We start from the raw sequence: 57,671 nt of genomic DNA, 5'->3' as shown, positions 1-57,671 counted from the left end.
ACTCGGCGCCGATGGCCGGCTGGTTCCACCACAGCAGCGATGGGTACAGCGACACTGGCTGGGTGCAGGCGTACTGCAGGTACAGCTCAAGGTGGTCCTGCAGGTTTTCGCCGACGCCCGGCAGGTCGTGCACGACCGGGATGTCGAGGCTTTCCAGCAGGGCGCGCGGGCCAACGCCGGAACGCTGCAGCAGCTGCGGCGATGCAATGGCGCCGGAGCTGACGATCACTTCCTTGCGGGCACGGGCTTCGACGCGCTCTTCGCTGTCGCCGACCAGGTAGGTCACGCCAATGGCGCGCTTGCCGTCGAACAGCACGCGGTCGGTCAGGGCATGGGTGACGATAGTCAGGTTCGGGCGTTTCTTGGCCTGGTCCAGGTAGCCGCGGGCGGTGCTGGAGCGGCGGCCTTGCTTGGTCACGGTGCGGTCCATCGGACCGAAGCCTTCCTGCTGGTAGCCGTTGAGGTCTTCGGTACGTGGGTAGCCAGCCTGCACGCCGGCTTCGACCATGGCATGGAACAGCGGGTTGTTACCGGCCTTGGGCGTAGCCACGCTGACCGGGCCTTCGCCGCCGTGGTAGTCATTGGGGCCGATGTCGCGGGTTTCGGCCTTGCGGAAGTACGGCAGGCAGTCCAGGTAGGTCCAGTCTTCCAGGCCTGGCAGTTTCGCCCAGCCGTCGAAGTCCATGGCGTTGCCGCGGATGTAGCACATGCCGTTGATCAGTGACGAGCCACCCAGGCCCTTGCCGCGGCCACACTCCATGCGGCGGCCGTCCATGTGCGGCTCTGGGTCGGTCTCGTAGGCCCAGTTGTAGCGACGGCCCTGCAGCGGGAAGGCCAGGGCGGCCGGCATCTGGGTGCGGAAGTCGAAGCGGTAGTCGGGACCACCGGCTTCCAGCAGCAGTACGCTGACGCCGGCGTCTTCGGTCAGGCGGGTAGCCAGGGTGTTACCGGCGGAGCCTGCTCCGACGATGATGTAATCGAATTCTTGGGACATGAAAGTACCCTCGTGTTGGCGGTGATCAGGGAGCGGGAACGCCCGTGCGCAGTGGCACGGGCGTGGCTGGACTGGGCCTTAGAAGACCGAGTTGTAGCCGCCCAGCTCGACCTGGACCGACTTGATGCGAGTGTATTGAGCCAGCGAGCTGACGCCGTTCTCACGGCCGACACCCGACTGCTTGTAGCCGCCAACCGGCATTTCGGCTGGCGATTCGCCCCAGGCGTTGATCCAGCAGATACCGGCTTCCAGCTGGTGGATGATACGGTGGGCGCGGGAGATGTCGTTGGTGCAGACACCGGCGGCCAGGCCGTAGTCGGTGTCGTTGGCACGGCGGATGACTTCTTCTTCGGTTTCGTAGGTGAGGATGCTCATCACCGGGCCGAAGATCTCTTCCTTGACGATGGTCATGTCGTCGCTGCAGTCGGTGAACACGGTCGGGGCCACGAAGGCACCGTTGGCGAAATCACCGGCAGTCAGGCGCTCGCCGCCGCACAGTACGCGGGCACCTTCTTCCTTGCCTTTGGCGATGTAGCCGAGCACGCTTTCCATGTGCTGGAAGCTGACCAGCGGGCCGAAGTTGGTGTTCTCGTCTTCCGGGTTGCCAACGCGGATGCGGGCAACGCGCTCGGCGATCTTGGCTTCGAAGGCTGCCTTCATTTCAGCCGGGATGAACACGCGGGTGCCGTTGGTGCAGACCTGGCCGGAGCTGTAGAAGTTGGCCATCATGGCGATGTCGGCGGCCTTGTCCAGGTCGGCGTCGGCGCAGATGATCAGTGGCGACTTGCCGCCCAGCTCCATGGTGACTTCCTTGAGCGACGAGCTCGAGGCGCTGGCCATGACCTTCTTGCCGGTGGTGGTGCCGCCGGTGAAGGAGACTTTCTCGATGCGTGGGTGCTCGGTCAGCCAAGTGCCGACTTCGCGGCCGCTGCCGGTCAGGACGTTGAACACGCCATTCGGCAGGCCGGCTTCGGTGTAGATCTCGGCCAGTTTCAGGGTGGTCAGCGAAGTGACTTCCGACGGCTTGAAGATCATCGCGTTGCCAGCGGCCAGGGCTGGGGCGGATTTCCACAGGGCGATCTGGATCGGGTAGTTCCACGCGCCGATACCGACGGTCACGCCCAGCGGCTCGCGGCGGGTGTAGACGAAGGACGATTCGCGCAGCGGGATCTGCTCGCCTTCGATGGCCGGTACCAGGCCGGCGTAGTACTCCAGCACGTCGGCGCCGGTGACGATGTCGACGTAGCGGGTTTCCGAGTACGACTTGCCGGTGTCCAGGGTTTCCAGCATGGCCAGTTCATCGTTGCGCTCGCGCAGGATGTCGACGGCGCGACGCAGGATGCGCGAACGCTGCATGGCGGTCATCGCGGCCCAGATTTTCTGGCCGCGCTCGGCGCTTTCCACGGCTTTCTCGACGTCGGCCTCGGTGGCACGTTGCACGTGGGCGAGGACTTCGCCGGTAGCCGGGTTGATGGCTTCGAAGGTGGCATCGCTGCCAGCGTCGACGTAAGCACCATCAATGTAGAGTTTTTGCGTTCCGAAACGGGCCATAGTGTCCTCGCAAGTGCAGTGTGTGGTTGGCTGCGCGTCACGCTCCTGCCGGGTGGGCAAGGGCCGTGCGTGCTTGATCAGCGGCCTGGTCGTTGGTGTCCAGGGTGTGCTGTTTAGCCAGTTGTAGATCCATGTATTCGTATGCAATCCGTATCGCCTGGTCGGTGTCGAATGCATCTCCCGACAGGGCACCACGCAGCCACAGGCCGTCGATCAGGGCCGCCAGGCCGCGGGCGGCCTTGCGCGCATGGTAGAGCGGCAGGGCGCGGCGGAACTGGCAGCACAGGTTGGAATACAGGCGGTGATCGTTGATCCGCTGCAACCTGTGCAAATCAGGCTGGTGCATGCTGGAAGCCCAGAAGGCCAACCAGGTTTTCATTGCCGGGCCGTTCACCTGGCTGGCATCGAAGTTGCCCTCGATGATCACTTTCAGGTGGGCGCGCGGGCTGTCGTCCGTCAGGGCCTGGCGACGTGCTCTAACGCCTTCGTTGAGCATGTTCATGATGTAACCCATCGTCGCTGCGATCAGGCCGTTCTTGTCCCGAAAGTAGTGACTGATGATGCCGTTCGACACACCGGCCAAACGGGCAATCAGCGCAATGCTGGCGTCACCCAGTCCGACCTGATCGACCGCCTGTAACGTGGCTTCGATCAACTGCTGGCGGCGGATGGGTTGCATACCGACCTTGGGCATCTTGCTATCTCCTCAGGCCTGCGAGCAGACGACAGGCGGCTGACTCGGCGAAGGCCAGTCTATTTTGTTTTGATTGAACGTTCAATCAATAAAGAATAAGCTCTGCGACAATTTGTGCCATTGACAGCTTTGCAGGCCGTCGAGAAGGCACCGATTGACACCCCAGGAAATCGCGTAACCCCCGGAATACAAGGCGTTGACGGGCATGAGCGATGCGAGATGCAGATTCTGCCGTACGGTCACTGGCCCTGCGGCAGGCCCTTGGAGCGGGCGGGGTGATCTGTGACGAATGCGCGCACCTCCCATGAGGCGTGGCATTTTTCAGCAGGCCACCTGTCTGTTTTTTTGCAACGTATCGATTCGGGATCACGGTTTCCAGGGTGCTTTTATAACACCTGATGCAGTGGCGGAATTCCACCAATTGCTCGGGAAAGACTGATTAGCCTCCAAAGCCGTACTGCCCGGAGCATTCGTGCAATGAGTTCTGCCTCACTTACCAAGCCCCCCGCCGAGAGGGTACGGGTCAACCGCGTGGTGTTCTTCACCTCCGCGCTGATGATCCTCGTTCTGACTGCCTTGTTGATCGCTGTACCCGAAACCGCCGGCCAGGTGCTGGGCGTGGCCCAGAAATGGCTGACGCGCACCTTCGGCTGGTACTACATGCTGGTGATCGGCGGCTACCTGCTGTTCGTCATCTACCTGGCGTTTTCCGACTACGGCAAGCTCAAGCTTGGCGGCAAGGACGACCAGCCTGACTTCAGCTACGGCGCCTGGGCCGGCATGCTGTTCTCCTCCGGTATCGGCATTTCGCTGCTGTACTTCGGCGCGTCCGAGCCGCTGGACCACTACTTCAACCCACCGGAAGGCACCTCTGCCAGCCTCGACGCTGCGCGCCAGGGCCTGCAACTGACCTTCCTGCACTGGGGCCTGCATGGCTGGGCGATCTACGCCCTGGTCGGCCTGGCCGTGGGTTACTTCGCCTACCGCCACAACCAGCCGCTGGCACTGCGTTCGGCGCTGTACCCGCTGGTGGGTGAGCGCTGGGTCAAAGGCGCTGCGGGCAATGCCGTGGACATCTTCGGCATGTTCGTCACCCTGCTGGGCCTGGTGACCAACCTGGGCATTGGTTCGATGCAGGTGTCCTCCGGCCTGGAATACCTGTTCGGCATGGACCACAGCAAGACCAACCTGCTGGTGGTAATTCTGGTGATGGCCGGTGTGGCCACCGTAGCGGCGGTATCGGGTGTAGAGAACGGCATTCGTCGCCTGTCCAACCTGAATATCATGCTGTTCAGTGGCCTGCTGATCTTCGTCCTGTTGGGCGGCGAAACCCTGCACCTGCTCAACGGCTTTGTGCAGAACATCGGTGACTACCTCAACGGCATCGTGCTGAAGACCTTCGACCTCTATGTATACGAAGGCGAAGCCGGCAAGTCCGAGCGCTGGTTGGGCCTGTGGACCGTGTTCTACTGGGCCTGGTGGATCTCCTGGGGCCCATTCGTCGGCATGTTCATTGCCCGTATCTCCAAGGGCCGTACCGTGCGCCAGCTGGTCAGCGGCGTGCTGCTGATCCCACTGGGCTTCACTCTGGCCTGGCTGTCGATCTTCGGCAACACCGCACTGGACCTGGTGATCAACCAGGGCGCCGTGGAGCTGGGCAAGACGGCCCTTGAACAGCCGTCGATGTCGATCTACCAGCTGCTGGAGTACTTCCCGGCGGCCAAGATCGTGATTGGTGTGGCGGTGTTCGTCGGCTTCGTGCTGTTCCTTACCCCGGCCGACTCCGGCGCGGTGATGATGGCCAACCTGTCGTGCAAAGGCGGCAAGGTCGACGAAGACGCCCCGCACTGGATGGTGGTGTTCTGGTCGGTGGTCATTACCCTGGTTACCATCGGCCTGCTGTTCGCCGGTAACTTCGAGGCCATGCAGACCATGGTGGTGCTGGCGGGCCTGCCGTTCTCGGTGGTGCTGGTGCTGTTCATGTTCGGCCTGTACAAGGCCATGAAGCAGGACGTGGCAGTCGAGCAGGAGCGTGCCGAGCTGGCTGCCCGTGGCCGCCGCGGCTTCACCGAGCGCCTGAGCCAGCTGGACCTGCAGCCGACCCAGGCCGTGGTGCAGCGCTTCATGGACAAGCAAGTCAGCCCGGCGCTCAAGGAAGCCGCCGCGCAGCTGCAGACCCTGGGCTTCGAGGTGGAAACCCGCGTTGGTCAGTCGCGCAACATGATGGGCCTGCGGGTGATGATGGACGAGGGTAACCCGTTCGTTTACGAAGTGAGCCTGGACGGCTACATGGCTGCGCCGAGTGAAGCGCCGGTGGAAGGTGAGCCGGAAGTACGCCAGCGCTTCTACCGTGCCGAGGTGTACCTGCACGATGGCAGCCAGGAGTACGACCTGATGGGCTTTGCGCCGGAGCAGATCGTGCGTGATGTGCTGGATCAGTTCGAAAGCCACCGGCAGTTGCTGGGCCGTGTGTATAGCTGATCGGCCTTGAGGCAAACAAAAAACCCGCTCACATGAGCGGGTTTTTTTTGTCGTCCCAGAAGGACATCACAGGTGTTGAGGGCTATGTTGCGCTTTATCGATTGGTGTAGCGCCCGTTCTTGCCATGCCCCGGCATCGCCAGGTTGCTGCGCACGGCAATCATCTGCCTGAGCGGGATCAGCTCGATGCCCTGGCTCTTGAGCCGTGGCAGCTCGCGCTCCAGCACTTCCAGTGTCTGTGGATAAGGGTGACCGATCAGCACCGCCGAGCCCTGCTTGCGCGCCAGGGCGATGCCCTGCTGCAACTGTCCGGTGATTGCTTCGGTGGTGCGCACGTCATCGAGGAACACATCCCGCGACACATGCGCCAGCCCCTGGGCTTGGGCCTCGGCCGCAGCGACCGTGGCCGCGCTGGTGCGGCTGTCGACGAAGAACAGGTGCCGGCGTTGCAGCTCACCCATCAACCAGGCCATCGGCTCACGCTGGGCGGTCATGCGGCTACCCATGTGGTTGTTGATGCCAGCGGCATACGGCACCTTGGCCAAGGCAGCGTCCAGGCGTCGCGCCAGCTCTTCGATCGGGATGCCGGGGTGCCAGGCATAGGGCCCGGTTGCCGGGTCCATGGGCATGTGCAGAATCACCGTCTTGCCGGCCTTGTGGGCCTGGCGGGCGAAGTCGGTGGCATGCGGGGTATCGGGCATGATCGCCATGGTGACCGGCCCGGGCAGGACCAGTGTTCGGCTGTCGCGATCGGCGCTTTGGCCCAGGTCATCGATGATGATGCTCAGGTAGGCCTTGCCGGCCGGCGCCGCTTGCGCGACGCCGGCCATCAGGCAGAGCAACAGAGACAGCAGAAAACGCATGGGGTGGATCAGTCGCCCTTGGTGATGTTCAGGCCCTTGAGCAGGCTCAGGGCCTGGCTCAGCTGGTAGTCACCGTCCTGCGGGCGCTCCTGGCGCTTGCTGCTGCTGCCGGTCGGTCGGTCAGCGCCGCCGTTGCCGTTGCCCAGGTGGCCCTGCAGGTCGGCTTCCTTGAAGGTGTCGTTGTCGCTGGCATCGGCGGTCAGCTTGGCCGGGCGCACTTCGATGTCGGGGACTATGCCCTGGGCCTGGATCGAGCGGCCGTTGGGGGTGTAGTACAGCGCGGTGGTGAGCTTCAGCGCACGGTCGTTGGCCAGTGGCAGCACGGTCTGTACCGAGCCCTTGCCGAAGCTGTCGGTGCCCATCAGCACGCCACGTTTCTGGTCCTGCAGGGCGCCAGCGACGATCTCCGAGGCCGAGGCACTGCCACCGTTGATCAACACCACCAGCGGCACGCCTTCGCTGGCGTCGGCCGGGTCGGCATAGAAGCGCAGCTCGGAGTTGGCGATGCGGCCCTTGGTGTAGACGATCAGGCCCTTGGTCAGGAAGTGGTCGGCGACTTCCACTGCCGACTGCAGAACGCCACCGGGGTTGTTGCGCAGGTCGAGGATCACCCCGCGCAGCTTCTTGCCGTTGTCCTTGCGCAGCTTGGCCAGGGCCTTGCCCACTTCGTCACCGGTCTTGACCTGGAACTGGGTGATGCGAATGTAGCCATAGCCGCTCTCCAGCAGTTGGCTCTTCACACTCTTGACCTGGATCACCGCACGGGCAAGGGTCACGTCGAACGGATTGCCGCCGTCGCGTACCAGGGTCAGGGTAATCTTCTCGCCAATCTTGCCGCGCATCTTGTCGACCGCTTCGGTCATGGTCTGGCCACGGGTGGGTGCGCCGTTGATCTTGACGATCAGGTCACCGGCCTGCACGCCGGCACGCGAGGCCGGGGTGTCGTCGATCGGCGACACTACCTTGATATTGCCGTCCTCCTGGCCCACTTCGATGCCGAGGCCGCCGAATTCACCGCTGGTGCTTTCCTGCAGCTCCTGGAAATCCTCAGGGCCGAGGTAGGCCGAGTGTGGGTCAAGGTTGCTGAGCATGCCCTTGATGGCGTTTTCCAGCAGGGTCTTGTCGTCCACGGGTTCGACGTAGGCAGCCTTGATGCGGTCCATGACCTCGGCAAAGGTGCGCAGCTCTTCCAGCGGCAGTGGCGCCTTGGCGGTCACCTCGGTGGCTGGCACTGCAGCAGTCTTGGCTGGCGAGGCCTTCGCCGGCTCCGCGGCGCTGGCCAGGGGCGCACCGATCGCCAAGGCGATGGTCAGGGCCAGCTGGGTGAGGCGAGGCGAGTGCAGCATGTCGAACGAACTCCTGATCCTGTAAGCGCTCCCTGCGGAGCATCGGCGCAGCGCCTGGCGCCATGCCGTATGTAATGTGTCAGCCGCGGCACCACTGCGAAGGGTCGGTCGGCCGGCCCTGCTGGCGGATGGCGAAGTACAAACCTGCGCTGTCCTGGCCACCGCTGTCGCCAACGGTGGAGATGGCTTCGCCGGCCTTGACGATGTCGCCGGCGCTCTTGAGCAGGCTCTGGTTGTGGCCGTACAGGCTCAGGTAACCATTACCATGGTCGAGAATGACCAGAAGTCCAGCGCCACGCAACCAGTCGGCAAACACTACGCGCCCGCCGTGCACCGCACGTACCTGGGTGCCGGGGCTGGCGCTGATCATCACCCCGTCCCACTTGGCCCGGGCATCGCTGCCGCGGGCATCACCGAAGCGTGCCAGCAATCGACCATTGACCGGCCAAGGAAGTTTTCCCCGTGCCGCAGAAAATGCACCGCCGTAGCTGGCGCCATCACTGGAAACCAGCGGGCCGAGGGTGGTGCGGGCCTTTTTCGGCGGCTCGGCATCTTCCTTGTCCGCGCGGGCGGCCAGCGCCTCCTGCTGGCGGCGTTTCTCGGCTTCCTGCTGGGCGAGCAGGGCTTTCTTGCGCGCTTCTTCGGCTTCGCGGGCCTGGCGGGCCAGGGTTTCCTCGATGGTCTTGAGCACTTTGGCCAGGTCGGCCTGGTCCTGTTGGCGGGCCTGCAGCTTCTGGTCGCCGTCTTTCACGTCGCTGTTGAGCTTGGCCAGTACCTGCTGGCGCTTGCCGCGCTCGGCGTCCAGCGCCTGGCGGCGGGTGTCGAGGTCAGCGCGCTGGGCCAGCAGTTGTTCCTGCTCGCGGGAAATGTTCTGTTCGACACCGGCCAGCTGGCGCAGGGTCTCGTTGAATGCCTTGAGCTGCTCAAGGCGCGCTTTGCTCAGGTAGTCGTAATAGGACAGGGTGCGAGCGAATTTCTCTGGGTTCTGCTGGTTGAGCAGCAGCTTGAGGTACTCCTCGCGGCCGTTGTTCTGGTAGGCCGAACGGGCCTGAATGGCGATCAGCCGTTGTTGTTCAACGCGGGCGCTCTGGAGTTTTTTTTTCTCGGTATCAAGGCGCTCCAGCTCGCCCTCGGTCTTTTTTAGTTCTTGTTGCAGGGCCTCCACCTGCTTCTCCAGATTACCGATGTCGGTTTCAGTGGCCTTGAGGTCTTTTTGCACGCCGGCCTTTTCTTCCTGGAGCTTGCCCAGCGTCTTCTTGAGCTCGGCAATGTCCTGGCGGGTGGCGTCCAGTTGCTGCTGGGTCTGTGCGCGCTCATCGGCAAAGGCCGGGCTGAGCAGGCAGGACAGGGCTAAAGGGATCAGGGCGCGTAGCATGGGGTTTGGCGTACCAAGGATGGAGACTGGCCTAGTATGCCCGTGCGGGCAGGCAAAAAAAACGCCTCACTGCGGGGGCAGCGGGGCGTTTGTCCGGAATTCATGTGCAAAGGGGCTGCAAGGCGGCCCCGGCACACCGAATCAGGCGTCGACCAGGATCGAAGTACCGGTCATTTCTGCCGGCTTTTCCAGGCCCAGCAGTTTCAGCATGGTCGGTGCCACGTCCGCCAGTACACCGCCTTCGCGGACTTGTACCTTGCGCTTGCCGACATAGATGAACGGTACCGGCTCGCTGGTGTGCGCAGTGTGCGCCTGGCCGGTGCACGCGTCTTCCATCTGCTCGACGTTGCCGTGGTCGGCGGTGATCAGTGCTTCGCCGTCGACCTTCTCTAGCGCCTCGACGATGCGTCCGACACAGGTATCCAGTGCTTCGACTGCTTTTACCGCAGCCTCGAACACGCCGGTGTGGCCGACCATGTCGCCGTTGGCGTAGTTGACCACGATCACGTCAAAACGCTGCTGCTCGATGGCCTCGACGATGCGGTCGGTCACTTCAGGGGCGTTCATCTCGGGCTGCAAGTCGTAGGTGGCGACCTTTGGTGACGGGATCAGGATGCGCTCTTCGCCTTCAAACGGCTCTTCGCGGCCGCCGGAGAAGAAGAATGTGACGTGCGCATACTTTTCGGTTTCGGCGATGCGCAGCTGGGTCTTGCCGTTCTTTGCCAGGTACTCGCCCAGTACGTTGTTCAGGCTGGACGGAGCGTAGGCTGCCGGCGCGGCGATTTTTGCCGAGTACTGGGTCAGGCCGATGTAGGCCGCCATCTTAGGCAGGCGAGCACGCGGGAATTCATTGAAGTCCGGTTCGACGAAGGCGCGCGACAGCTCGCGGGCGCGGTCGGCGCGGAAGTTCATGAAGATCACGGCGTCGCCGTCTTCGACCTTGACCGCCTCGCCAATGCGCGTGGCCTTGACGAATTCGTCGTTCTCCTCGCGGGCGTAGGCTGCTTCCAGGCCTGCCAGCGCAGTGTCGGCGGTGTAGTCGGCAACGCTGTCGACGATCAGGTTGTAGGCAGCGCTGACGCGGTCCCAGCGGTTGTCGCGGTCCATCGCGAAGTAGCGGCCGATCAGGCTGGCGATGCGGCCCTTGCCGAGCTTGGCGAAGGTCGCGTCGAGCAGCTCGATCGACGATTGGGCGCTGCGTGGCGGGGTGTCACGGCCATCGAGGAAAGCGTGCAGGTAGATTTTCTCGGCCCCGCGCTGCGCGGCCAGTTCGGCCATGGCTACCAGATGGTCCTGGTGGCTGTGCACGCCACCGTCGGACAGCAGGCCGAGGATGTGCACGGCTTTGCCGGCGCCTGCGGCCTTGTCCACCGCGCCGGTAAGCACCGGGTTCTGAAAGAACTCGCCATCGCGGATGGCCTTGGTCACCCGGGTGAAGTCCTGGTAGACGACGCGCCCGGCGCCGAGGTTCATGTGACCGACTTCGGAGTTGCCCATCTGCCCGTCCGGCAGGCCGACATCCATCCCTGATCCGGAAATCAGACCATGCGGCTGGGTAGCGCGCAGGCGGTCATAGACCGGTGTGTTGGCGGCATAGATGGCATTGTATTCGGGGCTTTCGCTGTGGCCGAATCCATCCAGGATGATCAGGACCAGGGGTTTGGGCGTACTCGTCATCAATCAAACTCACGGTTGTTCAAAGATGATAAAGACACGCATTTTAGGGCAAATGCGCCAGCAACGGCGAATAATCGTCCTGTCGCCCGACCAGCGCGGGCAACCCGGTAACATGAAGGTACCTTTACCGCCGACCCTTCGGGCTTTGGTGGTACTGGGGGGCTGTGTATACTGGCCGGCATTTTCAATCGCCTGGAACACCGCTGATGGTTGCTCACCTGATTCAATTCGCGACAGATCACTACATCCTGGTGGCGATCTTCGTGGTTCTGCTGGTTGCACTGCTCGTCAATGAACTGCGCCGTGGCGGCCAGAGCCTGAGCAACGGCCAACTGACCGCGCTGGTCAATGCCGACAAGGCACTGGTCATCGACATTCGTCCTTCCAAGGAATACTCCGTCGGCCACATCGTCGGTGCGCTGAATATCCCGCAGGACAAGATCGCCAACCGCATGGCCGAGCTCGAGAAGCACAAAGAAAAGACCCTGATCGTCGTCGACGCGATGGGCCAGCAGTCCGGCGCGGTCTGCGGTGAGCTGATCAAAGCCGGTTTCACTGCCGCCAAACTGAGCGGTGGCGTTTCCAGCTGGAAAGCCGATAACCTGCCCCTGGTGAAGTGATATGAAGCCCGTCATCGTCTATTCCAGCGACTACTGCCCCTACTGCATGCGCGCCAAGTACCTGCTCGAGAGCAAGGGCGTGGCCTTCGAGGAGATCAAGGTCGATGGTAAGCCGCAGGTTCGCGCCGAGATGAGCCAGAAGGCCGGCCGTACTTCGGTGCCGCAGATCTGGATCGGCAGCACCCACGTCGGTGGATGCGATGACCTCTATGCCCTGGAGCGCGCCGGCAAGCTCGACGCGCTGCTGGCGGCCTGATTTGCACTGCATTCAAAAACATTAGGATTAAGGATCTGCCATGACTGACCAACAGACCAACGGCGCTGCTGCAGAAGACAACAGCCCTCAGTTCTCCATGCAGCGCATCTACGTGCGTGACCTGTCGTTCGAAGCCCCGAAAAGCCCGCAGATTTTCCGTCAGACCTGGGAGCCGAGCGTTGCCCTGGACCTGAACACCAAGCAGAAGGCCCTGGAAGGCGACTTCCACGAAGTGGTACTGACCCTGTCGGTGACCGTCAAGAACGGCGACGAAGTGGCCTTCATCGCTGAAGTTCAGCAGGCTGGCATCTTCCTGATCAAGAACCTCGACGCATCTTCGATGAGCCACACCCTCGGCGCGTTCTGCCCGAACATCCTGTTCCCGTACGCCCGTGAAACCCTGGACAGCCTGGTGACCCGTGGTTCGTTCCCGGCCCTGATGCTGTCGCCGGTCAACTTCGATGCCCTGTACGCGCAAGAGCTGCAGCGCATGCAGGAAGCTGGCGAAACGCCAACCGTGCAGTAATTCTGCCGGTAGCAAAAAAGCGCCTCTCGGGGCGCTTTTTTGTTGCCTGAATCGGCCTCTTCGCGGGCTACAGATCAGCTCCCGGCAAACCCGTTCTGCCGCCAGGCTTCATACACCGTTACCGCCACGGTATTGGACAGGTTCAGGCTGCGACACCCTGGCCGCATCGGCAGGCGCAGGCGTTGCTCGGCCGGCAGGCTGTCCAGCACTTCGGCCGGCAGGCCGCGGCTCTCTGGCCCGAACAGGAACGCATCGCCGGGCTGATAAGCCACTTCATGGAACGGGTGCGAGCCCTTGGTGGTGAAGGCGAACAGCCGTGGATTGCCCAGGCTTTCCAGGCATCCGGCCAGGCTTTCATGGCGCTTGAGCGTGGCATACTCGTGGTAATCCAGCCCCGCACGGCGCAGGCGCTTGTCGTCCAGTTCGAAGCTGATCGGCTCGATCAGGTGCAGGGCGCAACCGCTGTTAGCACAAAGGCGGATGATGTTGCCGGTATTCGGCGGAATTTCTGGTTGAAAAAGGATGACGTGAAACATGCACGGCTCCAAACGTGAAGATGACGAGCATTCTACCCCCGAACCCGACCTGCGTTCGAAGGCCTGGCCGCGCATGCTGCTTTCCCTGGCGCTGTTCGGTGTGTTGGTGGGCCTTATGATAGGCCGCCTGACGGCCCCGGATGAGCATGTGCTGGAGCAGGTCGAGGTGGTGCAGGATGGCCTGGACCTGTGGTTCAACGAAGAGCCCAAGCTGCATGGCGAAAATGTCGAAGGTACCGTGGCGCTGTTGTTCGAGGCCGAGGGCAAGGCGCAGCGTGGTCAGCTAGACCTGCAAGGCAAGCCGGTCGGTTGGCGTTTGCAGAAGAGCGACAAGGGACTGTTGCTGACGGTGATTGCCGCGCGTCCCCTGCACGGCGAATGGGCCGGTGCAGAGGACGCTGGACGATGGCGGGTGCAGGTGAAACTGCACGAATAAAAGAGGGGATATCTCGGCCTGCCTGTACCAAGGTCCCCAAAAGGGCTTACAGCGAATTAAAGAGGGGATGGCCCGGCCTGCCTGTACCGAGGTCCCCGAAAGCGGCGTTACTGCGAATAAAAAAGGGGTCACCCGGCCTGCCTGTACCAGGGCCCCCGAAACTGGACATGTATTAGCTGTTGCAGGGGGCGTGCCAGTTTTGCAAAGCCCGGAAATACGGGGTTTCAGGGCGATTTGGCCGAGTTTCGAGGGGGTTTGTGCCTTCGTGAGGTGCATCGGGCACAGCATCGGTGCATCGGAGGGCAGAAATGACTGGGGCCGCAAAAGCGGCCCCAGAGGTTTCACGGGTTGACAGGGATCAGTGGTCCTCGCCCTCATCCTCATCCCCGCCATCCACATTCATACCCAGCTCCTTGATCTTGCGAGTCAGGGTATTGCGCCCCCAGCCCAGCAACACCGCGGCATCACGCCGGCGCCCGGCAGTGTGCTTGAGCGCCGTCTCGATCATGATCCGCTCGAAGCTGGGTACCGCACTGTCGAGCAGATTCGATTGCCCACGTGCCAGAGCCTGGTCTGCCCACTGGCGCAGCGCCTGCTCCCAGTTGGTCACCGGTGCAGCGTCCTGCGGCAGGTTCAGCAGCTCCGGCGGCAGGTCGCCGATCAGCACCTCGCGGCTGGAGGCCATCACCGTGATCCAGCGGCAGGTGTTCTCCAGCTGGCGCACGTTGCCTGGCCACGGCAGGTTGCGGATGAACTCTTCGGTTTCCGGCTTGAGCAGCTTCGGCTCGACGGCCAGCTCCTGGGCGGCACGGCCGAGGAAGTGCCGGGCCAGCGCCGGGATGTCCTCGCGGCGATCGGCCAGGCGTGGAATATGAATGCGGATTACGTTGAGGCGGTGGAACAAGTCTTCACGGAACTTGCCGGCCGTCACCAGCGACTCCAGGTTCTGGTGGGTCGCCGCGATGATGCGCACATCGACCTTCACCGGCACGTGGCCGCCAACGCGATAGAACTCGCCATCGGCCAGCACCCGCAGCAGTCGGGTCTGGGTATCGGCGGGCATGTCGCCGATCTCGTCGAGGAACAAGGTACCGCCGTCGGCCTGCTCGAAGCGGCCGCGGCGCAGGTTGGCCGCGCCGGTGAAGGCACCTTTCTCGTGGCCGAACAGCTCCGACTCCATCAGGTCCTTGGGGATGGCCGCCATGTTCAGGGCGATGAACGGCGAGGCGGCACGCGGGCTGTGGCGGTGCAGGGCGTGCGCCACCAGCTCTTTACCGGTACCGGACTCACCGTTGATCAGGACGGTGATGTTGGAATGGCTCAGGCGGCCGATGGCGCGGAACACCTCCTGCATCGCCGGCGCTTCGCCGATGATTTCCGGGGTGCGGGCCAAGGCCTGCGGCACATCGAGGCCTTGCTGTTCCTGGGCGTGCTGATTGGCGCGCTTGACCAGCGACACCGCTTCATCGACGTCGAAGGGTTTGGGCAGGTACTCGAAGGCGCCACCCTGGTAGGACGCCACGGCGCTGTCCAGGTCGGAATGGGCGGTCATGATGATGACCGGCAGGCGCGGATGCTGCTCGCGGATCTGCGCCAGCAGGTCCAGCCCGCTGGCACCGGGCATGCGAATGTCGGAAATGATCACATCCGGCTGCTGGCGGGCCAGGCGGCCCATGACGCCATCGGCGCTGTCGAAGCTCTGGGTGGTCATGCCTTCCTGTTGCAGGGCTTTTTCCAGGACCCAGCGGATGGAGCGATCATCATCGACGATCCATACGGTTTCACTTCGGCTCATGAGGCGGTGGCTCCTTGTTCCAGGGGCAGGAAGATCGAGAAGGCGGTGTGCCCTGCGTGGCTTTCACACTCGATCAGGCCCTGGTGCTGGCTGATGATGTTCTGGGTAATGGCCAGACCGAGCCCGGTACCGTCCGGGCGCCCACTGACCATGGGATAGAAAAGCGTGTCCTGCAGTTCCGCAGGGATGCCCGGGCCGTTGTCGATGATTTCGATACGTGCCGCCAGGCGATGGCGCACGTGGCCGATGGTGAACTGGCGCACGGCGCGGCTGCGCAGGGTAATGCGGCCCAGGCGCAGCTCGTTCTGCGAACTGATCGCCTGCATCGCGTTGCGCACGATGTTCAGGACGGCCTGGATCATCTGCTCGCGATCGATCAACACGTCCGGCAAGCTCGGGTCGTAGTCGCGCACCAAAGTGATGCAGCCCTGGCTTTCGGCCTCAACCAGGCTGCAGACCCGCTCCAGTACTTCATGGATATTGGTCATGGCCAGCGACGGCAGCTTGTTCGAGCCGAGCATACGATCAACCAGATTGCGCAGGCGGTCGGCCTCTTCGATGATCACGTTGGTGTAGTCGCGCAGCCCCTCCTCTGGCAGTTCGCGGGCCAGCAGCTGTGCGGCGCCACGGATGCCGCCGAGCGGGTTCTTGATCTCGTGGGCCAGGCCGCGCACCAGCATCTTGGTGGTTTCCTGCTTGCTCAGCTGGGCCTCTTCCTTGGTGATGCGCAGCAGGCGATCACGCGGGTGCACTTCCAGCAGTAGCAAGGTGTTGCCCTGATGCAGGATGGGTGTCACGGCATAGTCGACGGTGATGGCCTGCCCGGTCAGCGAGGTCAGTTGCGCTTCCCGCTTGGTGAACGGGTGCGCCTGTTCCACGGCCTGGCGCAGCGAGTTGAGCGCCTCGGTCGATTCGGTGAACAGCTCGCTGATGAACTGCCCATGACTGCGCTGGCCGCTGACGGCCAGGAGCATTTCCGCGGCCGGGTTCATGTATTCCAGGCGCAGCTCGGCATTGAGCAGGAGCGTCGCAGTGGTCAGGTTGTCCAGAAGCAGACGGTGCTGTGCATCGCTGATGGTCATAAGGCGTCGTTGACCTCTTTTGGCGCTTGTCAGGCAGGGCACGGCCATGGCCGGGCAGGCGGCGGATCCGCAGATGCCAGTCTCTGCACAGGAAAATGCAAGAAACAAACCAAGGCTCCGAAAAGAAGCGGAATTGCCGGATAAAGACCTGCAGTTGCGCTTATTCGGACCAGATTGCCCTGATTTATCGTTTCAAGTGACCCGTTTTGGGTTGCAGATCGAAGCGCTTGCTACGTCTATGCACCAATATAGAGCATTGCAGAGGTCAGCGTTCTACGCACAAGTGTGCTGTTGCGCGGACCAGGGCCATGTGCCGGAGCGGGTCGCTGGCATGCCCGGCCAGGGCGTCGGTCAATTGGCGAGGGCAGTCGTGAAACGGCTTGCGGTCCAGATTGCCCAGTTCGAACAGCAATGTTGCCTGGAGCATGTCCAGGCGCGGACGTAGTTCATCGGCGAGGTCCCGAGCTTGCTGAGGGGGCCGCTTCCCCAGTGCCGTCCAGCGGTCGATCAGTCCGTACTGGACCATCTTGTTGGCTTCGATCTGGTCGGCAAAAAAGGCCGCTGCCCGTTCGGGAGGCAGGCCGTAGTCATGCGCTGCAGCTTGAACCTGCTGCAGAACCTCTTGTTCTCGCATGGGGGCCTCGACTGGCACGCCATTGTCCCATTTATGCACGGCCACGGCGTAGGCAAGGTCCAGCCGCTGTCCGATTGCCGCGAGCAACGGCTTGAGTTCAGGTTGTGAAGGGGAGCTGCAGCCGAAAAGCGTGATGACGAAGCAAAGCACGAAGGGTTGGGGGCGCATGGCAATCTCCTTATTGTTGGAGATTTGATTGTGCGCAGTCAGGTAAGCCTTGCTTGTAGGAAGTATCTGAAAGCGATGGGCGTGAAACAAAAAACGGCCTTCAGAAGAAGGCCGTTTTCGGTGATTCAGATTGGCGCCAGGTGCCAATCAGATCAGCAGCTGTAGTACAGCTCGTATTCCAGCGGATGCACGAAGGTGCGGACCTTGATTTCTTCTTCGCTCTTCAGCTCGATGAAGGCATCGATGAAGTCGTCGGAGAACACGCCGCCCTTGGTCAGGAACGCACGGCCTTTATCCAGCTCTTCCAGAGCCTCTTTCAGGCTGCCGCAGACTTGCGGGATGTCCTTGGCTTCTTCTGGCGGCAGGTCGTACAGGTTCTTGTCGGCAGCATCGCCTGGGTGGATCTTGTTCTGGATGCCGTCCAGGCCAGCCATCAGCAGGGCCGCGAAGGCCAGGTACGGGTTGGCCGATGGGTCCGGGAAGCGTGCTTCGATACGGCGTGCTTTCGGGCTGCCGACGTAAGGAATACGGATCGAGGCGGAACGGTTGCGAGCCGAGTAGGCCAGCATTACCGGTGCTTCGAAGCCTGGGACCAGACGCTTGTACGAGTTGGTCGACGGGTTGGTGAAGCCGTTCAGGGCCTTACCGTGCTTGATGATGCCGCCGATGAAGTACAGGGCGGTGTCGGACAGGCCGGCATAGCCTTCGCCCGAGAAGGTGTTCTTGCCGTCTTTCCAGATCGACATGTGCACGTGCATGCCCGAGCCGTTGTCGCCGTACAGTGGCTTCGGCATGAAGGTGGCGGTACGGCCGTAAGCGTCGGCAACGTTGTGCACGACGTATTTCAGGGCCTGTACTTCGTCAGCTTTCTTCACCAGGGTGTTGAACTTGACGCCGATTTCGTTCTGGCCGGCAGTCGCCACTTCGTGGTGGTGAACTTCAACGGTCTGGCCCATTTCTTCCAGAGCGTTGCACATGGCGGTACGGATTTCGTGGTCGTGGTCGAACGGCGGAACCGGGAAGTAGCCGCCTTTCACGCCTGGACGGTGGCCTTTGTTGCCGCCTTCCACGTCCGCGTCGGACATCCACGAGCCTTGCTCGGAGAAGATCTTGAACATCGAGCCGGAGATGTCCGACTTGAACTTCACTTCGTCGAAGATGAAGAACTCTGGCTCTGGGCCAGCGAAGACGGTGTCACCGATGCCGGTGCTCTTCAGGTACTCTTCGGCGCGCTTGGCGATCGCACGTGGGTCGCGATCGTAGCCTTGCATGCTCGACGGGTCGACGATGTCGCAGGTGATGATCAGGGTCGGTTCTTCGGTGAACGGGTCCAGAACGGCGGTCTCGTCAACCGGCATCAGGATCATGTCGGAAGCTTCGATGCCTTTCCAGCCAGCGATGGAGGAGCCGTCGAACATCTTGCCGACTTCGAAGAAGTCTTCGTCCAGGCCATCACGCGCCGGCATGGTCACGTGATGCTGCACGCCCTTGGTGTCCGTGAAACGCAGATCAATCCACTTGACGTCATGATCTTTGATGAGTTGAACCGACTTCGACATGTTGTCCTCCGGAGGGTCTAGAGCGCGGTGGGCCGCTGCTCTGGAAAAAGGGTGTTGCCGGGCGCGGATAGTCGGCCAAGCTTACCTGCCTCACAAGGGAGCAAATTGCATGCCAGTGCCCGAAAATGGCGAGGGCGAGATAAAAAGAGGCGTTTGTGGGCATTTGCTGGGGTGGTAGCGGGAAAAAGCGCACCCTTAGGAGGCATCATTCAAGTGCTGGGCACCAAGTTGGTGCAAGTCATCAAGACTGTGCTTTCTTCGAGGGCCTCTTCGCGGCTAAACATGCTCCCACAAGGGCCACGCCAGGCTTGAGGCTTGCGCGGGCCCTGTGGGAGCGGGTTCACCCGGGAAAGGGTCGGAGCAGGCGGCACAAAAACCGGCTTCTGCATTTATCTCAAAGCTTCTGATCAAAAGTTGGTCAAATCCTGAGCAATTTCCGCTATAATTCGCGCCCCTCATTTTCGGCAGGCCCTGCGCGCGCTGTTAACCCAATGAAACTTATCGTCAAAGTCTTCCCAGAAATCACCATCAAGAGCCGGCCGGTGCGCAAGCGCTTCATCCGTCAGCTCGGCAAGAACATCCGCAACGTGCTCAAGGATCTCGATCCTGAGCTCGCGGTCGATGGTGTCTGGGACAATCTCGAGGTGGTCACCCGCGTCGAGGACGAGAAGCTCCAGCGCGAAATGATCGAGCGCCTCACCTGCACCCCGGGCATCACCCACTTCCTGCAGGTCGATGAGTACCCACTGGGTGACTTCGACGACATCGTCGCCAAGTGCAAGCACCACTTCGGTCACCTGCTGGCCGGCAAGCGCTTCTCGGTGCGCTGCAAGCGCGGCGGCCATCACGACTTCACCTCTATGGACGTCGACCGCTACGTCGGCAGCCAGCTGCGCCAGCAGTGCGGCGCCGCCGGCATCGACCTGAAGACGCCTGAAGTCGTGGTGCGCATGGAGATCCGTGATCAGCGCCTGTACGTGATCCACAACCAGCACAACGGCATTGGCGGCTACCCGCTGGGTGCCCTGGAGCAGACCCTGGTGCTGATGTCCGGTGGTTTCGACTCCACCGTGGCGGCTTACCAGATGATGCGCCGCGGCCTGATGACCCACTTCTGCTTCTTCAACCTCGGCGGCCGTGCCCACGAGCTGGGCGTGATGGAAGTGGCCCACTACCTGTGGAAAAAGTACGGCAGCAGCCAGCGCGTACTGTTCATCAGTGTGCCGTTCGAAGAAGTGGTTGGCGAGATCCTCAACAAAGTCGACAACAGCTACATGGGCGTGACCCTCAAGCGCATGATGCTGCGCGGTGCCGCGCACATGGCCGACCGCCTGCAGATCGACGCGCTGGTTACCGGCGAGGCGATCTCCCAGGTCTCCAGCCAGACTCTGCCTAACCTGTCGATCATCGACTCGGCCACCGACAAGCTGGTACTGCGCCCGTTGCTGGCCAGCCACAAGCAGGACATCATCGACCAGGCCACCGAAATCGGCACCGCCGACTTCGCCAAGCACATGCCCGAATACTGCGGCGTGATCTCGGTGAACCCGACCACCCATGCCAAGCGTCACCGCATGGAGCACGAAGAAAAGCAGTTCGACATGGCCGTGCTGGAGCGCGCCCTGGAGCGCGCCAAGTTCATCTCCATCGACCACGTGATCGACGAGCTGGGCAAGGACATCGAAGTCGAGGAAGTGGCCGAGGCGCTGCCAGGCCAGATCGTCATCGACATTCGTCACCCCGATGCCCAGGAAGACGAACCTCTGGCCCTGGAAGGTATCGAAGTCCAGGCCATGCCGTTCTATGCGATCAACAGCAAGTTCAAGCACCTGGACCCTACGCGCCAGTACTTGCTGTATTGCGACAAAGGTGTGATGAGCCGTTTGCACGCACACCACCTGCTCAGTGAGGGACATGCCAATGTGCGTGTTTATCGTCCGACATAAGACGCCAGGGCTGTATGGCGGCAGCATCCGCCATCGCCCTCCCGACCATCGGGCCCGCTGAGCCTAAAAGCGTACATATTCGCCACCTACACTAGGTGGCAACCGAATCCTCTGATCGAGATACAGTTGTGATCGAAAATCTGCGTAACATCGCCATCATCGCCCACGTTGACCATGGTAAAACCACCCTGGTCGACAAACTCCTGCGTCAGTCCGGCACTCTGGAGCGTAACGAGCTCAACGACGAGCGCGTCATGGACTCCAACGACCAGGAAAAAGAGCGCGGTATTACCATTCTGGCGAAAAACACCGCCATCAACTGGAACGGCTACCACATCAACATCGTCGACACCCCCGGCCACGCCGACTTCGGTGGCGAGGTTGAGCGTGTAATGTCGATGGTCGACTCCGTGCTGCTGCTGGTCGACGCCCAGGACGGCCCGATGCCGCAAACCCGCTTCGTGACCAAGAAGGCTTTCGAAGCCGGCCTGAAGCCGATTGTCGTGATCAACAAGGTCGACCGTCCGGGCGCGCGTCCTGACTGGGTTCTGGACCAGATCTTCGACCTGTTCGACAACCTCGGTGCCACCGACGAACAGCTGGACTTCAAAGTCGTCTACGCCTCGGCCCTGAACGGCATTGCCGGTCTGGACCACACCGCCATGGGCGAAGACATGACCGCCCTGTACCAGTCGATCGTCGACAACGTACCGGCGCCGGACGTTGACCGTGACGGTTCGTTCCAGATGCAGATCTCCGCACTGGACTACAACAGCTTCCTCGGCGTTATCGGCGTTGGCCGTATCGCCCGTGGCCGCGTCAAGCCGAACACCCCGGTTGTCGCCATTGACACCAACGGCAAGAAGCGTAACGGTCGTATCCTGAAGCTGATGGGTCACCACGGCCTGCACCGCGTCGACGTCGAAGAAGCCCAGGCTGGCGACATCGTCTGCATCAGCGGTTTCGACGAGCTGTTCATCTCCGACACTCTGTGCGCTCCGGACGCAGTCGAGGCGATGAAGCCGCTGACCGTTGACGAGCCGACCGTTTCGATGACCTTCCAGGTCAACGACTCGCCGTTCTGCGGTAAAGAAGGCAAGTTCGTCACCAGCCGTAACATCAAGGACCGTCTGGACAAGGAGCTGCTGTACAACGTTGCTCTGCGCGTTCAGGAAACCGATTCCCCTGACAAGTTCAAGGTATCGGGCCGTGGTGAGCTGCACCTGTCCGTACTGATCGAAACCATGCGCCGTGAAGGCTTCGAGATGGCCGTAGGCCGTCCTGAAGTGATCATCCGCGAAGTCGACGGCGTGAAGCAGGAACCGTTCGAAAACGTCACCATCGACATCCCTGAAGAATCCCAGGGCAAGGTCATGGAAGAGATGGGTCTGCGTAAAGGCGACCTGACCAACATGGTGCCGGATGGCAAGGGCCGTGTGCGCCTGGAGTACAACATTCCAGCCCGTGGTCTGATCGGTTTCCGTAACCAGTTCCTGACCCTGACCAACGGTGCAGGCATCCTGACCTCGATCTTCGATCGCTACGACACCATGAAGTCGGGCCAGATGTCCGGCCGTCTGAACGGTGTTCTGGTTTCGGTTGAAACCGGCAAGGCACTGACCTACTCGCTGGAAACCCTGCAGGCCCGCGGCAAGCTGTTCGTTGAACACGGCCAGGAGATCTACAACGGTCAGATCATCGGCCTGAACAGCCGTGACAACGACCTGGGCGTGAACCCAACCAAAGGCAAGAAGCTCGACAACATGCGTGCTTCGGGCAAAGACGAAGTCATCGCCCTGGTTCCGCCAGTTCGCCACACCCTGGAACAGGCTCTGGAATTCATCCAGGACGACGAGCTGTGCGAAGTCACGCCTAAGTCGATCCGTCTGCGCAAGAAGATCCTGGACGAAGGCGAGCGTACCCGCGCTGCCAAGAAAGCCAAGAACTGAGTTAGCTCAGGCTGAATGAAAACGCCCCCGGTCGAAAGGCCGGGGGCGTTTTTGTTTGTGAGACGCAATTTGTAGTCTATGTCTCTAGCAGGTGTAGGGAGCTTCTTTCAGACGCGTTCACGCCTTGTGTGCGGTTGTAGGGCCGCCTAGCGTGACGTGCTTTCTCCAGAAGGAAGCACGCCCATGAAGTACCGATTTGCGCTTGCCATCCCCTGCCTGATGGCCAGTTTCCATGCCAGCGCTCTGCAGGACTGTAGCGGCCTGCGCCCGCAGGAAGTCGTTCACTGCCACATCGGCAATGTGCGCCAGAAGCCTCTGGAGGCCGTACTGCTCGAACAGGCCTCTGAACCTGGCTACGATTTCCGTCGCCTGCAGATGGTTTCGCAGGTGTGGGACCCGGTCCCGGTGGTTGAACCACGTCGTTGGGAGCACGATGTCGAATTGCACGTGCCGCGCAATGCAGTGCCCGGCAAAGCCTTGCTGGTGGTGAACAACGGCATAAGGCACGGGCCGGCGCAGAGCCCGGACTATACCCGCGAAGCATTGCGCGAAGTGGCTCTAAAGTCGCATATGGCCGTGGTCATGATCAGCGATGCGCCCAACCAGTACGTGACCTTCGGTGATGTCGAGAAGCCCCTGCGCGAGGATGACGCCGTGGCGCATACCTGGGCACATTCGCTGCGCGGTGCCGCGCCGGAACTACCACTGCATGTGCCGATGGCTGCGGCGGCGAGCCGGGCGATGGACCTGGCCGTGCTGGAACTGGGTAAGCAAGGGCTCACGGTGGACAGTTTCATCATCACGGGTGCCTCCAAGCGTGGCTGGAGCGCGTGGCTCACGGCGCTGGCCGATGAGCGGGTGATGGCCATCGTGCCTGCCGTAATCGACGTGGCGGACACCTCGGACATGCTGGCTGGATTGCGCAAGCGCTATGGCGGTCACTGGCCCTTGGCACTGGGCTCCTACCAGCAGGCCGGTGTGCTGCAACAACTGGGCACCCCGGCATTCGAGCGGCTGATGGCGCTGGTGGACCCGATGCAGTACCTGAACGAGGAGGGGCAGCGCCTGGCGATTCCCAAGTACCTGGTGTCTGCCAGCGGCGATGATTTCTTCGTGCCCGACCCCGTCACCGATTATCAGCAACGCCTGCCAGGCCAGACCAGCCTTAGAGTGTTGCCGAACTCGGACCACGGCGGGGTGCGTCAGCAGGTGGTCAGCACCCTGGTGCCGGCGGTAACGCGCCTGCGCGATGGTAAACCCCTGCCGAGCGTGCAGGTGTCAGAGGGCGGGCAGCCCGGGCAGATGGCTGTCGACTTCTCCGAGCCGCCCGTGGCAGTGAGGGTATGGACGGCAAGCAACAGCCAGGATCGGGACTTCCGCTATGCCTGCGGGGTGCGCTACCAGTCCGAGACACTGGTGCCTCAGCAGCACTTCACCCTGCAACGCACGGCGCCAGCGACGGGGTGGCAGGCGCAGTTCGTCGAGGCGAAGTTCGCTGATGGCTTCATCGCCACCAGCCCGGTCAGCGTGCTGCCGCAGACATATCCCGCGCATCAGCCGACGGATCACGGCGGTGCTTGCCGCAGCTTCCTGGCGGGCGGTGCGTGAGCAGCAGGCTCAGTGCGGCATGCCCAGTTCGGCGTCGTCCAGCAGGGCCTTGGCCAATGCACTGAGGTAGTGCGCGGCCCAGATCAGTTGCGGGTCATTGTCCATGACGGCGGTCAGGGTCAGGTCGCGCACGCAACCCAGCAGTTCGGAAGCTTGATCGCGGGCGTCCTGGCAGGGGATGCCTGCGCAGACCTGGAACAGGGGTTGTTTGTGCTCTTCGCCCTGGTAGAAGCAGGTTTTGCCGGGAGTGGTGTGGTTGTTTTCGGTCATTGGTTTTTCACCCGGAGTGTTGTTGTGGATGGCACCGGCTTCGCGGGCATGCCCGCGAAAAGGCGAGCATCAATGCGTGCTGCCGGCACGTTCCAAGGCGAGCGACAAGGCATCCGCCTGCCCCCAGGCCAACTGCAGGGCCCGCAAGCCATTCACCAGCGTCTCCCGCGTGCGGTCATCCTCGATGCCGTCGAGGGCGCGGTGGCTGTGGTTGTAGGCGATCATCAGGTAGTGGGTGATGTTGACCACGACGTGGTCGAGGGGGACGAGGTTTTCGCAGATGGCGTGGGTGAGGGTCGTGCCGTCTGGGAGGTCGAAGTGGTGGGGTGGGTCGGGGACGATTTTTTTCATGGCTGGCTCTCATGTCATTTACCCCACCCGTTCGTTTCCACACGAAAGGGTGGCGGTTGTACACGGAGTGGAAAACCAGGCATGAGAACCCCGGCAGGCCTAACGGCCTTCCGCGTACAACCGCCATATCGACAGTCGCAGTTCTCATGAATTTCCGGGTTTCCACACCCGATCGCTGAACCATTCAGCGACCTGGAAAGCCTAGGGGGACAGGTTTCCAGTAACAATCAGACGCGAGTCGACAGGGTTTGTAGGGTATTTCGCGAGGACTGATGTCGCCAGCCCAAACCTGTAGGAACTATCTGTATCAATAGTGGGAAATTTTCTTATTGGAATAGATGAACAGTTTTGAGTTGCCTTGGGTCGGAGATGTGAAGACTTGATTTTGGGCAAACTGGAAGCCGATATTTCCAGTGTCGGTTGCAGCATGTTTCTTTCTACTCAATTACTTACCAAGCTGTCTTTGGCAATAGCCGATGGCCTCAGTACGCTGCCTATTGGCAATTGATTGAGGCTGAAAATGAAGGGCAAGGGGTGGAAGGAACACCTGGCTCGTGGCCAGATCGAGGTCGCAGGCAGTTCGTGGAGTCTGCTTCATTTGCGTCCAATCTCACATCGGTTGAAGATCCCGGGCCTGGCTGATCGGGGAATGGGGGAAGTAGCACTGGCGGTCGAGTACTCAAGTCACTGCGTCAGCTATGGTCCCAAGCAAGGTACTGAACTGGACTTCGAACATATGGGGCACGATCACCTCTTGATCGATCATCGGGGAATTCGCCGTGCCTTCTGCCCCTGGTCGTCACAAGCTGTCAGTTCAGTTGCCTTCGATTATTGCTTCGTTGCCTGAGCGACAGTGCCTTTTTACTGGGCATAGCAACTGGTTGACCATCGAGGGTAATCAGTTCGGGTATCCGGAGGGCAGTCGATATGAGGTGTATTTCAACTTGCGTCGAGACTCGCCCAGTAGTCTGAGGCTCTATGTCGAAAGCGCTTATGTGCGTGACCCTGGCCATCCTTCGAATCGGCCTACGGCGCTGAAGCGGCACGAGAAGATTAAAGGCTGGTTGCTGATGCTGAAGAAACTGAGAAATGAGCCGATTCGACGGCCTGTAAGGCAATAGCAGCCTGTAAAAATACGAAACCCCCAATGAAGGGGGTCGTATCGCGGATGCCCTTAGGGACTAATCCCATCAACCGGCACGGCCGGAACCAGGTGGCGGCGTCTAGACACTTCCTGACGGAAGCTCCGTGTACATCGAGACGAGTTAAAGTCTATTGAGTCCTAGCGGGACCGTCAACGCCCAACCACCTTCGGCTTGTAAGCACAATACCCCGGCCGCGGCCCGACCTTGGGGTGGTTGCGGCAGGTATCCGGCCGTTTGTCATAGATGGTGCACAGCCGGCTCTTGCGATCCAGGTACATACAGTCATCGTTGCTCATCCGGGTCAGGGTGAAGATCCCCGACTTCTGGTTGAAGCGCTCGACGATGCCTTCCTTCTGCAGGCGCTTGGCCACATTCTTCGGCGGTTCATCTTTCTCGAACTCGTCGACCACGCCGATGCGGATCAGATCCTTGATCTTCACCTCCACTGGCAGGGTGCAGCAGGTCGAATGGCAGCCATGGCACATGTTGCTGGTGTAGCGCTGCCAGGTCTCCAGGCGGTCGACTTCGGCTGCGGCGATCAGGGTCGTTTTCATCGTTATGGGGGTGAATCACGGTCTTGGGGCGCGCGATCATACCGGAATTGTTCAATTTATGAACAACCTTTTGACCGAATGCGCAAACGTTCATGAAAACCGCGAACACTGGCTGTCGCTCTCGGTCGAAGCGTCTAGGCTCAACAGTCTCCCTCCGCTTTCGTCAACTTGCCCGAGGATGCCGCATGTCCCAGGAACCTAAAGCACGTGACGCCGAAGTCGCGGATTTTCGCGCTGCTGTACTGGATAAGCTGACCTACGCGGTCGGCAAGGACCCGGAGCATGCATTCGACCACGACTGGTTCGAAGCCATCGCCCTGGCCGCGCGCGATCACATGGTCGACCATTGGATGGACCACACCCGCCGCGCCTATCGACGCAGCCAGAAGCGGGTCTACTACCTTTCCCTGGAATTTCTCATTGGCCGCCTGCTCTACGACAGCCTGAGCAACCTGGGCTTGCTGGATATCGCCCGGGACGCCCTCGAAGGCCTGAACGTCGATCTGGAGCGCATTCGCCTGCTGGAGCCGGATGCCGCCTTGGGCAATGGTGGCCTTGGCCGCCTGGCGGCCTGCTTCATGGAGAGCATGTCGACCTTGGGCATCGCCGCCCATGGCTACGGCATCCGTTACGAACACGGCCTGTTCCGCCAGGCGCTGGTCGATGGCTGGCAACAGGAGCAGACCGAGAACTGGCTGGACTTCGGTAACCCCTGGGAGTTCGAGCGGGCCGAGGTCATCTACCCGATCAGTTTCGGTGGTAGCGTCGAAACCGTGCACGACATCCACGGTCAGCAACGCCAGGTGTGGTCGCCGGGCGAGACGGTGCGCGCTGTAGCCTACGACACGCCGGTGGTCGGCTGGCGCGGTGCCAGCGTCAACACCTTGCGCCTGTGGCGGGCGCGGGCACTGGAAGAGCTGCACCTGGAGCGCTTCAATGCTGGTGACCACCTGGGTGCCGTCGCCGAAGTGGCGCGGGCCGAGAGCATCTCGCGGGTGCTGTATCCGGCGGATAGCACCGAGGCCGGCCAGGAGCTGCGCCTGCGCCAGGAGTACTTCTTTGTTTCGGCGTCGCTGCAGGACCTGCTGCGCCGCCATCTGAACATGCACCAGAACCTGCTCAACCTGCCGGACGCGGCCGCAATCCAGCTGAATGACACGCACCCGTCGATCGCCGTGGCTGAGCTGATGCGGCTATTGGTCGACCAGCACGAAATTCCCTGGGACAAGGCCTGGGAGCTGACGGTCGGCACGCTGGCCTACACCAACCACACCCTGCTGCCCGAGGCTCTGGAAACCTGGCCGGTGGCGCTGATGGAACGCATGCTGCCGCGGCACATGCAGATCATCTACCTCATCAACGCCTACCATATCGACAGCCTGCGGGCCAAAGGCCTGCACGACTTCGATGTGCTGCGCGCGGTCTCGCTGATCGAAGAGGACAACGGCCGCCGGGTGCGCATGGGCAACCTGGCATTCCTGGGTTCGCACAGCGTCAATGGCGTGTCGGCGCTGCACAGCAAGCTGATGAAGAGCACGGTGTTCGCCGAGCTGCACAAGCTCTACCCGGAGCGGATCAACAACAAGACCAACGGCATCACCTTCCGCCGCTGGCTGTACCAGTCCAACCCGCAGTTGACCGAGATGCTGGTCGAGGCACTCGGGCCGGAGCTCAAGGACGACCCCGAGGGGCGCCTGGCCGGGCTGGTGCCGTTCGCCGACAAAGCCAGCTTCCGCAAGCAGTTCGCCGCCCAGCGTTTGCACAGCAAGCGTGCCCTGGCCAGCATCATCCAGGACCGGATTGGCGTTACAGTCAACCCCGAAGCGCTGTTCGACGTGCAGGTCAAGCGCATCCACGAGTACAAGCGCCAGTTGCTCAACCTGTTGCACACCGTGGCGCTGTACCAGGCCATGCGCAACGAGCCCGCTACCAATTGGGTGCCGCGGGTGAAGATCTTCGCCGGTAAGGCCGCGGCCAGTTATCACCAGGCCAAGCTGATCATCAAGCTGGCCAACGACATCGCCCGGGTGGTCAACAACGACCCGACCGTGCGCGGCCTGCTCAAGGTGGTGTTCCTGCCCAACTACAACGTCAGCCTGGCCGAAAGCATCATCCCGGCGGCGGACCTTTCGGAGCAGATCTCCACCGCCGGTTACGAAGCGTCCGGCACCAGCAACATGAAGTTCGGCCTCAACGGCGCACTGACCATTGGCACGCTCGACGGCGCCAATGTCGAGATGTGCGAGCAGGTGGGGGCGGACAACATGTTCATCTTCGGCCTGACCGCGCAGCAGGTGGAGGCGCGGCGCAAGGCGGGGGACTTTGGTGCGAATGCGGCGATTGCCGCATCCAGCCGCCTGAGCGATGTGTTGCAGGCGATTCGCAGCGGGGTGTTCTCGCCGGATGATCCATCGCGTTATGCGGGGCTGATCGACGGGCTGGTGAGCTACGACCGCTTCCTGGTGTGCGCCGACTTCGATGCCTACTGGGATGCCCAGCGGCGGGTCGAGGAGCTGTGGCACACACCGCAGCAATGGTGGCGCATGGCAGTGCTGAACACGGCGCGGATGGGTTGGTTCTCCTCGGACCGGACCATTCGTGAATACGCCACCGAGATCTGGAAGGCACTGGACTGAGCCAAGGGGCCGCACAGCGGCCCCAGCCGACCATTGGCCGGGCACTTGCTGAACTCAGCGGCGGAAGTCGAGTCTCTTTGCTCGCTAGGCTGCAACTCTCCCTGTAAACTGCGGGGGTTTTTCACCCCCTATCCTTTCGGAGCCATACATGTCCCGCGTTACCCTGAGTCGCTATCTGATTGAGCAGACCCGCAGCAACAATACCCCTGCCGATCTGCGCTTCCTGATCGAAGTGGTGGCGCGTGCGTGCAAGGAAATCAGCCATCACGTGTCCAAAGGCGCCCTCGGCGGCGTGCTGGGCAGCATGGGCACTGAAAACGTGCAGGGCGAAGTCCAGAAGAAACTGGACGTGATCTCCAACGATATCCTGCTCGAAGCCAACGAGTGGGGCGGCCACCTGGCCGGCATGGCGTCCGAGGAAATGGACAACGCCTACCAGATCCCGGGCAAGTACCCGAAAGGCGCCTACCTGCTGGTCTTCGACCCGCTGGACGGCTCGTCCAACATCGACGTCAACGTCTCGGTCGGCACCATCTTCTCGGTACTGCGTTGCCCTAACGAGTACCTGAGCCAGAACGAAACCCTGAACGAAAACGCCTTCCTGCAGCCAGGCACCCAGCAGGTCGCTGCTGGTTACGCCATCTACGGCCCGCAGACCATGCTGATCCTGACCCTGGGCAACGGCGTCAAGGGCTTCACCCTGGACCGCGAACTGGGCAGCTTCGTTCTGACCCACGAGAACATCCGCGTGCCGGAAAGCACCGCCGAGTTCGCCATCAACATGTCCAACCAGCGTCACTGGGAAGCCCCGGTGCAGCGCTACGTGGGCGAACTGCTGGCTGGCGAGACCGGCCCGCTGAAGAAGAACTACAACATGCGCTGGATCGCCTCGATGGTGGCCGACGTGCACCGTATCCTGACCCGTGGCGGTCTGTTCATGTACCCGCGCGATGCCCGCGACCCAAGCAAGCCGGGCAAGCTGCGCCTGATGTACGAAGCCAACCCGATGTCGTTCATCATCGAACAGGCCGGCGGCGTATCCACCGATGGTTACCAGCGCATCCTCGACATCAAGCCGGAGGGCCTGCACCAGCGCGTGTCGGTGATCCTCGGCTCGAAGGAAGAGGTCGAGCGCGTAACCGCCTACCACAAGGAGTAAGTCATGCTCGCACCTTGGCAGCCGTTGCTGGAGTGGTGGTTCGGTTGGGGCACCAGTCCCCAGGCCGTGGCTGACGAGAAGAGCACACTGTGGTTCGGCAAGCATCACGATGCCGAAGCCCAGGCGCTGTTTGGCGACCTGGTCGAGCACGCCCTGGCGGGTGGGCTCGACGAGTGGCAGCAGAGCCCGCAGGGTTGGCTTGGTTTGCTGATCCTGCTGGACCAGCTGCCGCGCATGCTCTACCGCGACACGCCGCGCGCCTTCGAAGGTGACCGGCGGGCGCAGGTGGTGGCCATGCAGGGCCTGCAGAAAAACTGGGATTACCAGCTGCTGCCGATCCAGCGGGTGTTCGTGCTGCTGGTGCTGGAGCATGCCGAGGTGCTGGACTGGCAGAACCTGTGCGTCGAGCGTTACCAGGTGCTGCTGGAAGAGCAGCCGGAGGATCACCGGCGCTTGTTCGAAGGCTTCCTCGATTATGCCGAGCAGCACCAGCGGGTGATTGCCCGCTTCGGCCGCTTCCCGCACCGCAACCTGGTGCTGGGGCGACCGAGTACCAGCGAAGAGATGGACTTCCTGCTGGAGCCTGGGTCCAGGTTCTAGTGCCAATGGGGCTGCTTTGCAGCCCATCGCGACCTGCGGTCGCTCCTACAAGGGATCGCGGTTTCGCGTAGGAGCGACCACAGGTCGCGATGGGCCACGTAGCGGCCCCTGCGGTTTCAGATCCTGAAGCTGCCCACCAGATGCTTCAACCGCTCGACCTGATGCTCAAGGTCGGTGCAGGCACGCAAGGTGCTCTGCAGGTTCTGCACCCCTTCCTGATTCAACGTATTGATCTCGGTGATGTCGACATTGATCGACTCGACCACGGCCGTCTGCTCCTCGGTGGCAGTGGCCACCGACTGGTTCATGCCATCGATCTCGCCAATGCGCTGGGTCACGCTGCCCAGGCGCTCGCCGGCCTGGTTGGCGATGCCCACGCTGTGGTCGCTGTGCTGACGGCTCTGGTTCATGGTGCTGACCGCCACTTGCGCGCCGGCCTGCAACTCCTCGATCAGGCGCTGCACCTGCTGTGCCGACTCCTGGGTGCGGTGGGCCAGGTTGCGGACCTCGTCGGCCACCACGGCAAAGCCACGCCCTGCCTCGCCGGCACGGGCCGCTTCGATCGCGGCGTTGAGCGCCAGCAGGTTGGTCTGCTGGGAAATACCGCTGATCACATCGAGGATCTGGCCGATGTTGGCGGTGTGGGCATTGAGCGTCTCGATGTTGCCGCACGAGTCGCTGATGCGTGCCGACAGCTGGTTCATTACGTCGATGGTGCGTCCGACCACTTGCTGGCCGTCCTCGGCCAGGCCACGCGCTTCGCTGGAATGTTGCGAGGCCAGCGCGGCATTCTGGGCGATTTCCTGGGCGGCGGCGCCCAGTTCGTTGATGGCTGCCGCCACGCTGCTGGTACGGCTGGACTGCTGGTCGGCATTGGTGATCGAGGCATTCGAAGCGGTCACCACCTGGGCGGCCACGGCGTTGACCTGGCCGGTGGCCGAGGCCACTTCGCGGATCGACTCGTGAATACGCTCGACAAAGCGGTTGAACGATTGGCCAAGACTGCCGAATTCATCCTGGGCGTGGATGGTCAGGCGTCGCGTAAGGTCGCCTTCGCCCTCGGCGATGTCATGCATGGCTCGGCCCATCAGGTGCAGTGGCTCCATCAGCACGCGGATCAGCAGGCCGAGCAGGGCGATAATGGCCACCACCGCGATCAAGGTGGCGATGATGGCGGAGGTGCGCAGCTCACCCAGCATGGCGAACGCTGCATCCTGGTCGAGTACCAGGGCCACGTACCAGTCCGCCGACGGCACACCGTCGACGTGGGTGAAGCTGATGAACTGCTTATGGCCATCGATTTCGACTTCCTTCAGGCCGCTGCCGATTTGCGGGGTGTCCTGCGGGTAGATGTCGGCCAGGGTTTTCAGGGCCAGGTCGGCTTTGGGGTGGATGAGGATCTTGCCTTCGCCGTTGACGATGAACGCATGGCCCTGGCCGTCGAAGTTCAGGGCGTTGATCAGGTTGCTGATGGTCTGCAGGTCGGTGTCGACGCCGCTGACGCCGATCAGCCGGCCCGCTTGCTGCACCGGGGTAGCCAGGGTGATCACCAGCTTGCCGGCAGAGGCCGAGATATACGGTTCGGTAACGATGGTCTGGCCGCTGGCACTGGCCGCCTTGTACCAGCCCCGCACCCGCGGGTCGTAGTCGGCGGCGCGGTTACCCACCGGTACCGACTGCATGCTGCCGTCCTGGCCGCCGAAGTAGGTGAGCTGGAAGTTCTTGCCATACACCGGCAAAGCCAGGCTGCGGTCCAGGCTGGCTTTGCCTGGCCCATCGACAGCGACTTGCTGGGCCAGTGAGTCGAGCAACTGGATGCGGCTGTCGAGCCAGTTGCGGATGTTGCCGGCGGTGAGGTTGCCCAGGTCCTGCAGGTTGGTCTGCGTGTCGCTGCGCAGGGACTGGCGTTGTCGGTAGTCGTTGAACAGCACGAAACAGGTAAAGGCAACGGCCACCACAAGGGCGGCGGCCAGCAGGATCTTGTGGCTGAACTTGAGGTTCTTGGTCATTTTTCTGGTCTGCACAAGGCAAGGCATAGGAGGGCGCTGTGGCCATGCGCCACAGCGTGCTCGCTGTGTCGTCGCGGCGCGGCAAAACATTAATCGTTTGCGCAGGTCCAGCCGACCAACGGCTTACGACTAAAGCGGTGTCGCCAGGGAACCAGGGAGGGTTTTTCCCGTCGAAGGACACTGCAGGCCACTCGCCTGTGTCTATTTTCCAGGAGTGTCCCTTCATGTCGTTGCGTTCCCTCGCCCTGTTGTCCTTGTGCGTCGTCCTGACTGCGTGCAGCAAGATCAATCAGGAAAACTATTCCAAGCTCAAGGCCGGCATGAACAAGGCCGAGGTCGAGCAACTGCTCGGCACGCCCACCGAGTGCTCCGGCGCGCTGGGCATGAGCAGCTGTACCTGGGGGGACGAAAAGAGCTTCATCAGCGTGCAATACGCGGCCGACAAGGTGCTGATCTACTCCGGGCAGGGCCTCAAATGAGGCGTCTGCACGTACTGCTGGGGCTGTGCCTGGTCATGTTGCTGGGGGGCTGTGCCACCTCCGCCACCGACCCGCTGGCGCCGAAGACCGCCGGTAATGTCGACCTCAAGCGCTATCAGGGCAAGTGGTACGAACTGGCGCGCCTGCCGATGAAGTACCAGGCCGAGTGCGCGCAGTCCGAAGCGCATTACAACCTCAAGCCCGATGGCTCGTACGGTGTGCTCAACCGCTGCCGCACGATGGGGGATGAATGGCTGCGCGCCGAGGGGCACGCCAACATCCAGGAGCCGGGGCACACCGACAGGCTGTGGGTGGAGTTCGACAACTGGTTTACCCGCCTGGTACCGGGCGTGGCCAAAGGCGAGTACTGGATACTGTACGTGGACGACCACTACCGCACCGCGATCGTCGGCAGCCCGGACCGCAAGTACCTGTGGATCCTTTCGCGCACGCCGACGCTGCCGGTGTGGGAGCGCGAGAGCCTGATGTCCAAGGCCCGCCAGCAGGGCTATGACACCAGCCGCTTGATCTGGCGTACGCCGGACAAGCAGATTGTGCAGATGCATTGATAAGACGGGGGCCGCTTTAGCGGCCCCTCTGCATTCAGCTCAGTAGCGCTCGCAACACACCGGCAAACGCCTGTCGGCTTTCCTCTTCGTGGGCATGCTGCCCTTGGCGCACCACCCATTTGCCATTGACCATCACATCCCGCACCTGACGGTCGCCGCCCGCGAACAGCCAGCGGTTGAGAATGCCGTCTCCCTCGGCCATGGCGATATACGGGTCCTGCCCATCCAGCACTAGCCAGTCGGCCCGCTTGCCTACCGCCAATTCACCAACCTGCTGCCCCAGTGCCTGAGCCCCTCCAGCCAGCGCCGCGTCATACAGCGTGCGCCCGACCATCGGCTGGTCGCCGCGGTACAGCCGGTTACGCCGCTGATCCCGCAGGCGCTGACCGTATTCCAGCCAACGCAGCTCCTCGACCACGCTCAGCGACACATGGCTGTCCGAGCCAATGCCCATGCGCCCGCCCTGGGCCAGGAAGTCCACCGCCGGGAAGATACCGTCGCCCAGGTTGGCTTCGGTGGTCAGGCACAAGCCGGCCACTGCGCCACTGCGCGCCATGGCCGTTACTTCGTCGACTTTGGCGTGGGTGGCGTGCACCAGGCACCAGCGGTGGTCCACGTGGACATGTTCATACAGCCACTGCAGCGGCCGCAGCCCGCTCCAGGCCAGGCAGTCGTCGACTTCCTTCTGCTGTTCGGCGATGTGGATATGAATCGGACATTGCTGATTGCCGGCCGCCAGCACCTCGGCGATCTGACCGGGCGTGACCGCGCGCAGTGAGTGGAAGCACAAGCCCAGCTGTTGCGCGGGTTGTGCTGCCAACGCTGGCGCCAGCTGCGCCTGCAGTTGCAGGTATTGTTCAGTTGAATTGATGAAGCGTCGCTGCCCTTCATTCGGTGCCTGGCCGCCGAAACCGGCATGGCTGTACAGCACCGGCAGCAAGGTCAGGCCGATGCCGCTGCTGGCCGCAGCCGCACTGATGCGACGGGACAGCTCGGCCGGGTCGGCGTAGGCCTTGCCCGCTTGGTCATGGTGCACGTAGTGGAATTCTGCCACCGAGGTGTAACCAGCCTTGAGCATCTCGATGTACAGCTGGCGGGCAATGACCTGCAGCTGTTCCGGGGTGATCTTGCCGACCAGCCGATACATCAGTTCACGCCAGGTCCAGAAGCTGTCGTTGGGGTTGCCCGCGACTTCCGCCAGCCCCGCCATGGCCCGCTGGAACGCATGCGAGTGCAGGTTGGGCATGCCCGGTAGCAGCGGCCCGGCCAGGCGCTCGGCGCCTTCGGCCGAGGCGTCGGCTTCGATCCGGCTCAGCAGGCCATCACTGGAGACTTCGAAGCGGACGTTACTGGCCCAGCCCGTGGGCAGCAGGGCGCGTTCGGCAAAATAGGCGGACATCGGCAAAAATCCTGTTATTGTTTAACTTGTATATACATATACAGGCGTTTGCCTGCCGGGTAAACTGCGGCAAGCTACCGCTCATTCCATTGCCTAAGGACTCAACGCCGTGCCGACACCTCCTGTCTCCGCGCTGGTTGCCCAGATGGGCGAGGGCCCGGCGCCGCTGTATGCCCGGGTCAAGCAGATGATCATCCAGCAGATCGAAAACGGCAGCTGGCCACCGCATCACCGGGTGCCTTCGGAGAGCGAACTGGTCAGCGAGCTGGGCTTCAGTCGCATGACCATCAACCGCGCCTTGCGTGAACTCACTGCTGAAGGCCTGCTGGTGCGGATGCAGGGCGTGGGTACCTTCGTCGCCGAGCCCAAGTCCCGTTCGGCGTTGTTCGAGGTCAACAACATCGCCGACGAGATCGCCGGTCGTGGCCACCAGCATAGCTGCCAGGTGATCAAGCTGGCCGAGGAGGCCGCCGGTTCCGAGCGCGCCCTGGCCCTGGACATGCGCGAAGGGCAGCGGGTGTTCCACTCGTTGATCGTGCATTACGAGAACGGCGTGCCAGTGCAGATCGAAGACCGCTACGTCAACGCAGCGATTGCCCCCGAGTACCTCAAGCAGGACTTCACCCGGCAGACGCCTTATGCCTATTTGTCCCAGGTCGCGCCGCTGACCGAAGGCGAGCACGTGGTCGAGGCGATTCTCGCCGAGCCCGAAGAGTGCCGCCTGCTGCAGATCGAGCGCGGCGAGCCCTGCCTGCTGATCCGCCGTCGTACCTGGTCCGGCCGCCAGCCAGTAACTGCCGCCCGGCTGATTCACCCCGGTTCCCGTCACCGCCTTGAAGGACGTTTCAGTAAATGACCCAGTTGCAGTTGCTGCGTGCGCAGGATTACCCGCGCATGCCCTGGAAGAACGGTGGCGGTTTCACCGAAGAGATCACCCGCGACAACGGCGAGGGGCTCGATGGCTTCGGCTGGCGCCTGTCGATCGCCGATATCGAGGAATCGGGCGGGTTTTCCGTGTTTGCCGGCTACCAGCGGATCATTACCGTGCTGCAGGGCGAAGGCATGCGCTTGCTGGTCGACGACCAGGCCAGCCGGCCGCTGCTGCCGTTCGATGCATTCGCCTTCAGTGGCGAGAGCCAGGTCAGCTGCAAATTGCTCGGTGGGGCGATCCGCGACTTCAACCTGATCTATGCGCCGCAGCGCTATCGGGCGCGCTTGCAGTGGTTCGACGGCACCAGCCGGCTGTACAGCTCGGCGTCGACGGTGTTGCTGTTTGCCGCGAGCAATCAGGTTGAAGTGGCGATGGCTGGGCATGAAACACAGCGATTGGGCCTGCATGACTGCCTGCGGCTGGAGGGCAATGATGGGTTGCTGGGGCTGGATGTTCAGGGGCGATTCTGTCTGATCGAGCTGGTAGGGCGCTGAGGGTTCGCCTTTAGGTTTTTAGCGCCTGTGAAATCGAGCGCCGCCCGCGCGGCGCATCGCGAGCTTTGCTCGCTCCTACGTTTGTTTCGGGCCAGTAACGCCTGTGACAGGCGCGCGCGGCCGCCTTCTTGGTACGACGCGATATCGTTCCATGCGCCAAGGCGTCCGCGCGCAAATCCCCCAGAAAACATTGGCCCGAAACAAACGTAGGAGCGAGCGCAGCTCGCGATGCGCCGCGCGGGCGGCGCTCGATCTGCGCGCCAACATAAATCTCAAGCCAAGAACGGCAGGGTCCAACTATTTTGGTTGTCCATGCTTGTACATACAAGTAAAGATGTGTTTGTATATTGACCACGACACAACTGCCCGCGGACAACCGCCGAGGACCTTCCCGTGACCGACAACAACAAATACCGTGACGTTGAAATCCGTGCCCCACGTGGCAACAAGCTGACCGCCAAGAGCTGGCTGACCGAAGCGCCACTGCGCATGCTGATGAACAACCTCGACCCGCAGGTCGCGGAAAATCCCAAAGAGCTGGTGGTGTATGGCGGCATCGGCCGCGCCGCGCGCAACTGGGCCTGCTACGACAAGATCGTCGAAACCCTGACCCGCCTGGAAGACGACGAAACCCTGCTGGTGCAGTCGGGCAAGCCGGTCGGCGTGTTCAAGACCCACAGCAACGCCCCGCGTGTACTGATCGCCAACTCCAACCTGGTGCCGCACTGGGCCAACTGGGAACACTTCAACGAACTGGACGCCAAGGGCCTGGCCATGTACGGCCAGATGACCGCCGGCAGCTGGATCTACATCGGCAGCCAGGGCATCGTCCAGGGCACCTACGAAACCTTCGTCGAAGCCGGCCGCCAGCACTACGGTGGCAGCCTCAAAGGCAAGTGGGTACTGACCGCCGGCCTCGGCGGCATGGGCGGCGCCCAGCCACTGGCCGCCACCCTGGCCGGTGCCTGCTCGCTGAACATCGAATGCCAGCAGAGCCGCATCGACTTCCGCCTGGAAACCCGCTACGTCGACGAACAGGCCACTGACCTCGACGACGCTCTGTCGCGTATTGCCAAGTACACCGCCGAAGGCAAGGCAATCTCCATTGCCCTGCACGGCAACGCCGCCGAAATCCTGCCAGAGCTGGTCAAGCGTGGCGTGCGCCCGGACATGGTCACCGACCAGACCAGCGCCCACGACCCACTGAACGGCTACCTGCCAGCCGGCTGGACCTGGGAGCAGTACCGCGACCGCGCGCAGACCGAACCGGCTGCAGTGGTCAAGGCCGCCAAGCAGTCGATGGCCGTGCACGTACAGGCCATGCTCGACTTCCAGAAGCAGGGCATCCCGACCTTCGACTACGGCAACAACATCCGCCAGATGGCCAAGGAAGAGGGCGTGGCCAACGCCTTCGATTTCCCAGGCTTCGTCCCGGCCTACATCCGCCCGCTGTTCTGCCGCGGCATCGGCCCGTTCCGCTGGGCGGCGCTGTCCGGTGATGCCGAAGACATCTACAAGACCGACGCCAAGGTCAAGGAACTGATCCCCGACGACGCCCACCTGCACCGCTGGCTGGACATGGCCCGCGAGCGCATCAGCTTCCAGGGCCTGCCGGCCCGTATCTGCTGGGTTGGCCTGGGCCTGCGCGCCAAGCTCGGCCTGGCCTTCAACGAAATGGTCCGCAGCGGCGAGCTGTCGGCGCCGGTGGTGATCGGCCGCGACCACCTGGACTCAGGTTCCGTGTCCAGCCCCAACCGCGAAACCGAAGCCATGCGCGACGGCTCCGACGCCGTGTCCGACTGGCCGCTGCTCAACGCCCTGCTCAACACCGCAGGCGGCGCCACCTGGGTTTCGCTGCACCACGGCGGTGGCGTGGGCATGGGCTTCTCCCAGCACTCGGGCATGGTCATCGTCTGCGACGGTACCGATGAAGCCGCCGAGCGTATCGCTCGCGTGCTGACCAACGACCCGGGGACTGGCGTGATGCGCCACGCCGATGCCGGTTACGACATCGCTATCGACTGCGCCAAGGAGCAGGGCCTCGACCTGCCAATGATCACGGGCTGATCGCTGCGCTTTGAGTGATACTGAACAATAAGAGGGGCCTGCGGGCCCCTGACAGAATTGGAGTAGCGAAGTGACCGTACTGACCCTCAAGCCCGGCACCCTGACCCTGGCCCAACTGCGCGCCATCCACGCCGCACCGCTGCGCCTGCAACTGGACGCCAGTGCTGGCCCGGCCATCGACGCCAGCGTCGCCTGCGTTGAGCAGATCATTGCCGAAGACCGTACCGCCTACGGCATCAACACCGGTTTCGGCCTGCTGGCCTCGACCCGCATCGCCAGCCACGACCTCGAGAACCTGCAGCGCTCGCTGGTGCTGTCCCACGCCGCCGGTATCGGTGCGCCGCTGGACGACGCTCTGGTGCGGCTGATCATGGTCCTCAAGATCAACAGCCTCAGCCGCGGTTTCTCCGGTATCCGCCGCAAAGTCATCGATGCGCTGATCGCCCTGGTCAACGCCGAGGTATACCCGCACATCCCGCTCAAGGGCTCGGTCGGCGCCTCCGGCGACCTGGCACCGCTGGCGCACATGTCGCTGGTACTGCTGGGCGAAGGCAAGGCCCGGCATCAGGGCCAGTGGCTGTCGGCTACCGAAGCCCTGGCGGTCGCCGGCCTCGAGCCGCTGACCCTGGCTGCCAAGGAGGGCCTGGCCCTGCTCAACGGCACCCAGGCTTCCACCGCCTACGCCCTGCGTGGCCTGTTCCAGGCAGAAGACCTGTATGCCGCCGCCATCGCCTGCGGTGGCCTGAGCGTTGAGGCGGCGCTGGGTTCGCGTTCGCCGTTCGATGCGCGTGTTCACGAAGTGCGTGGTCAGCGTGGCCAGATCGACACCGCTTCCTGCTTCCGCGACCTGCTGGGCGACTCCAGCGAAGTGTCGCTGTCGCACAAGAACTGCGACAAGGTCCAGGACCCATACTCGCTGCGCTGCCAGCCACAGGTCATGGGCGCCTGCCTGACCCAGATCCGCCAGGCTGCCGAAGTGCTGGGCATCGAAGCCAACGCCGTGTCGGACAACCCGTTGGTGTTCGCCGCCGAAGGCGACGTGATTTCCGGCGGCAACTTCCACGCCGAGCCGGTGGCCATGGCCGCCGACAACCTCGCCCTGGCGATCGCCGAGATCGGTTCGCTGAGCGAGCGCCGCATCTCGCTGATGATGGACAAGCACATGTCCCAGCTGCCGCCATTTCTGGTGGAAAACGGCGGCGTCAACTCCGGCTTCATGATTGCCCAGGTCACCGCAGCTGCCCTGGCCAGCGAGAACAAGGCCTTGTCGCACCCACACAGTGTCGATAGCCTGCCGACCTCGGCCAACCAGGAAGACCACGTGTCGATGGCCCCGGCTGCTGGCAAGCGCCTGTGGGAAATGGCCGAGAACACCCGTGGCGTGCTGGCCATCGAATGGCTGGGTGCGTGTCAGGGGCTGGACCTGCGCAAAGGCCTGAAGACCTCGACGAAGCTGGAGCAGGCGCGTCAGGCGCTGCGTCGTGAAGTGCCGCACTACGACCGTGACCGCTTCTTCGCGCCAGACATCGAGGCAGCCGTCGAGCTGCTGGCCAGGGGCAGCCTGACCGGGCTGCTGCCTGCTGGTGTCCTGCCTAGCCTGTGATGCCCCGGGGCCGCTTTGCGGCCCGTCGCCGGCGAGCCGGCTCCCACATAGACAGCTATAACCCGCTCTCTGTGGGAGCCGGCTTGCCGGCGATTGGGCTGCACGGCAGCCCCCATCGACCTCACGACCACAAAAACAATTTAAGGACGTGACATGCAACAAGCTCAAGGTCTCAAGCGCGGGCTAACGGCCCGCCACATCCGTTTCATGGCCCTTGGCTCCGCCATCGGCACCGGCCTGTTCTACGGCTCCGCCTCGGCCATCCAGATGGCCGGCCCGGCCGTGCTGCTGGCGTACCTGATCGGCGGCGCTGCGGTGTTCATGGTCATGCGCGCCCTCGGCGAGATGGCCGTGCACAACCCGGTGGCCGGCTCCTTCGGGCACTACGCCACCACCTACCTCGGCCCCATGGCCGGCTTCATCCTCGGTTGGACCTACGCCTTCGAGATGGTCATCGTGGCCATCGCCGACATCACCGCCTTCGGTATCTACATGGGCTTCTGGTTCCCGGAAGTGGCCCGCTGGATCTGGGTACTGGGCATCGTCTTCGTGATCGGCGGCCTCAACCTGTGCAACGTCAAGGTGTTCGGCGAAATGGAGTTCTGGCTGTCGCTGCTCAAGGTCGGCGCCATCGTGGCGATGATCCTGGCCGGCCTCGGCATCATGGCCTTCGGCTTCAGCCAGGTGAGTGGCGAGCATGCCGTGGGCATCAGCAACCTGATCGAGCATGGCGGCTTCATGCCAAACGGCATCGGCGGCCTGATCGCCTCGCTCGCCGTGGTGATGTTCGCCTTCGGTGGCATCGAGATCATCGGCGTCACCGCCGGTGAAGCCAAGGACCCACAGCGCGTCATCCCCAAGGCGATCAACGCCGTGCCCCTGCGCATCCTGCTGTTCTATGTGCTGACCCTGTTCGTGCTGATGTGCCTGTATCCGTGGCCGCAGATCGGCAGCGAAGGCAGCCCGTTCGTGCAGATCTTCAGCCATCTCGGCATTGGCTCCGCCGCCGCGGTGCTGAACATCGTGGTGATCTCGGCTGCGATCTCGGCAATCAACAGCGACATCTTCGGCGCCGGCCGCATGATGTACGGCCTGGCCCAGCAAGGCCACGCGCCACGCAGCTTCGGCAAGTTGTCGAAGCACGGCGTGCCATGGATGACCGTGGTGGTGATGGGCGCGGCGCTGCTGGTTGGCGTGCTGCTCAACTACCTGATCCCGGAAAACGTGTTCCTGCTGATCGCCTCCATCGCCACCTTCGCGACCGTGTGGGTATGGCTGATGATCCTGGTCACCCAGGTTGCCATGCGCCGCAGCATGAGTGCTGAAGAGGCAGCCCAGCTGAAATTCCCGGTACCGTTCTGGCCATACGGCCCGGCCATGGCCATTGCCTTCATGGTGTTCATTTTCGGTGTGCTCGGTTACTTCCCGGATACCCAGGCGGCCTTGCTGGTCGGCGTGGTCTGGGTGGTGTTCCTGGTGGCGTCCTACCTGCTGTGGTGCAAGCCACGTGCAGGCAAGCACGTGCCGGTCGAGCTGCACCGCTAGTCAAGGAGATTGCACATGAGAACCCTCTGGCAGCACTGCCACGCGGCAACCCTGGCCGAGGGCCGTTACTCGATCATCGAGGACGCGGCCATCGTCACCTGCGCCGGGCTGATCGAATGGATCGGCCCTCGCGCCGAGCTGCAGCCCTTCGAGGTTGACCGCACGGTGGACCTGAGCGGCGCCTGGGTCACCCCGGGGCTGATCGATTGCCATACCCATGCGGTGTTCGGTGGCAACCGTAGTGGCGAGTTCGAACAGCGCCTGCAGGGCGTGAGCTATGCCGACATCGCCGCCCAGGGCGGTGGTATCGCCAGCACCGTGCGGGCCACCCGCGCGGCCAGCGAGGACGAACTGTTCGCCAGTGCGCGTCAGAGGGTTCAGGCGTTGATGCGCGATGGCGTCACCACTATCGAGGTCAAGTCGGGCTACGGCCTGGACCTGGCCAACGAGCGCAAGATGCTGCGCGTGGCTCGGCGCCTGGCCGACGAGCTGCCATTGGCCGTGCGCGCCACCTGCCTGGCCGCCCATGCCTTGCCGCCGGAGTACGCCGGCCGTTCTGACGACTACATTGCCCACATCTGCGACGAAATGCTGCCTGCCCTGGCGGCCGAAGGCCTGGTGGATGCGGTGGACGCCTTCTGCGAACACCTGGCGTTTTCGCCGGCACAGGTCGAAAAGGTGTTCATCAAGGCACATGCACTGGGCCTGCCGGTGAAGCTGCATGCCGAGCAGCTGTCTTCGCTGCACGGCTCCAGCCTGGCAGCGCGTTATCAGGCGTTGTCGGCCGACCACCTGGAGTTCATGACCGAGGAGGACGCGATCGCCATGGCCAAGGCCGGCACCGTTGCCGTGCTGCTGCCGGGTGCTTTCTATTTCCTGCGCGAAACCCAGCTGCCGCCGATGGACGCCCTGCGTCGCCACGGCGTGAAGATTGCTCTGGCCAGTGACCTCAACCCTGGCACCTCGCCTGGCTTGTCGCTGCGCCTGATGCTGAACATGGGTTGCACGCTGTTCCGCATGACCCCGGAAGAGGCCTTGGCCGGCGTCACCCTGCATGCCGCCACGGCACTCGGCCTGGGTGACAGCCACGGTTCGCTGGAGGTCGGCAAGGTCGCCGACTTCGTTGCCTGGCAGATCTCCCGTCCTGCCGACCTGGCCTACTGGCTCGGCGGCGACCTCCCCAAGCGCGTGGTGCGCAAGGGCCACGAAATTTCCAACTGAGCGAGGCACGATGGACAAGGTACTGAGTTTCCACCAAGGCCGCCTGCCGCTGCTGATCAGCATGCCCCATGCAGGGCTGCGGCTGAGCGACACCGTGCGTGAAGGCCTGGTCGACCAGGCGCGCAGCCTGCCTGACACTGATTGGCACATTCCACGGTTGTACGACTTTGCCCGCGAGATGGGCGCCAGCGTGGTGGCTGCGGAGTATTCGCGCTTCGTCATCGACCTGAACCGCCCGGACGACGACAAACCGTTGTACGCCGGTGCTACTACCGGCTTGTACCCGGCCACGCTGTTCGATGGCGAGCCGCTGTTCAAGAAAGGGCTTGAGCCGACCGCCGAGGAGCGCAAGGCCTACCTGGAGTCGATCTGGCGCCCTTATCACAACACGATCCAGAGCGAGCTGGCGCGCCTGCGTGAAGCCCATGGTTATGCACTGCTGTGGGATGCGCACTCGATCCGCTCGCAGATCCCGCACTTGTTCGAGGGCAAGCTGCCGGACTTCAACCTGGGGACCTTCAACGGTGCCAGCTGTGATCCGCAGCTGGCCGAGCGCCTGGAGGCGGTCTGCGGCCAGGCCGAGGGGTACAGCCATGTGCTCAATGGCCGCTTCAAGGGGGGGCATATCACGCGTCATTATGGTGATCCGGCAAACCATATCCATGCCGTGCAACTGGAGTTGGCACAAAGCACCTACATGAATGAGATCGAACCTTTCGCCTACCGAGAAGACTTGGCGCTGCCGACCCAGGGCGTCCTGAGAGGGCTGCTCGTAAGCCTGCTCGCCTGGGGCCGCGAGCGCTACGGGCGCTAGCGGCCAGGCAAGGGGTTACTCGCTGGCGGAGCGCGGCTTGCGTTCTGGGGCGGCGAATGAGGTGAGTTCGCGAATCAGGCGCCGTTCGCGAGCTTGCCTGCTCCTTTCAAATGCAGCAAACGCTGTCCCGAGTTGATCGAGGGGGGTGTCTGGGTGTTGTTCCGGCATCGCCAGCACTTGTGCTTGGTAGTCTTGCTCGATCTGTGCGAAGCGCGTGGCGTGGGTGAGGCGCAGGTGTTGTACCCAGCGCTCATTGCCCGCTGCGAAATCGAGGAAAGCGTCGCTGAGCTCGCCCCGTTGCACTTGCTGCTCGGCATAGATCAGTTCGTCCTGGCTGGCGTTGACCGCGTAGAGCAGGTGGTCGTTCGGGAGCCCGAGTTGCAGTGAGTCATTCAACTCTCGTCGGTAGGTCAGCCGTACTTCCGCCACGTCGCGCATGCCTGCTTCGCTTTTTGCCACTTCGTCCAGTGCATGCAGCCGGTACAACCGCCGCAGTTCCAGGTACAGGTTACCCTCCGTGTCTGCCGAGGCTACCTGTAAGCGTTCGTTGGCAATAAACAGTTCGATGTCCTGAAACACCAGCAGCGCACCGTCGTGGCAGGTCTGGTCACCCGAAGGCTGGAGCAATGCCTCGCCGGCCTGATGGTTGAGCAGCGCGCGGTCAGCGCTGTCCACCACCGCCTTGACCAGTACCCGGCGCACCCGTTGGCTGAAAGCCACGCGTGTCGCGTCGTTCTGATAGGGCGCCGCTTGCCGGAGGCGGCCCACCAGGGCCAACAGGTTTGCCGAATCCCCTGCGTCCTCAAGTTGCTCCCAGCAGTCCCTCATGGCCTCGTTTTCGCTTGTAGAGCCAAGCAGCCAGTCATTGAGGTCGGGCCGATCGCCTGCGGTGTCAAGCAGAGGGATGTGAAAGTGACCCAATGCCATGGCGTCGTCCGATGAGTCGGTCAGGTGGTCCGGCACGTCCATCGCGAATGTATAGCTGTGCTGGCTGTCTGACGACGCTCGGGCGCGCAGATAGGTCTGATCGCTGATGGGGTTGTTGAACAGCTGGATCGAAGTGATCGGGAACCCGCTGTCGAGGTTGGCAAGCACGAAGTCGGGTAATGCGGTCAGCTGGTTATCGCTCAAGTCCAGCATTTCCAGGGGCAGCAGGTCATTGACCCAAGTCGGCCACTGGCTCAGCTGCGTGTCGTTCAGGTCCAGCCGACGCAGCGACCTGAGTGCTCCCGGTGCATGGGTCACCATGCCCATTCGGTTGCTGCCCAGGTCCAGCGACTGCAGGCCGTCCACGCTGGCCAAGCCATCGAGCAGGTTGTCGTCAATGTCGAGGCCGATATTGAGCAATGCCAGATCGGTCAAGCGTGGCAGGCGATGCAAGGCGCGAGGGAGGCTCTGCTGGGCACTCACATAGCCATCGATGGTGAGGCGTGTCACATGGGGAAATTGGGCGAGAAGGGTATCCAGATGTGCCGTGGAGCCGCTCACATTCTCCAGTGCGAGATTGCGCACCCGCTCGGTGAAGAACGCCGGCAAGCGGGCGGGCATTTGCTCGAGCACCACGTTGGTCAAGCGTAAGGGGGAATGCGTGGTGCCTGTTTCCTGATGCTGCCAGAACTCGCTCAATGCCGTGGCTATACGTGTGCGAGATGTCAGCACGGCCTGGGTCGGCATCGATGAGGAGCTTGAGGCATTGACGTAGTTATCGACGAAATCCTGCAACTGTTGACGTAACTGCAGTTGCTCGGCCAGGTAACGCTGGACTTCGCTGGGCTGATCCACCAGGAAGCGCGTGGCGCGTGCTTGCTCGCTCAGCAGGATACGCAGCAGGTGCTGGTCGAGAATATTGTTGCCCTGCAAATCGATATGCCCATGCTCAGCCACGTTGACGCGGCCACTGAGCAGTAAATCAGGCAACAGGGTAATGCGGTTGTCGCGCAGCGACAGGTTCTGGATCTGCGTCACGCTGTTATAGCCCACCCCCTCAGGCCAATGATCCAGAGCCATCCGGTCGAGCCCCAGGGAGTCCAGCCGCAACTCGTCGAAGCTGGGCGGGTACTGCTCGGACAAGCGATTGCCGCTCAGATCCAGCCTGCGCAGATGGCTAAGCCCCGCCAGGCTGGCAATGTCGGTGGATGAAATGGACAGGTTCTGGTTGATCAGGCCGAGTGTTTCCAGCTGCGGCAGATGCTGTGCGATCAGTGGCAGGCTGAACTGGAACGGGGACGGTGGCGCCTCTGCCCGGTAACTACGCCTGACCTGCAGCGAGCGCAGGTTGCCGAACGGGTGCAGCAGGCCGTTCAGTTGTGGCGCATGTTGACTGTAGCTTGTGAAATCCTCTGGAAACGTGTCGACAAGTTCCAGTTCGGTGACACTGCTGGTGAAGCTTTCGGGCAGGTTCAGGGGGAAGTCCGCCATCGACAACCGCTCCAGCCGAAGCGGGGCCGGGCTTTCGTTGGCATTGAGGAATGCCCGGTCATACCAGTACTGGGAAATTGCATTCGACAAGCGCTGGAATTCGTCGGGCTCTGGTCGCTGAAGCAACAGGGCCAGGTCACGCCAGTCGGTGAGGTGCCTTTGCAGCTGCCTGTGCTGCTCGCTCAGTTCCTGCAGCAGCTCGTCAGTCTGCGCTCGGCTCGGATATCGGTTCTCCAGGGTGGCCAGTATCTGTTCGGCGGGCCTGGGTTGTGGCACCGCCTGGCCAAGCTGGCGGATTCGGGCAAGCAGGTTATGCCGCGAAACACTACCAGCTCGCGCGCGACTGCCGCCCAGCGGGTAGCCAAGGCGCCCATCGGCAAGGCGCATGGGGGGACGATAGCCGGGCCTTGTTGGCTGCATCCCGAGTATTTTTTTCGCGGTCTCTCGGGGAATGAACGGCGCCTTCTGGATGGCCCTGCGCAACTCGCCTGCATCGACGATACCCAATGCAGCGCGCTGAGCCGGGCTCAAGGCTTCGTACAGTGCGGCAAAGATGGAAGGCAATGCCGCGCTGGGCTGTTGGCCCGCGTCCGTGACCAGGTAACCCGAATACCCGCTCGAGATCGTTTTGCGCGTGGTGGCGAGTGGGTCGCCGATGCTGTCGAGTTGGAACGGGCTCTGATGTTGCTCCAGGCCAATGGCGCTGTCCGCAATCCAGCCCGGCAGGCGCTCGAGGCTATGCATCGCCAGTCGATCAGTGTCCCAGTTACGCGGCCCATTCAGGTAAAACCCTTCATAGGCGCGGCTTAAGCGAACCTGCTGCTGATAGGCTCGTATTTCCTCGGCGATGCGAGCCGGTACCGTGGCCTTGGACAACGCCAGCCATTCCTTGGGAGTGGCGTTGTGCAGCAACTCATCGATGGCCGGCTTTGGGAGGTTCGGGTAGCGTTGCGCCAGGATTTGCCCCGAGTGCCATTCACTGGCAGGTAACTGGCGATAACGCCTCTCGAATTCGGCGCCTCGGTCGCCGGGCCATTGCTCGAGCGAACGGTCAAGGTCGAAGCGCGTCATGGTGTCTTCCAGCAATGCTGGCAGCCGCAGGTTATTGCAGATAGCCCGCCGCAGCACGTCTGGCTCAGTGCCGCTGACGCGCAGGATATGCTCGGCTGTCTGCTGATCAAAGCGCGTACCAAGGTGGCCCGAGCGGCGGAACAACTGCATTTCTGGCCATCGGGCCGGGTTGTCCTGTGGCAGCAGCCAGGCTCCGGCACCGTTGTGCTGCAGCGCCGGGAGGTAGCGCTGGGAGGGCTGGGCGGGCTGAAGATGATAGTCAGCGGAACCGGGTGGCTGGCGAACCGAATAGATGTGGTCTTCGATGGGTAACCAGGTTTTACCTTGGTAATGGTGCAAGCCGAATTTATCCGGCTTGCTGTCGGCCGGTAGCACGATGTCATGGGCAAAGGCTTGCAAGTCGGGTCGCCAGAGGCGCTGGCTGCCGTCGGCCAGTTCGACGCTATCAAGTGCTTCGATGAACGACGGTGTTTCCAAGCCAATCCGCTCGACTGCCGGGCGGCCATTCGCCGCGCCAGCGGCTCCCAGCGCGGCGACGAACGCTGCATTTTCCACCACGTCCATGAGATAGCCGAATGCCTGCTCACGATCACCGTCCGCCCAGCTTGCCAGCCCTTCGTAAACCTCGTGGCCGAGTTGCAATACGGTCAGACCGAGCATCACGGGAGCCAACCCAGGGATGAAGAAAGCGCCGATGTTCAAGGTGCCGACGGCCAGCGACTGGAAATATGCCAGGCGTTTTGCGCTGCTCTTCTGGTCCTCCAGCGCAGTCGGCACGGCATGGAACAATCCATCGTCGCGCAGGCGCTGCTGCCGTTGGACGACCAGTTCATCAATAAAAGGCTGGGTAAAAGGTTGTACGTGGAGGGTAACGCGGGCATCCGGGGCGGGCATGCGTTCCTTGAAACCTTTTGCCGCGTTCCAGGTATAGGGCTCCAGCGTGTCACGCAGCCTTTCGAAAAAGCCAGCCCTGTCGCGTTCGGGTACCAGATGCTTCGAGCGGCGAAGTGCTGGTAGCTGCTTGAGCAGAAACGCTTCGGCCTGGGCCCTGGAGGTGTGCATCGTCAGTGGTTCTGGCAGGCCAGGCAGGTAGATCAGCAGCCATCCCCCATATGGGAAAGTGGGAGGCGGAAATTTCCCTGCACCGCTGGCGCCGGGAGCGGCTATCCCCAAAACCACTGCGCCCGTCAGCGTGGCCTGCAGCAGTCTCATGCGCGAGCAGAGTACCGGTTGCCCCTGATACTCCGCCGCGCCGTGGGTGGCCAGTTCGAGCAGTGTCCTGTGGCTTGCCTTGTCGATTGCACCGTGCAGGTAAGCCTGATGGACATGCAGGCGGAAGGTGGCCTGTTCGGCGTTCCTGAAAATCTCGGAGGCCGACGCGGTGTCAGGACCGCCCGCAGGCGCCTGAAGCGCATCGATCAGTGCCTGGTACTGACCACCGATATCCAGTTCACGGACCATCGCCGCAAAGTCTTCGGCAACGATCGGCAGCTGTTTGACCCCGGATGAAATGATGCCGATCTGGTTGCTGTCGATGATCAGCGATTTGTTGCCGTCAATCTCCAGGCCGGCAGGCTCTGCCTCGAATGCTTCGAAGTTTTGCAGGGCGCAATGCAGTAATGACTGGGTAGCCAACTTCACGGCGCGGTCGCTGGTGACGAACGGATCGCCATCGAGCGCTTCCTTGTAGGCGGCCGCTTTGCTGACGTTCATCAAATAGGTTGCCGTGACATCCAGGTTCTGGCCGAACCGCTTGTGAATGGCTTCGGTCAGCAACCTGGAGGCAAACGGCTCCAGCGCCGGCAAGGTAGTCAGCAGGGCTTGCAGCTTGCCTTCGGTCTCGCGCTGTATGCCGTATTCATTCACCAGCTGACGGGCGACTTCGGGGCTCTGCTGACAGGCCTGTTCGAATGCCTGGTTGCGCCGGCCTGCCGAGCGGCGCATGTGCCTGTGCTCGGCAGGTTGAGTACTGGCAATCCAGGCGGGCAGCTTGCTGGCGACAAGGGTCTGTGGGTGAGAAGGGTCGGGGAGGGGGTGTCTGGCCGAATCGATCATGTGAGCCTCACGGGTGGGAAAGCCCGGATGCTATTCAGACCGGCTTGTCGGCCGTGCATAACATGATCTCGCCACAGACACATGCTCTTGGCGCAATTCAGGTTTATGATGGCCCACGGCCGAACCAAACCTCACACGGAGTGCGCAATGCAGACCCTGTACCCGCAGATCAAACCCTACGCCCGGCACGATCTCGCCGTGGAAGCGCCGCATGTGCTGTATGTGGATGAAAGCGGCTCGCCGGAAGGTCTGCCTGTGGTCTTCATCCACGGTGGCCCGGGGGCGGGCTGTGATGCCCAGAGTCGTTGCTACTTCGACCCCAACCTGTACCGCATCATCACCTTCGACCAGCGCGGCTGTGGCCGCTCCACGCCGCACGCGAGCCTGGAGAACAACACTACCTGGCACCTGGTCGAAGACCTTGAGCGCATCCGCAAGCACCTTGGCATCGACAAATGGGTGCTGTTCGGCGGTTCCTGGGGCTCGACCCTGGCCCTGGCCTACGCCCAGACCTACCCCGAGCGCGTGCATGGCCTGATCCTGCGGGGCATCTTCCTGTGCCGGCCGCAGGAAATCGAGTGGTTCTACCAAGAAGGCGCCAGCCGCATGTTCCCGGACTACTGGCAGGACTACATCGCGCCGATCCCGCCGGAAGAGCGTGGTGACCTGGTCAAGGCCTTCCACAAGCGCCTGACCGGCAACGACCAGATCGCCCAGATGCATGCGGCCAAGGCCTGGTCCACCTGGGAAGGCCGCACCGCCACGCTGCGCCCGAATCCGCTGGTGGTCGACCGCTTCTCCGAGCCGCAGCGCGCGCTGTCGATCGCCCGCATCGAATGCCACTACTTCATGAACAATGCGTTCCTGGAGCCCGACCAGCTGATTCGCGACATGCCGAAGATCGCTCACCTGCCGGCGGTGATCGTGCATGGCCGCTACGACGTGATCTGCCCATTGGACAACGCCTGGGCGCTGCACCAGGCCTGGCCGAACAGTGAGCTGAAGGTCATCCGCGACGCTGGGCATGCCGCCTCCGAGCCAGGCATCACCGATGCCCTGGTGCGTGCAGCCGATCAGATGGCCCGCCGTCTGCTCGACCTGCCGCTGGAAGAAGCATGAGGGGTTTGCTGCAACGCGTGCGTGGCGCACGCGTGGAGGTCGGCGGGGAAATCGTCGGTGCCATTGACCAGGGTTTGCTGGTGCTGGTGGCCGTCGAGCCTGAAGATACCCGTGAGCATGCCGATAAACTGTTGCACAAGCTGCTGAACTATCGGGTGTTCAGCGACGATCAGGGCAAGATGAACCTGTCGCTCAAGGATGTCGGTGGCGGCCTGCTGCTGGTCTCCCAGTTCACCCTGGCGGCTGACACCCGCAGCGGCATGCGCCCGAGCTTCTCGACCGCCGCGCCTCCGGCGCTCGGGGCCGAATTGTTCGACTATCTTTTGAGCAAGGCGCGCGGCCAGCATGCCGATGTGGCGAGCGGGCGTTTCGGCGCGGACATGCAGGTGCACCTGGTCAATGATGGCCCAGTGACATTCTTGTTACAAATATGAGGTCGAAAAACCCTTTGTTTATAGGAAAACAAGGGGTTTTGTACGATAAATAGTTAGTCCACACTGATGCGTTGTAACGCATCCTGCTGGATAATCGCGCGCTGCGTGAGCCTGCGTTCGCAGGTTCGTTTCACTCTGACTCGAGCATTGTCTGGACCTGTTTGGGGAATCATTACGCCCTCATGGGGTCCGAACAGTGCTCGCCAACCCGGCATTTTTCGCTGGCCGTTGGTTTCATGATCTGTTTTCGGCGAGGGTTGCTCGTGATTGTTAGTCCCCAAAAAGCATCAAGAATCCCCGGCACCGGGCTGCGCAAGGCCCTGATGGCCAGTGTGGCACTGGTCGGCCTGATGAGCGCGGGCCAGCTGTGGGCATTCAATCTTGACGATGTTGCAGCCAAGGCAAAGGATCTGGCCGGCCAGAAATACGAAGCACCGAAAAGTAACCTGCCGGCAGCCTTCCGCGACATGAAGTTCGCGGACTACCAGAAAATTCATTTCCTGCAGGAAAAGGCCGAGTGGGCCAAGGACAAGACCCCGTTCAAACTGTCCTTCTACCATCAGGGCATGCACTTCGACACCCCAGTGAAGATCAACGAGATCACTGCTACCAAGGTCGAGGAAATCAAGTACGACCCGAGCCGCTTCGAGTTCGGTGACGTGCCGCACGACCCGGAAACCGTCAAGAACCTCGGTTACGCCGGTTTCCGCGTGCTCTACCCGATCAACAAGGCCGACAAGCAGGACGAGATCATGACCCTGCTGGGGGCCAGCTATTTCCGCGTGGTCGGCAAGGGCCATGTGTACGGCCTGTCGGCCCGTGGCCTGGCGATCGACACCGCGCTGCCGTCGGGCGAAGAGTTCCCGCGCTTCACCGAGTTCTGGGTCGAGAAGCCCAAGCCGGCCGACAAGCACCTGGTGATCTACGCCCTGCTGGATTCGCCACGCTCCACCGGCGCCTACAAGCTGATCCTGCGCCCGGGCACCGACACCGTGGTCGACGTGCAATCGCGGGTATTCCTGCGTGACCAGGTCAGCCGCCTGGGTATCGCCCCGCTGACCAGCATGTTCCTGTTTGGCCCCAACCAGCCGTCCAAGGTGCTGAACTATCGCCCGGCCCTGCATGACTCCGAAGGCCTGTCGATTCACGCCGGTAACGGCGAGTGGCTGTGGCGCCCGCTGAACAACCCGAAACACCTGGCCGTGAGCAACTTCAGCGTCGAGAACCCGCGTGGTTTCGGCCTGATGCAGCGTCAGCGCGCCTTCAGCGATTTCGAAGACCTCGACGACAACTACCAGAAGCGCCCGAGCGCCTGGATCGAGCCGAAGGGTGACTGGGGCAAGGGTACCGTCGACCTGGTCGAGATCCCGACTGCCGACGAGACCAACGACAACATCGTTGCCTTCTGGAGCCCGGAAAAGCTACCTGAGCCAGGCAAGCCGTTCGAGTACGCCTACCGCCTGCACTGGACCATCGACGAGCAGCAGTTCCAGGCCCCTGACCTGGGCTGGGTCAAGCAGACCCTGCGCTCCACCGGTGATGTCAAGCAATCCAACCTGATCCGCCAGCCAGACGGCAGCGTCGCCTTCCTGGTCGACTTCGCTGGCCCGGCCCTTGCCGCCCTGCCGGAAGACACCCCGGTGCGCAGCCAGATCAGCGTTGGCGACAATGCCGAGGTGGTCGAGAACAATCTGCGCTATAACCCGGAAACCAAGGGCTGGCGCCTGACCTTGCGCTTGAAGGTCAAGGAAGCCAACAAGTCCACCGAAATGCGCGCTGCGCTGGTACGTGACGTGCCGGTCGAGCCGGCCAAGCCTGCTGCTGAAATCAAGCAGGAGAAGGCAGCGGCCAAGCACGCCAAGCACGAGAAGGCCGCCAAGGCGGAACCAGCCAAGGCCGAACAACCTGCCGCCGATGCGGCACCCACCAACGGGACCCCGGCCACCACTGAAAAAGTGCTGACCGAGACCTGGAGCTATCAGTTGCCTGCCGATGAGTAACTCAAGCGCAAGGCCGGAATCGCTTGGCGAATACCTGGCCCACCTCCCACTGAGCGATGAGCAGCGCGCGGAACTCGCCAGCTGCACCTCGTTCAGTGAGCTGCACCAACGCCTGGCGGCCAACCCTGCCGCCAGCATCACCGAGGCCGTGCAGGCCTCGGTCGGCCCGCGCCTGACCGTGGGCAGCGCTGCCGAGCTGGAAGACGCCGAAATGCTCGGTGTCGACGGCAGTGGCCGGCTGTGCCTGAAGATCGCGCCGCCGATCAAGCGCACCAAGGTCGTGCCCGAGCCATGGCGCACCAACGTGCTGATCCGCCTGTGGCGGCGCATGACCGGCCGTACCAACGCCCCGCAGCCGCCCAAGCGCGAGCTGCCAGCGGCGCGCTGGCGCACGGTCGGTTCGATCCGCCGCTACATCCTGCTCGCCCTCATGATCGGCCAGACCATCGTCGCCGGCTGGTACATGAAAGGCATCCTGCCGTACCAGGGCTGGTCGTTCGTCGACCTGGACGAAATCGTCAACCAGCCGCTGTGGGACACCGTGGTGCAGGTCTGGCCGTATGCCTTGCAGACGTCCATTCTGGTGCTGTTCGGTATCCTCTTCTGCTGGGTTTCGGCAGGCTTCTGGACCGCGCTGATGGGCTTCCTCGAGTTGCTCACCGGGCGTGACAAATACAAGATTTCGGGTAGCAGTGCCGGCAACGAGCCGATTGCCCCCGAAGCGCGTACCGCGCTGGTGATGCCGATCTGCAACGAAGACGTGCCGCGGGTGTTCGCAGGCCTGCGGGCGACCTTCGAGTCGGTGGCAGCCAGCGGCAACCTCGACCGTTTCGACTTCTTCGTGCTCAGCGACACCAACGACACCGACATCGCCGTGGCCGAGCAGCAGGCCTGGCTGGACGTGTGCCGCGAAACCAAGGGCTTCGGCCGCATCTTCTACCGCCGTCGCCGTCGCCGCGTGAAGCGCAAGAGCGGCAACCTCGACGACTTCTGCCGTCGCTGGGGTGGCGAGTACAAGTACATGGTCGTGCTCGACGCCGACAGCGTCATGAGCGGCGAATGCCTGAGCAGCCTGGTGCGCCTGATGGAAGCCAACCCGGACGCCGGCATCATCCAGACCGGGCCGAAAGCCTCGGGCATGGACACCCTGTATGCGCGCATGCAGCAGTTCGCCACCCGCGTCTATGGCCCGTTGTTCACCGCCGGCCTGCACTTCTGGCAGCTGGGCGAGTCGCACTACTGGGGCCACAATGCGATCATCCGCATGAAGCCGTTCATCGAGCACTGCGCCCTGGCGCCGTTGCCGGGCAAGGGTGCGTTCGCCGGGGCCATTCTCTCCCACGACTTCGTCGAAGCCGCGCTGATGCGCCGCGCCGGCTGGGGCGTGTGGATTGCCTATGACCTGCCAGGCAGCTACGAAGAATTGCCGCCGAACCTGCTCGACGAGCTCAAGCGCGACCGCCGCTGGTGCCACGGCAACCTGATGAACTTCCGCCTGTTCCTGGTCAAGGGCATGCACCCGGTGCACCGTGCGGTGTTCCTCACCGGCGTGATGTCGTACCTGTCGGCGCCGCTGTGGTTCCTGTTCCTGGTGCTGTCGACGGCATTGCTGGCGACCAACACCCTGATGGAACCGCAGTACTTCATCGAGCCATACCAGCTCTACCCGCTGTGGCCGCAGTGGCACCCGGAAAAAGCCGTGGCGCTGTTCTCCACCACCATCGTGCTGCTGTTCCTGCCCAAGCTGCTGAGCGTCATCCTGATCTGGGCCAAGGGCGCCGTCGAGTTCGGTGGGCGCATCAAGGTCACCCTGTCGATGCTGATGGAGATGCTGTTCTCCATGCTGCTGGCGCCGGTACGGATGATCTTCCACACCCGCTTCGTGCTGGCCGCGTTCCTCGGCTGGGCGGCGACCTGGAACTCGCCGCAGCGTGACGACGACTCCACCCCGTGGAGCGAGGCGCTGCGCCGCCATGGTCCGCAGACCTTGCTGGGCTTCGCCTGGGCTGGGCTGGTGGCCTGGCTGAACCCGAGCTTCCTGTGGTGGCTGGCGCCGATCGTGGGCTCGCTGGTGCTGTCGATCCCGGTATCGGTCATCTCCAGCCGCACGCGCCTGGGCCTGGCGGCCAAGGACGAGAAGCTGTTTCTCATCCCCGAGGAATACGCCACGCCGCAGGAGCTGCTGGCCACCGACCAGTACACCCACGAGAACCGCTGGCATGCCCTGCATGACGGTTTCGTGCGTGCAGTGGTCGACCCACGGCAGAATGCCCTGGCCTGTGCCATGGCCACTGCCCGTCACGGTCAGGCCGCGCCGATCGAGGCGCTGCGTGCCGAGCGCGTGGCCAAGGCGCTGGAGGTCGGGCCGAAAGGGCTGGACCTCAATACACGCCTGGCCTTGCTCAGCGACCCGGTCGCCTTGAGCCGCCTGCACGAGCAGGTCTGGGCCGAGCACAATGCGGCGTGGATCGATGTGTGGCGTGCCTCCATCAAGAACGACCCGCATTCGCCGCTGCTGCCACTGCATCCGGAGAATGAAGGCCAACCGGCACTCGTCGGCGCCTGATAGCTCGCAATCGCGGATAAACCCACTCCAAGCAGGAGCGGATTTATCCGCGATTTTTTTTTTGGCCAACAAAGTCCCCCCCGGCTCTAGGTCCGAGCGCCGCCATGCGTTAGCATCCCTCTCCGATAATCCGCATCGGCCGGTATGGCTGTGCCACGACAATAAGATTCGCTTCTTTACTTGCTAGGGGACTTGGTGATGATCAAGAAATATCTTTCGCGGCTGCTGGTCGGTGTTACCGCCCTGGTCGCCGTAACTGCGGCCCAGGCCGGCGCCATTGATGAGGCGGTCAAGCGCGGTACCCTGCGGGTGGGCATGGACCCAACCTACATGCCGTTCCAGATGACCAACAAGCGCGGCGAGATCATCGGCTTCGAAGTCGATATCCTCAAAGCCATGGCCAAATCCATGGGCGTGAAGTTCGAGGCTGTTTCCACCGCATATGACGGCATCATCCCGGCCCTGCTGACTGACAAGTTCGACATGATCGGCAGTGGCATGACCCTGACCCAGGAACGCAACCTGCGCCTGAACTTCAGCGAACCCTTCATCGTGGTTGGCCAGACCCTGCTGATCCGCAAGGAGCTGGCCGGCGAGATCAAGTCGTACAAGGACCTGAACAACGAGAAGTACCGCCTGACCTCCAAGCTCGGTACCACCGGCGAGATGGTGTCCAAGAAGCTGATCGGCAAAGCCAAGTACCACGGCTACGACAACGAGCAAGAAGCGGTGATGGACGTGGTCAACGGCAAGGCTGACGCCTTTGTCTACGACGCGCCATACAACGTGGTGGCGGTCGAGAAGGCCGGTGCTGGCAAGCTGCTGTTCCTCGAAGAACCCTTCACCTACGAGCCGCTGGCCTTCGGCCTGAAGAAAGGCGACTACGACAGCATCAACTTCATCAACAACTTCCTGCACCAGATCAAGCATGACGGGACCTACGATCGTATTCACGACAAGTGGTTCAAGAACAAGGACTGGCTGAAAGACATGGAATAAGGCCCAGGCCACAAGCCCGGCTTTATGACCCCGACGCGCAGGCAAACCCTGCGCGTTCGCATTTACGGAAGTACCCCACGTGATCAAACACAAGAAAGCCCAGTGGCCCTGGCATGGGTTGACCGCCCTGGTCCTGGTGGGCCTGGCGTTCAGCCTGTACATGGCCACCTCGATGATTTCCTACGAGTGGCGCTGGAACCGCGTACCGCAGTACTTCGCCTACAAGGCCGAGGACGTACAGCGCGCCGCGGGTAACGGTAGCGTGCAGGAGATCGTCGTTTCCGGTGACACCGCGCGTGTCACGCTCAAGGATGAAAATGGCGAAGAGCAAGTGCTCGACGTGGCCAAGGACAGCCTGCAACTGAGCCGCGGTGATGACATCGCCGAGGGCGACCAGGTCGGCGTGACCCGCCACTGGGCGGCTGGCCCGCTGGCCTGGGGCCTGTGGACCACGTTATGGATCTCGGTGGTGTCCGGTGCGCTGGGCCTGGTGATCGGCCTGTTCGCCGGCCTGTGCCGGTTGTCGAACAACCCGACCCTGCGCGACCTGTCGACCGTTTACGTCGAACTGGTGCGCGGCACGCCGCTGCTGGTGCAGATATTCATTTTCTACTTCTTCATCGGCACTGTGCTCAACTTGTCCCGGGAGTTCGCCGGGGTGGCCGCGCTGGCGCTGTTCACCGGCGCCTATGTCGCGGAAATCGTCCGCGCCGGCGTGCAGTCCATTGCCAAGGGCCAGAACGAGGCTGCACGCTCGCTGGGGCTGAACGCGGGCCAGTCGATGCGCCACGTGATCCTGCCGCAAGCGTTCAAGCGCGTGCTGCCACCGCTGGCCGGGCAGTTCATCAGCCTGGTCAAGGACACCTCGCTGGTGTCGGTGATCGCCATTACCGAACTGACCAAGAGCGGCCGTGAGGCCATCACTACGTCGTTCTCGACCTTCGAGATCTGGTTCTGCGTGGCAGGCCTGTACCTGCTGATCAACCTGCCGCTGTCGCACATCGCCAGCCGGCTCGAGCGGAGGCTTGCGCAAAGTGATTGAAGTCCGTGACCTGCTGAAAGTCTTCG

General features: G+C 62.6%; 45 protein-coding genes and 1 pseudogene (2 of these 46 only partly in view). 27 read left to right on the top strand and 19 right to left on the bottom strand.

All coding sequences use genetic code 11. From position 1 onward, the window contains the following. From betA to betI, 3 genes are all read right to left on the bottom strand, one after another. Window positions 1-994: the 5' portion of a choline dehydrogenase gene (gene betA, locus BGP85_RS27625; RefSeq protein WP_103446048.1), read on the bottom strand. The gene continues 704 nt to the left of window position 1, outside the view; 994 of the gene's 1,698 nt are visible here — the first part of the coding sequence; the start codon lies at window positions 992-994; its stop codon lies beyond the left edge, outside the window. A 78-nt stretch (window positions 995-1,072) separates the two neighbouring features. Continuing rightward, window positions 1,073-2,545: a betaine-aldehyde dehydrogenase gene (gene betB, locus BGP85_RS27620; RefSeq protein WP_103446047.1), complete on the bottom strand. Its 1,473-nt coding sequence runs from the start codon at window positions 2,543-2,545 to the stop codon at window positions 1,073-1,075. Between the two features lie 37 nt (window positions 2,546-2,582). Next, window positions 2,583-3,239, bottom strand: coding sequence for a transcriptional regulator BetI (gene betI, locus BGP85_RS27615; RefSeq protein ID WP_060509844.1), 657 nt, complete (start codon window positions 3,237-3,239; stop codon window positions 2,583-2,585). Window positions 3,240-3,773: 534 nt separating this feature from the next. Between betI and BGP85_RS27610 the strand changes: the two genes are divergently transcribed. Next, window positions 3,774-5,720: a BCCT family transporter gene (locus BGP85_RS27610; protein WP_258035837.1), complete on the top strand. Its 1,947-nt coding sequence runs from the start codon at window positions 3,774-3,776 to the stop codon at window positions 5,718-5,720. 94 nt (window positions 5,721-5,814) lie between these two features. On the opposite strand, the gene BGP85_RS27605 is transcribed toward BGP85_RS27610, so the two are convergent. The 4 genes from BGP85_RS27605 to gpmI all read right to left on the bottom strand — a co-directional run bounded on the left by BGP85_RS27605 (window position 5,815) and on the right by gpmI (window position 10,980). Continuing rightward, window positions 5,815-6,582 (bottom strand): divergent polysaccharide deacetylase family protein, encoded by a 768-nt coding sequence (locus BGP85_RS27605; RefSeq protein WP_103446045.1) that lies wholly within the window; start codon window positions 6,580-6,582, stop codon window positions 5,815-5,817. Between the two features lie 8 nt (window positions 6,583-6,590). Continuing rightward, a complete protein-coding gene (locus BGP85_RS27600) occupies window positions 6,591-7,928 on the bottom strand; it encodes a S41 family peptidase (RefSeq protein WP_103446044.1) in 1,338 nt (445 codons plus the stop codon). A gap of 79 nt (window positions 7,929-8,007) precedes the next feature. Then, window positions 8,008-9,303 (bottom strand): murein hydrolase activator EnvC family protein, encoded by a 1,296-nt coding sequence (locus BGP85_RS27595; RefSeq protein WP_103446043.1) that lies wholly within the window; start codon window positions 9,301-9,303, stop codon window positions 8,008-8,010. A 141-nt stretch (window positions 9,304-9,444) separates the two neighbouring features. After that, on the bottom strand, window positions 9,445-10,980 hold the full coding sequence (gene gpmI, locus BGP85_RS27590) for a 2,3-bisphosphoglycerate-independent phosphoglycerate mutase (RefSeq protein WP_103446042.1): 1,536 nt from the start codon (window positions 10,978-10,980) through the stop codon (window positions 9,445-9,447). Window positions 10,981-11,186: 206 nt separating this feature from the next. Here gpmI and BGP85_RS27585 point away from each other — a divergent pair, with 206 nt between their 5' ends. Genes BGP85_RS27585 through secB form a run of 3 tightly spaced genes read left to right on the top strand, consistent with a single transcriptional unit; the run spans window position 11,187 to window position 12,382 of the window. Next, complete coding sequence (locus BGP85_RS27585) at window positions 11,187-11,600, top strand: rhodanese-like domain-containing protein (RefSeq protein ID WP_103446041.1); 414 nt, start codon at window positions 11,187-11,189, stop codon at window positions 11,598-11,600. A gap of 1 nt (window position 11,601) precedes the next feature. Next, entirely contained in the window at window positions 11,602-11,856 is a 255-nt protein-coding gene (gene grxC / locus BGP85_RS27580; protein ID WP_003249204.1) for a glutaredoxin 3, read from the top strand. Window positions 11,857-11,896: 40 nt separating this feature from the next. Further along, window positions 11,897-12,382: a protein-export chaperone SecB gene (gene secB, locus BGP85_RS27575; RefSeq protein ID WP_103446040.1), complete on the top strand. Its 486-nt coding sequence runs from the start codon at window positions 11,897-11,899 to the stop codon at window positions 12,380-12,382. A gap of 74 nt (window positions 12,383-12,456) precedes the next feature. Here secB and trmL read toward each other — a convergent pair whose 3' ends face one another. After that, window positions 12,457-12,918, bottom strand: coding sequence for a tRNA (uridine(34)/cytosine(34)/5-carboxymethylaminomethyluridine(34)-2'-O)-methyltransferase TrmL (gene trmL, locus BGP85_RS27570; RefSeq protein WP_054884254.1), 462 nt, complete (start codon window positions 12,916-12,918; stop codon window positions 12,457-12,459). On the opposite strand from trmL, the gene BGP85_RS27565 reads away from it, so the two are divergent. Continuing rightward, the gene (locus tag BGP85_RS27565; protein ID WP_103446039.1) at window positions 12,917-13,354 is read left to right on the top strand and encodes a hypothetical protein; all 438 of its coding nucleotides are present in this window, start codon (window positions 12,917-12,919) and stop codon (window positions 13,352-13,354) included. The two genes, trmL and BGP85_RS27565, sit on opposite strands and share 2 nt — an antisense overlap. A gap of 358 nt (window positions 13,355-13,712) precedes the next feature. On the opposite strand, the gene ntrC is transcribed toward BGP85_RS27565, so the two are convergent. The 4 genes from ntrC to glnA all read right to left on the bottom strand — a co-directional run bounded on the left by ntrC (window position 13,713) and on the right by glnA (window position 18,592). After that, window positions 13,713-15,149, bottom strand: a complete 1,437-nt coding sequence (gene ntrC, locus BGP85_RS27560; protein ID WP_060484298.1) for a nitrogen regulation protein NR(I) — start codon at window positions 15,147-15,149, stop codon at window positions 13,713-13,715. After that, a complete protein-coding gene (gene glnL / locus BGP85_RS27555) occupies window positions 15,146-16,231 on the bottom strand; it encodes a nitrogen regulation protein NR(II) (RefSeq protein WP_103446038.1) in 1,086 nt (361 codons plus the stop codon). Before glnL ends, ntrC begins: the two co-directional genes overlap by 4 nt. 265 nt (window positions 16,232-16,496) lie before the next feature. Next, on the bottom strand, window positions 16,497-17,033 hold the full coding sequence (locus tag BGP85_RS27550; protein WP_103446037.1) for a chorismate mutase: 537 nt from the start codon (window positions 17,031-17,033) through the stop codon (window positions 16,497-16,499). Between the two features lie 152 nt (window positions 17,034-17,185). Continuing rightward, window positions 17,186-18,592 (bottom strand): type I glutamate--ammonia ligase, encoded by a 1,407-nt coding sequence (gene glnA, locus BGP85_RS27545; protein WP_103446036.1) that lies wholly within the window; start codon window positions 18,590-18,592, stop codon window positions 17,186-17,188. 491 nt (window positions 18,593-19,083) lie between these two features. On the opposite strand from glnA, the gene thiI reads away from it, so the two are divergent. The 3 genes from thiI to BGP85_RS27530 all read left to right on the top strand — a co-directional run bounded on the left by thiI (window position 19,084) and on the right by BGP85_RS27530 (window position 24,095). Next, on the top strand, window positions 19,084-20,538 hold the full coding sequence (thiI, locus tag BGP85_RS27540; RefSeq protein ID WP_103446035.1) for a tRNA uracil 4-sulfurtransferase ThiI: 1,455 nt from the start codon (window positions 19,084-19,086) through the stop codon (window positions 20,536-20,538). A gap of 128 nt (window positions 20,539-20,666) precedes the next feature. Then, window positions 20,667-22,487, top strand: a complete 1,821-nt coding sequence (typA, locus tag BGP85_RS27535; protein ID WP_027921032.1) for a translational GTPase TypA — start codon at window positions 20,667-20,669, stop codon at window positions 22,485-22,487. 183 nt (window positions 22,488-22,670) lie between these two features. Then, a complete protein-coding gene (locus BGP85_RS27530) occupies window positions 22,671-24,095 on the top strand; it encodes a PhoPQ-activated pathogenicity-related family protein (protein WP_103446034.1) in 1,425 nt (474 codons plus the stop codon). A 9-nt stretch (window positions 24,096-24,104) separates the two neighbouring features. On the opposite strand, the gene BGP85_RS27525 is transcribed toward BGP85_RS27530, so the two are convergent. From BGP85_RS27525 to BGP85_RS27510, 3 genes are all read right to left on the bottom strand, one after another. Then, a complete protein-coding gene (locus BGP85_RS27525) occupies window positions 24,105-24,365 on the bottom strand; it encodes a DUF3077 domain-containing protein (protein ID WP_103446033.1) in 261 nt (86 codons plus the stop codon). 69 nt (window positions 24,366-24,434) lie between these two features. Further along, window positions 24,435-24,716 carry a hypothetical protein gene (locus tag BGP85_RS27520; RefSeq protein ID WP_103446032.1) on the bottom strand — a complete coding sequence of 94 codons (282 nt, stop codon included), beginning with the start codon at window positions 24,714-24,716 and terminating at the stop codon, window positions 24,435-24,437. Window positions 24,717-26,010: 1,294 nt separating this feature from the next. Next, window positions 26,011-26,415, bottom strand: a complete 405-nt coding sequence (locus tag BGP85_RS27510) for a YkgJ family cysteine cluster protein (RefSeq protein WP_103446030.1) — start codon at window positions 26,413-26,415, stop codon at window positions 26,011-26,013. A gap of 185 nt (window positions 26,416-26,600) precedes the next feature. Here BGP85_RS27510 and BGP85_RS27505 point away from each other — a divergent pair, with 185 nt between their 5' ends. The 3 genes from BGP85_RS27505 (at window position 26,601) to BGP85_RS27495 (ending at window position 30,810) form a co-directional block, all read left to right on the top strand. Further along, window positions 26,601-29,051, top strand: a complete 2,451-nt coding sequence (locus BGP85_RS27505) for a glycogen/starch/alpha-glucan phosphorylase (RefSeq protein WP_103446029.1) — start codon at window positions 26,601-26,603, stop codon at window positions 29,049-29,051. 148 nt (window positions 29,052-29,199) lie between these two features. Beyond that, window positions 29,200-30,210 carry a class 1 fructose-bisphosphatase gene (locus BGP85_RS27500; protein ID WP_103446028.1) on the top strand — a complete coding sequence of 337 codons (1,011 nt, stop codon included), beginning with the start codon at window positions 29,200-29,202 and terminating at the stop codon, window positions 30,208-30,210. Window positions 30,211-30,213: 3 nt separating this feature from the next. After that, window positions 30,214-30,810 (top strand): DUF924 family protein, encoded by a 597-nt coding sequence (locus BGP85_RS27495; protein ID WP_103446027.1) that lies wholly within the window; start codon window positions 30,214-30,216, stop codon window positions 30,808-30,810. 116 nt (window positions 30,811-30,926) lie between these two features. Here the strand turns inward: BGP85_RS27495 and BGP85_RS29765 are convergent, their stop codons facing one another. Together BGP85_RS29765 and BGP85_RS29760 are read right to left on the bottom strand one after the other, a co-directional pair. Beyond that, entirely contained in the window at window positions 30,927-31,652 is a 726-nt protein-coding gene (locus tag BGP85_RS29765; RefSeq protein ID WP_374755353.1) for a methyl-accepting chemotaxis protein, read from the bottom strand. A gap of 129 nt (window positions 31,653-31,781) precedes the next feature. Beyond that, window positions 31,782-32,819: pseudogene (locus BGP85_RS29760) on the bottom strand (HAMP domain-containing protein); the annotation flags it as partial. A 224-nt stretch (window positions 32,820-33,043) separates the two neighbouring features. Here BGP85_RS29760 and bamE point away from each other — a divergent pair. Together bamE and BGP85_RS27480 are read left to right on the top strand one after the other, a co-directional pair. Further along, window positions 33,044-33,298: an outer membrane protein assembly factor BamE domain-containing protein gene (gene bamE, locus BGP85_RS27485; RefSeq protein ID WP_027921036.1), complete on the top strand. Its 255-nt coding sequence runs from the start codon at window positions 33,044-33,046 to the stop codon at window positions 33,296-33,298. Further along, the gene (locus BGP85_RS27480) at window positions 33,295-33,867 is read left to right on the top strand and encodes a lipocalin family protein (RefSeq protein WP_103446025.1); all 573 of its coding nucleotides are present in this window, start codon (window positions 33,295-33,297) and stop codon (window positions 33,865-33,867) included. Before bamE ends, BGP85_RS27480 begins: the two co-directional genes overlap by 4 nt. Before the next feature lie 34 nt (window positions 33,868-33,901). Here the strand turns inward: BGP85_RS27480 and BGP85_RS27475 are convergent, their stop codons facing one another. After that, the gene (locus BGP85_RS27475) at window positions 33,902-35,266 is read right to left on the bottom strand and encodes a formimidoylglutamate deiminase (protein WP_103446024.1); all 1,365 of its coding nucleotides are present in this window, start codon (window positions 35,264-35,266) and stop codon (window positions 33,902-33,904) included. A gap of 145 nt (window positions 35,267-35,411) precedes the next feature. Between BGP85_RS27475 and hutC the strand changes: the two genes are divergently transcribed. The 7 genes from hutC (at window position 35,412) to hutG (ending at window position 43,941) form a co-directional block, all read left to right on the top strand. Next, complete coding sequence (gene hutC / locus BGP85_RS27470) at window positions 35,412-36,122, top strand: histidine utilization repressor (protein ID WP_178083372.1); 711 nt, start codon at window positions 35,412-35,414, stop codon at window positions 36,120-36,122. Continuing rightward, window positions 36,119-36,691, top strand: coding sequence for a HutD/Ves family protein (locus tag BGP85_RS27465; RefSeq protein WP_103446022.1), 573 nt, complete (start codon window positions 36,119-36,121; stop codon window positions 36,689-36,691). The genes hutC and BGP85_RS27465 overlap by 4 nt, the downstream gene beginning before the upstream one ends. 393 nt (window positions 36,692-37,084) lie before the next feature. Continuing rightward, the gene (hutU, locus tag BGP85_RS27460; protein ID WP_103446021.1) at window positions 37,085-38,758 is read left to right on the top strand and encodes a urocanate hydratase; all 1,674 of its coding nucleotides are present in this window, start codon (window positions 37,085-37,087) and stop codon (window positions 38,756-38,758) included. Between the two features lie 70 nt (window positions 38,759-38,828). Beyond that, window positions 38,829-40,361 (top strand): histidine ammonia-lyase, encoded by a 1,533-nt coding sequence (gene hutH, locus BGP85_RS27455; protein ID WP_103446020.1) that lies wholly within the window; start codon window positions 38,829-38,831, stop codon window positions 40,359-40,361. A 153-nt stretch (window positions 40,362-40,514) separates the two neighbouring features. Next, complete coding sequence (locus tag BGP85_RS27450) at window positions 40,515-41,906, top strand: amino acid permease (RefSeq protein WP_103446019.1); 1,392 nt, start codon at window positions 40,515-40,517, stop codon at window positions 41,904-41,906. Between the two features lie 15 nt (window positions 41,907-41,921). Beyond that, window positions 41,922-43,127 (top strand): imidazolonepropionase, encoded by a 1,206-nt coding sequence (gene hutI / locus BGP85_RS27445; protein ID WP_103446018.1) that lies wholly within the window; start codon window positions 41,922-41,924, stop codon window positions 43,125-43,127. Window positions 43,128-43,137: 10 nt separating this feature from the next. Continuing rightward, window positions 43,138-43,941, top strand: coding sequence for an N-formylglutamate deformylase (hutG, locus tag BGP85_RS27440; protein ID WP_103446017.1), 804 nt, complete (start codon window positions 43,138-43,140; stop codon window positions 43,939-43,941). A 15-nt stretch (window positions 43,942-43,956) separates the two neighbouring features. Here hutG and BGP85_RS27435 read toward each other — a convergent pair whose 3' ends face one another. Then, window positions 43,957-49,374 (bottom strand): dermonecrotic toxin domain-containing protein, encoded by a 5,418-nt coding sequence (locus tag BGP85_RS27435; protein ID WP_181004442.1) that lies wholly within the window; start codon window positions 49,372-49,374, stop codon window positions 43,957-43,959. A 258-nt stretch (window positions 49,375-49,632) separates the two neighbouring features. Here BGP85_RS27435 and pip point away from each other — a divergent pair, with 258 nt between their 5' ends. The 7 genes from pip to BGP85_RS27400 all read left to right on the top strand — a co-directional run. Further along, on the top strand, window positions 49,633-50,604 hold the full coding sequence (gene pip, locus BGP85_RS27430) for a prolyl aminopeptidase (protein ID WP_103446015.1): 972 nt from the start codon (window positions 49,633-49,635) through the stop codon (window positions 50,602-50,604). Beyond that, a complete protein-coding gene (dtd, locus tag BGP85_RS27425) occupies window positions 50,601-51,038 on the top strand; it encodes a D-aminoacyl-tRNA deacylase (protein ID WP_103446014.1) in 438 nt (145 codons plus the stop codon). Before pip ends, dtd begins: the two co-directional genes overlap by 4 nt. Before the next feature lie 263 nt (window positions 51,039-51,301). Further along, window positions 51,302-53,038: a glucan biosynthesis protein G gene (locus BGP85_RS27420; protein WP_219811520.1), complete on the top strand. Its 1,737-nt coding sequence runs from the start codon at window positions 51,302-51,304 to the stop codon at window positions 53,036-53,038. Further along, window positions 53,031-55,604, top strand: a complete 2,574-nt coding sequence (mdoH, locus tag BGP85_RS27415; RefSeq protein ID WP_103446012.1) for a glucans biosynthesis glucosyltransferase MdoH — start codon at window positions 53,031-53,033, stop codon at window positions 55,602-55,604. Before BGP85_RS27420 ends, mdoH begins: the two co-directional genes overlap by 8 nt. Before the next feature lie 201 nt (window positions 55,605-55,805). Then, entirely contained in the window at window positions 55,806-56,603 is a 798-nt protein-coding gene (locus BGP85_RS27410; RefSeq protein ID WP_103446240.1) for a transporter substrate-binding domain-containing protein, read from the top strand. A 79-nt stretch (window positions 56,604-56,682) separates the two neighbouring features. After that, window positions 56,683-57,645, top strand: a complete 963-nt coding sequence (locus tag BGP85_RS27405; RefSeq protein WP_103446011.1) for an amino acid ABC transporter permease — start codon at window positions 56,683-56,685, stop codon at window positions 57,643-57,645. Beyond that, window positions 57,638-57,671: the 5' portion of an amino acid ABC transporter ATP-binding protein gene (locus BGP85_RS27400; RefSeq protein WP_103446239.1), read on the top strand. 701 nt of this gene lie beyond the right edge of the window; 34 of the gene's 735 nt are visible here — the first part of the coding sequence; its start codon is at window positions 57,638-57,640; its stop codon lies off the right edge, out of view. Before BGP85_RS27405 ends, BGP85_RS27400 begins: the two co-directional genes overlap by 8 nt.

The sequence above is a fragment of the Pseudomonas putida genome, assembly GCF_002906855.1.
GTDB classification, from domain to species: domain Bacteria; phylum Pseudomonadota; class Gammaproteobacteria; order Pseudomonadales; family Pseudomonadaceae; genus Aquipseudomonas; species Aquipseudomonas putida_N.
This window is presented reverse-complemented; position numbering and strand designations above follow the sequence as displayed.

What these genes read in the sequence shown, in the direction of transcription:
- betB (WP_103446047.1), bottom strand. Translation starts at nt 2,545, where the DNA reads ATGGCCCGTTTCGGAACGCAAAAACTCTACATTGATGGTGCTTACGTC.
- betI (WP_060509844.1), bottom strand. Translation starts at nt 3,239, where the DNA reads ATGCCCAAGGTCGGTATGCAACCCATCCGCCGCCAGCAGTTGATCGAA.
- BGP85_RS27605 (WP_103446045.1), bottom strand. Translation starts at nt 6,582, where the DNA reads ATGCGTTTTCTGCTGTCTCTGTTGCTCTGCCTGATGGCCGGCGTCGCG.
- BGP85_RS27600 (WP_103446044.1), bottom strand. Translation starts at nt 7,928, where the DNA reads ATGCTGCACTCGCCTCGCCTCACCCAGCTGGCCCTGACCATCGCCTTG.
- BGP85_RS27595 (WP_103446043.1), bottom strand. Translation starts at nt 9,303, where the DNA reads ATGCTACGCGCCCTGATCCCTTTAGCCCTGTCCTGCCTGCTCAGCCCG.
- gpmI (WP_103446042.1), bottom strand. Translation starts at nt 10,980, where the DNA reads ATGACGAGTACGCCCAAACCCCTGGTCCTGATCATCCTGGATGGATTC.
- BGP85_RS27585 (WP_103446041.1), top strand. Translation starts at nt 11,187, where the DNA reads ATGGTTGCTCACCTGATTCAATTCGCGACAGATCACTACATCCTGGTG.
- grxC (WP_003249204.1), top strand. Translation starts at nt 11,602, where the DNA reads ATGAAGCCCGTCATCGTCTATTCCAGCGACTACTGCCCCTACTGCATG.
- secB (WP_103446040.1), top strand. Translation starts at nt 11,897, where the DNA reads ATGACTGACCAACAGACCAACGGCGCTGCTGCAGAAGACAACAGCCCT.
- BGP85_RS27565 (WP_103446039.1), top strand. Translation starts at nt 12,917, where the DNA reads ATGCACGGCTCCAAACGTGAAGATGACGAGCATTCTACCCCCGAACCC.
- trmL (WP_054884254.1), bottom strand. Translation starts at nt 12,918, where the DNA reads ATGTTTCACGTCATCCTTTTTCAACCAGAAATTCCGCCGAATACCGGC.
- ntrC (WP_060484298.1), bottom strand. Translation starts at nt 15,149, where the DNA reads ATGAGCCGAAGTGAAACCGTATGGATCGTCGATGATGATCGCTCCATC.
- glnL (WP_103446038.1), bottom strand. Translation starts at nt 16,231, where the DNA reads ATGACCATCAGCGATGCACAGCACCGTCTGCTTCTGGACAACCTGACC.
- BGP85_RS27550 (WP_103446037.1), bottom strand. Translation starts at nt 17,033, where the DNA reads ATGCGCCCCCAACCCTTCGTGCTTTGCTTCGTCATCACGCTTTTCGGC.
- glnA (WP_103446036.1), bottom strand. Translation starts at nt 18,592, where the DNA reads ATGTCGAAGTCGGTTCAACTCATCAAAGATCATGACGTCAAGTGGATT.
- thiI (WP_103446035.1), top strand. Translation starts at nt 19,084, where the DNA reads ATGAAACTTATCGTCAAAGTCTTCCCAGAAATCACCATCAAGAGCCGG.
- BGP85_RS27530 (WP_103446034.1), top strand. Translation starts at nt 22,671, where the DNA reads ATGAAGTACCGATTTGCGCTTGCCATCCCCTGCCTGATGGCCAGTTTC.
- BGP85_RS27525 (WP_103446033.1), bottom strand. Translation starts at nt 24,365, where the DNA reads ATGACCGAAAACAACCACACCACTCCCGGCAAAACCTGCTTCTACCAG.
- BGP85_RS27520 (WP_103446032.1), bottom strand. Translation starts at nt 24,716, where the DNA reads ATGAAAAAAATCGTCCCCGACCCACCCCACCACTTCGACCTCCCAGAC.
- BGP85_RS27510 (WP_103446030.1), bottom strand. Translation starts at nt 26,415, where the DNA reads ATGAAAACGACCCTGATCGCCGCAGCCGAAGTCGACCGCCTGGAGACC.
- BGP85_RS27505 (WP_103446029.1), top strand. Translation starts at nt 26,601, where the DNA reads ATGTCCCAGGAACCTAAAGCACGTGACGCCGAAGTCGCGGATTTTCGC.
- BGP85_RS27500 (WP_103446028.1), top strand. Translation starts at nt 29,200, where the DNA reads ATGTCCCGCGTTACCCTGAGTCGCTATCTGATTGAGCAGACCCGCAGC.
- BGP85_RS27495 (WP_103446027.1), top strand. Translation starts at nt 30,214, where the DNA reads ATGCTCGCACCTTGGCAGCCGTTGCTGGAGTGGTGGTTCGGTTGGGGC.
- bamE (WP_027921036.1), top strand. Translation starts at nt 33,044, where the DNA reads ATGTCGTTGCGTTCCCTCGCCCTGTTGTCCTTGTGCGTCGTCCTGACT.
- BGP85_RS27480 (WP_103446025.1), top strand. Translation starts at nt 33,295, where the DNA reads ATGAGGCGTCTGCACGTACTGCTGGGGCTGTGCCTGGTCATGTTGCTG.
- BGP85_RS27475 (WP_103446024.1), bottom strand. Translation starts at nt 35,266, where the DNA reads ATGTCCGCCTATTTTGCCGAACGCGCCCTGCTGCCCACGGGCTGGGCC.
- hutC (WP_178083372.1), top strand. Translation starts at nt 35,412, where the DNA reads ATGGGCGAGGGCCCGGCGCCGCTGTATGCCCGGGTCAAGCAGATGATC.
- BGP85_RS27465 (WP_103446022.1), top strand. Translation starts at nt 36,119, where the DNA reads ATGACCCAGTTGCAGTTGCTGCGTGCGCAGGATTACCCGCGCATGCCC.
- BGP85_RS27450 (WP_103446019.1), top strand. Translation starts at nt 40,515, where the DNA reads ATGCAACAAGCTCAAGGTCTCAAGCGCGGGCTAACGGCCCGCCACATC.
- hutI (WP_103446018.1), top strand. Translation starts at nt 41,922, where the DNA reads ATGAGAACCCTCTGGCAGCACTGCCACGCGGCAACCCTGGCCGAGGGC.
- hutG (WP_103446017.1), top strand. Translation starts at nt 43,138, where the DNA reads ATGGACAAGGTACTGAGTTTCCACCAAGGCCGCCTGCCGCTGCTGATC.
- BGP85_RS27435 (WP_181004442.1), bottom strand. Translation starts at nt 49,374, where the DNA reads ATGCGCCGCTCGGCAGGCCGGCGCAACCAGGCATTCGAACAGGCCTGT.
- pip (WP_103446015.1), top strand. Translation starts at nt 49,633, where the DNA reads ATGCAGACCCTGTACCCGCAGATCAAACCCTACGCCCGGCACGATCTC.
- dtd (WP_103446014.1), top strand. Translation starts at nt 50,601, where the DNA reads ATGAGGGGTTTGCTGCAACGCGTGCGTGGCGCACGCGTGGAGGTCGGC.
- mdoH (WP_103446012.1), top strand. Translation starts at nt 53,031, where the DNA reads ATGAGTAACTCAAGCGCAAGGCCGGAATCGCTTGGCGAATACCTGGCC.